At 36.4% G+C, this 56617-nt stretch carries 70 protein-coding genes and 2 other annotated features (1 of these 72 cut by a window edge); of the genes, 2 read left to right on the plus strand and 68 right to left on the minus strand.

Annotation, left to right across the window (positions count from 1 at the left end; translation table 11 throughout):
- Positions 1-288: 288 nt before the first annotated feature.
- Positions 289-465 carry a hypothetical protein gene (locus tag COJ46_RS24690; RefSeq protein ID WP_176522633.1) on the minus strand — a complete coding sequence of 59 codons (177 nt, stop codon included), beginning with the start codon at positions 463-465 and terminating at the stop codon, positions 289-291.
- 152 nt (positions 466-617) lie between these two features.
- On the opposite strand from COJ46_RS24690, the gene pdaB reads away from it, so the two are divergent.
- On the plus strand, positions 618-1385 hold the full coding sequence (pdaB, locus tag COJ46_RS22270; protein ID WP_098566347.1) for a polysaccharide deacetylase family sporulation protein PdaB: 768 nt from the start codon (positions 618-620) through the stop codon (positions 1383-1385).
- A gap of 21 nt (positions 1386-1406) precedes the next feature.
- On the opposite strand, the gene COJ46_RS22275 is transcribed toward pdaB, so the two are convergent.
- The 11 genes from COJ46_RS22275 to COJ46_RS22325 form a co-directional block, all read right to left on the minus strand.
- A complete protein-coding gene (locus tag COJ46_RS22275; protein ID WP_097978185.1) occupies positions 1407-1994 on the minus strand; it encodes a KinB-signaling pathway activation protein in 588 nt (195 codons plus the stop codon).
- A gap of 192 nt (positions 1995-2186) precedes the next feature.
- The gene (locus tag COJ46_RS22280; protein ID WP_098566348.1) at positions 2187-3248 is read right to left on the minus strand and encodes an Mrp/NBP35 family ATP-binding protein; all 1062 of its coding nucleotides are present in this window, start codon (positions 3246-3248) and stop codon (positions 2187-2189) included.
- A 422-nt stretch (positions 3249-3670) separates the two neighbouring features.
- Positions 3671-4381 carry an N-acetylmuramoyl-L-alanine amidase CwlD gene (gene cwlD / locus COJ46_RS22285; RefSeq protein ID WP_056467529.1) on the minus strand — a complete coding sequence of 237 codons (711 nt, stop codon included), beginning with the start codon at positions 4379-4381 and terminating at the stop codon, positions 3671-3673.
- Between the two features lie 58 nt (positions 4382-4439).
- Positions 4440-4871 (minus strand): DUF2521 family protein, encoded by a 432-nt coding sequence (locus tag COJ46_RS22290; protein WP_088014585.1) that lies wholly within the window; start codon positions 4869-4871, stop codon positions 4440-4442.
- A 240-nt stretch (positions 4872-5111) separates the two neighbouring features.
- Positions 5112-6380 carry a saccharopine dehydrogenase family protein gene (locus tag COJ46_RS22295; protein ID WP_097978187.1) on the minus strand — a complete coding sequence of 423 codons (1269 nt, stop codon included), beginning with the start codon at positions 6378-6380 and terminating at the stop codon, positions 5112-5114.
- 165 nt (positions 6381-6545) lie between these two features.
- Positions 6546-7883, minus strand: coding sequence for a phage portal protein (locus tag COJ46_RS22300; protein WP_098566349.1), 1338 nt, complete (start codon positions 7881-7883; stop codon positions 6546-6548).
- Positions 7884-8106: 223 nt separating this feature from the next.
- A complete protein-coding gene (locus COJ46_RS22305; RefSeq protein ID WP_098566350.1) occupies positions 8107-9039 on the minus strand; it encodes a response regulator in 933 nt (310 codons plus the stop codon).
- Positions 9036-10289 carry an ATP-binding protein gene (locus COJ46_RS22310; RefSeq protein WP_097978219.1) on the minus strand — a complete coding sequence of 418 codons (1254 nt, stop codon included), beginning with the start codon at positions 10287-10289 and terminating at the stop codon, positions 9036-9038. The genes COJ46_RS22305 and COJ46_RS22310 overlap by 4 nt, the downstream gene beginning before the upstream one ends.
- Positions 10290-10463: 174 nt before the next feature.
- Complete coding sequence (locus COJ46_RS22315; protein WP_141437824.1) at positions 10464-12158, minus strand: NAD-dependent malic enzyme; 1695 nt, start codon at positions 12156-12158, stop codon at positions 10464-10466.
- A 227-nt stretch (positions 12159-12385) separates the two neighbouring features.
- Positions 12386-13822 (minus strand): aspartate ammonia-lyase, encoded by a 1437-nt coding sequence (aspA, locus tag COJ46_RS22320; RefSeq protein WP_097978191.1) that lies wholly within the window; start codon positions 13820-13822, stop codon positions 12386-12388.
- An 18-nt stretch (positions 13823-13840) separates the two neighbouring features.
- Positions 13841-15112 carry a cation:dicarboxylate symporter family transporter gene (locus COJ46_RS22325; protein WP_097978192.1) on the minus strand — a complete coding sequence of 424 codons (1272 nt, stop codon included), beginning with the start codon at positions 15110-15112 and terminating at the stop codon, positions 13841-13843.
- A gap of 145 nt (positions 15113-15257) precedes the next feature.
- Between COJ46_RS22325 and COJ46_RS22330 the strand changes: the two genes are divergently transcribed.
- Entirely contained in the window at positions 15258-15485 is a 228-nt protein-coding gene (locus COJ46_RS22330) for a hypothetical protein (RefSeq protein ID WP_141540918.1), read from the plus strand.
- A 7-nt stretch (positions 15486-15492) separates the two neighbouring features.
- Here COJ46_RS22330 and rpsI read toward each other — a convergent pair whose 3' ends face one another.
- From rpsI to gltX, 56 genes are all read right to left on the minus strand, one after another.
- On the minus strand, positions 15493-15885 hold the full coding sequence (gene rpsI / locus COJ46_RS22335) for a 30S ribosomal protein S9 (protein ID WP_056467505.1): 393 nt from the start codon (positions 15883-15885) through the stop codon (positions 15493-15495).
- A gap of 21 nt (positions 15886-15906) precedes the next feature.
- Positions 15907-16344, minus strand: a complete 438-nt coding sequence (rplM, locus tag COJ46_RS22340; RefSeq protein ID WP_056467502.1) for a 50S ribosomal protein L13 — start codon at positions 16342-16344, stop codon at positions 15907-15909.
- A 157-nt stretch (positions 16345-16501) separates the two neighbouring features.
- The gene (gene truA / locus COJ46_RS22345) at positions 16502-17245 is read right to left on the minus strand and encodes a tRNA pseudouridine(38-40) synthase TruA (RefSeq protein ID WP_098566352.1); all 744 of its coding nucleotides are present in this window, start codon (positions 17243-17245) and stop codon (positions 16502-16504) included.
- Between the two features lie 12 nt (positions 17246-17257).
- The gene (cbiQ, locus tag COJ46_RS22350) at positions 17258-18052 is read right to left on the minus strand and encodes a cobalt ECF transporter T component CbiQ (protein ID WP_098566353.1); all 795 of its coding nucleotides are present in this window, start codon (positions 18050-18052) and stop codon (positions 17258-17260) included.
- A complete protein-coding gene (locus COJ46_RS22355) occupies positions 18049-18915 on the minus strand; it encodes an energy-coupling factor ABC transporter ATP-binding protein (protein WP_098566354.1) in 867 nt (288 codons plus the stop codon). Before COJ46_RS22355 ends, cbiQ begins: the two co-directional genes overlap by 4 nt.
- Positions 18891-19733: an energy-coupling factor ABC transporter ATP-binding protein gene (locus COJ46_RS22360; RefSeq protein WP_097978196.1), complete on the minus strand. Its 843-nt coding sequence runs from the start codon at positions 19731-19733 to the stop codon at positions 18891-18893. The genes COJ46_RS22355 and COJ46_RS22360 overlap by 25 nt, the downstream gene beginning before the upstream one ends.
- Positions 19734-19846: 113 nt before the next feature.
- Positions 19847-20209, minus strand: a complete 363-nt coding sequence (rplQ, locus tag COJ46_RS22365) for a 50S ribosomal protein L17 (protein ID WP_056467487.1) — start codon at positions 20207-20209, stop codon at positions 19847-19849.
- A gap of 84 nt (positions 20210-20293) precedes the next feature.
- A complete protein-coding gene (locus tag COJ46_RS22370) occupies positions 20294-21238 on the minus strand; it encodes a DNA-directed RNA polymerase subunit alpha (protein ID WP_056467484.1) in 945 nt (314 codons plus the stop codon).
- Between the two features lie 166 nt (positions 21239-21404).
- A complete protein-coding gene (gene rpsK / locus COJ46_RS22375; RefSeq protein WP_056467481.1) occupies positions 21405-21794 on the minus strand; it encodes a 30S ribosomal protein S11 in 390 nt (129 codons plus the stop codon).
- A 29-nt stretch (positions 21795-21823) separates the two neighbouring features.
- A complete protein-coding gene (rpsM, locus tag COJ46_RS22380) occupies positions 21824-22189 on the minus strand; it encodes a 30S ribosomal protein S13 (RefSeq protein WP_056467478.1) in 366 nt (121 codons plus the stop codon).
- 21 nt (positions 22190-22210) lie between these two features.
- Positions 22211-22324 carry a 50S ribosomal protein L36 gene (gene rpmJ / locus COJ46_RS22385; protein ID WP_000868344.1) on the minus strand — a complete coding sequence of 38 codons (114 nt, stop codon included), beginning with the start codon at positions 22322-22324 and terminating at the stop codon, positions 22211-22213.
- 38 nt (positions 22325-22362) lie between these two features.
- Complete coding sequence (infA, locus tag COJ46_RS22390) at positions 22363-22581, minus strand: translation initiation factor IF-1 (protein ID WP_056467475.1); 219 nt, start codon at positions 22579-22581, stop codon at positions 22363-22365.
- Positions 22582-22808: 227 nt separating this feature from the next.
- Positions 22809-23459 carry an adenylate kinase gene (locus COJ46_RS22395; RefSeq protein WP_097978197.1) on the minus strand — a complete coding sequence of 217 codons (651 nt, stop codon included), beginning with the start codon at positions 23457-23459 and terminating at the stop codon, positions 22809-22811.
- 49 nt (positions 23460-23508) lie between these two features.
- Positions 23509-24813, minus strand: a complete 1305-nt coding sequence (gene secY, locus COJ46_RS22400) for a preprotein translocase subunit SecY (RefSeq protein ID WP_098428737.1) — start codon at positions 24811-24813, stop codon at positions 23509-23511.
- A 1-nt stretch (position 24814) separates the two neighbouring features.
- Complete coding sequence (gene rplO, locus COJ46_RS22405; RefSeq protein WP_056467467.1) at positions 24815-25255, minus strand: 50S ribosomal protein L15; 441 nt, start codon at positions 25253-25255, stop codon at positions 24815-24817.
- A 30-nt stretch (positions 25256-25285) separates the two neighbouring features.
- Complete coding sequence (rpmD, locus tag COJ46_RS22410) at positions 25286-25468, minus strand: 50S ribosomal protein L30 (RefSeq protein WP_056467464.1); 183 nt, start codon at positions 25466-25468, stop codon at positions 25286-25288.
- Positions 25469-25483: 15 nt separating this feature from the next.
- Complete coding sequence (rpsE, locus tag COJ46_RS22415) at positions 25484-25984, minus strand: 30S ribosomal protein S5 (protein ID WP_056467462.1); 501 nt, start codon at positions 25982-25984, stop codon at positions 25484-25486.
- Positions 25985-26004: 20 nt separating this feature from the next.
- Positions 26005-26367, minus strand: a complete 363-nt coding sequence (rplR, locus tag COJ46_RS22420) for a 50S ribosomal protein L18 (protein WP_069033615.1) — start codon at positions 26365-26367, stop codon at positions 26005-26007.
- A gap of 33 nt (positions 26368-26400) precedes the next feature.
- A complete protein-coding gene (gene rplF / locus COJ46_RS22425) occupies positions 26401-26937 on the minus strand; it encodes a 50S ribosomal protein L6 (protein ID WP_056467456.1) in 537 nt (178 codons plus the stop codon).
- 30 nt (positions 26938-26967) lie between these two features.
- Positions 26968-27366: a 30S ribosomal protein S8 gene (rpsH, locus tag COJ46_RS22430; protein ID WP_056467453.1), complete on the minus strand. Its 399-nt coding sequence runs from the start codon at positions 27364-27366 to the stop codon at positions 26968-26970.
- A gap of 33 nt (positions 27367-27399) precedes the next feature.
- Complete coding sequence (locus tag COJ46_RS22435; RefSeq protein WP_056467450.1) at positions 27400-27585, minus strand: type Z 30S ribosomal protein S14; 186 nt, start codon at positions 27583-27585, stop codon at positions 27400-27402.
- 34 nt (positions 27586-27619) lie between these two features.
- The gene (rplE, locus tag COJ46_RS22440; protein WP_069033613.1) at positions 27620-28159 is read right to left on the minus strand and encodes a 50S ribosomal protein L5; all 540 of its coding nucleotides are present in this window, start codon (positions 28157-28159) and stop codon (positions 27620-27622) included.
- A gap of 28 nt (positions 28160-28187) precedes the next feature.
- Positions 28188-28499 carry a 50S ribosomal protein L24 gene (gene rplX / locus COJ46_RS22445; protein ID WP_056467443.1) on the minus strand — a complete coding sequence of 104 codons (312 nt, stop codon included), beginning with the start codon at positions 28497-28499 and terminating at the stop codon, positions 28188-28190.
- 56 nt (positions 28500-28555) lie between these two features.
- A complete protein-coding gene (gene rplN / locus COJ46_RS22450; protein WP_056467440.1) occupies positions 28556-28924 on the minus strand; it encodes a 50S ribosomal protein L14 in 369 nt (122 codons plus the stop codon).
- A 46-nt stretch (positions 28925-28970) separates the two neighbouring features.
- The gene (gene rpsQ, locus COJ46_RS22455; RefSeq protein WP_056467437.1) at positions 28971-29234 is read right to left on the minus strand and encodes a 30S ribosomal protein S17; all 264 of its coding nucleotides are present in this window, start codon (positions 29232-29234) and stop codon (positions 28971-28973) included.
- Between the two features lie 21 nt (positions 29235-29255).
- Positions 29256-29456: a 50S ribosomal protein L29 gene (gene rpmC, locus COJ46_RS22460; protein WP_097978199.1), complete on the minus strand. Its 201-nt coding sequence runs from the start codon at positions 29454-29456 to the stop codon at positions 29256-29258.
- Positions 29446-29880, minus strand: a complete 435-nt coding sequence (rplP, locus tag COJ46_RS22465) for a 50S ribosomal protein L16 (protein ID WP_056467431.1) — start codon at positions 29878-29880, stop codon at positions 29446-29448. Before rplP ends, rpmC begins: the two co-directional genes overlap by 11 nt.
- 2 nt (positions 29881-29882) lie before the next feature.
- Positions 29883-30542 (minus strand): 30S ribosomal protein S3, encoded by a 660-nt coding sequence (rpsC, locus tag COJ46_RS22470; protein ID WP_056467428.1) that lies wholly within the window; start codon positions 30540-30542, stop codon positions 29883-29885.
- 3 nt (positions 30543-30545) lie between these two features.
- Positions 30546-30887: a 50S ribosomal protein L22 gene (rplV, locus tag COJ46_RS22475; RefSeq protein ID WP_056467425.1), complete on the minus strand. Its 342-nt coding sequence runs from the start codon at positions 30885-30887 to the stop codon at positions 30546-30548.
- A gap of 17 nt (positions 30888-30904) precedes the next feature.
- Positions 30905-31183, minus strand: a complete 279-nt coding sequence (rpsS, locus tag COJ46_RS22480; protein ID WP_069033610.1) for a 30S ribosomal protein S19 — start codon at positions 31181-31183, stop codon at positions 30905-30907.
- Between the two features lie 57 nt (positions 31184-31240).
- Complete coding sequence (gene rplB / locus COJ46_RS22485; RefSeq protein WP_056467419.1) at positions 31241-32071, minus strand: 50S ribosomal protein L2; 831 nt, start codon at positions 32069-32071, stop codon at positions 31241-31243.
- A 31-nt stretch (positions 32072-32102) separates the two neighbouring features.
- Positions 32103-32393 carry a 50S ribosomal protein L23 gene (rplW, locus tag COJ46_RS22490; protein ID WP_056467416.1) on the minus strand — a complete coding sequence of 97 codons (291 nt, stop codon included), beginning with the start codon at positions 32391-32393 and terminating at the stop codon, positions 32103-32105.
- On the minus strand, positions 32393-33016 hold the full coding sequence (gene rplD, locus COJ46_RS22495) for a 50S ribosomal protein L4 (RefSeq protein WP_097978200.1): 624 nt from the start codon (positions 33014-33016) through the stop codon (positions 32393-32395). The genes rplW and rplD overlap by 1 nt, the downstream gene beginning before the upstream one ends.
- A gap of 27 nt (positions 33017-33043) precedes the next feature.
- A complete protein-coding gene (gene rplC / locus COJ46_RS22500) occupies positions 33044-33673 on the minus strand; it encodes a 50S ribosomal protein L3 (RefSeq protein WP_098566355.1) in 630 nt (209 codons plus the stop codon).
- Positions 33674-33706: 33 nt separating this feature from the next.
- Positions 33707-34015, minus strand: a complete 309-nt coding sequence (gene rpsJ, locus COJ46_RS22505; RefSeq protein ID WP_056467407.1) for a 30S ribosomal protein S10 — start codon at positions 34013-34015, stop codon at positions 33707-33709.
- 337 nt (positions 34016-34352) lie between these two features.
- Complete coding sequence (gene tuf, locus COJ46_RS22510) at positions 34353-35540, minus strand: elongation factor Tu (protein WP_097978201.1); 1188 nt, start codon at positions 35538-35540, stop codon at positions 34353-34355.
- Between the two features lie 132 nt (positions 35541-35672).
- Positions 35673-37751 carry an elongation factor G gene (fusA, locus tag COJ46_RS22515; RefSeq protein ID WP_069033608.1) on the minus strand — a complete coding sequence of 693 codons (2079 nt, stop codon included), beginning with the start codon at positions 37749-37751 and terminating at the stop codon, positions 35673-35675.
- 235 nt (positions 37752-37986) lie between these two features.
- Positions 37987-38457 (minus strand): 30S ribosomal protein S7, encoded by a 471-nt coding sequence (gene rpsG / locus COJ46_RS22520; RefSeq protein WP_056467395.1) that lies wholly within the window; start codon positions 38455-38457, stop codon positions 37987-37989.
- Between the two features lie 32 nt (positions 38458-38489).
- Entirely contained in the window at positions 38490-38912 is a 423-nt protein-coding gene (rpsL, locus tag COJ46_RS22525; RefSeq protein WP_056467392.1) for a 30S ribosomal protein S12, read from the minus strand.
- Positions 38913-39159: 247 nt separating this feature from the next.
- A complete protein-coding gene (rpoC, locus tag COJ46_RS22530; RefSeq protein WP_098566356.1) occupies positions 39160-42768 on the minus strand; it encodes a DNA-directed RNA polymerase subunit beta' in 3609 nt (1202 codons plus the stop codon).
- 46 nt (positions 42769-42814) lie between these two features.
- Positions 42815-46345, minus strand: coding sequence for a DNA-directed RNA polymerase subunit beta (gene rpoB, locus COJ46_RS22535; RefSeq protein ID WP_097978203.1), 3531 nt, complete (start codon positions 46343-46345; stop codon positions 42815-42817).
- Positions 46346-46589: 244 nt separating this feature from the next.
- Positions 46590-47189, minus strand: a complete 600-nt coding sequence (locus tag COJ46_RS22540; RefSeq protein WP_097978204.1) for a class I SAM-dependent methyltransferase — start codon at positions 47187-47189, stop codon at positions 46590-46592.
- 109 nt (positions 47190-47298) lie between these two features.
- On the minus strand, positions 47299-47658 hold the full coding sequence (gene rplL, locus COJ46_RS22545; protein WP_097978205.1) for a 50S ribosomal protein L7/L12: 360 nt from the start codon (positions 47656-47658) through the stop codon (positions 47299-47301).
- A 56-nt stretch (positions 47659-47714) separates the two neighbouring features.
- Positions 47715-48215, minus strand: coding sequence for a 50S ribosomal protein L10 (gene rplJ / locus COJ46_RS22550; protein WP_069033603.1), 501 nt, complete (start codon positions 48213-48215; stop codon positions 47715-47717).
- A gap of 43 nt (positions 48216-48258) precedes the next feature.
- Positions 48259-48394: a sequence feature (ribosomal protein L10 leader region), on the minus strand.
- Positions 48395-48448: 54 nt separating this feature from the next.
- Positions 48449-49138 (minus strand): 50S ribosomal protein L1, encoded by a 690-nt coding sequence (gene rplA, locus COJ46_RS22555; protein ID WP_056467376.1) that lies wholly within the window; start codon positions 49136-49138, stop codon positions 48449-48451.
- Positions 49139-49253: 115 nt separating this feature from the next.
- The gene (gene rplK / locus COJ46_RS22560) at positions 49254-49679 is read right to left on the minus strand and encodes a 50S ribosomal protein L11 (protein ID WP_056467373.1); all 426 of its coding nucleotides are present in this window, start codon (positions 49677-49679) and stop codon (positions 49254-49256) included.
- A 169-nt stretch (positions 49680-49848) separates the two neighbouring features.
- Positions 49849-50382, minus strand: a complete 534-nt coding sequence (gene nusG / locus COJ46_RS22565; protein ID WP_097978206.1) for a transcription termination/antitermination protein NusG — start codon at positions 50380-50382, stop codon at positions 49849-49851.
- Positions 50383-50496: 114 nt separating this feature from the next.
- A complete protein-coding gene (gene secE / locus COJ46_RS22570; protein ID WP_056467367.1) occupies positions 50497-50679 on the minus strand; it encodes a preprotein translocase subunit SecE in 183 nt (60 codons plus the stop codon).
- A gap of 127 nt (positions 50680-50806) precedes the next feature.
- Complete coding sequence (gene rpmG, locus COJ46_RS22575) at positions 50807-50953, minus strand: 50S ribosomal protein L33 (RefSeq protein WP_082459366.1); 147 nt, start codon at positions 50951-50953, stop codon at positions 50807-50809.
- A 134-nt stretch (positions 50954-51087) separates the two neighbouring features.
- Complete coding sequence (sigH, locus tag COJ46_RS22580) at positions 51088-51738, minus strand: RNA polymerase sporulation sigma factor SigH (protein WP_056467364.1); 651 nt, start codon at positions 51736-51738, stop codon at positions 51088-51090.
- 65 nt (positions 51739-51803) lie between these two features.
- Positions 51804-52283 (minus strand): NYN domain-containing protein, encoded by a 480-nt coding sequence (locus tag COJ46_RS22585; RefSeq protein ID WP_387332445.1) that lies wholly within the window; start codon positions 52281-52283, stop codon positions 51804-51806.
- A 34-nt stretch (positions 52284-52317) separates the two neighbouring features.
- Positions 52318-53061, minus strand: a complete 744-nt coding sequence (gene rlmB, locus COJ46_RS22590) for a 23S rRNA (guanosine(2251)-2'-O)-methyltransferase RlmB (RefSeq protein WP_097978208.1) — start codon at positions 53059-53061, stop codon at positions 52318-52320.
- Between the two features lies 1 nt (position 53062).
- Positions 53063-53479 (minus strand): Mini-ribonuclease 3, encoded by a 417-nt coding sequence (locus COJ46_RS22595; RefSeq protein ID WP_097978209.1) that lies wholly within the window; start codon positions 53477-53479, stop codon positions 53063-53065.
- Between the two features lie 4 nt (positions 53480-53483).
- The gene (gene cysS / locus COJ46_RS22600) at positions 53484-54884 is read right to left on the minus strand and encodes a cysteine--tRNA ligase (protein ID WP_098566357.1); all 1401 of its coding nucleotides are present in this window, start codon (positions 54882-54884) and stop codon (positions 53484-53486) included.
- A gap of 4 nt (positions 54885-54888) precedes the next feature.
- Positions 54889-55527, minus strand: a complete 639-nt coding sequence (cysE, locus tag COJ46_RS22605; protein ID WP_097978211.1) for a serine O-acetyltransferase — start codon at positions 55525-55527, stop codon at positions 54889-54891.
- Positions 55528-55609: 82 nt separating this feature from the next.
- Positions 55610-55829 (minus strand) — a binding site (T-box leader).
- A gap of 42 nt (positions 55830-55871) precedes the next feature.
- Positions 55872-56617, minus strand: the 3' portion of a protein-coding gene (gene gltX, locus COJ46_RS22610; RefSeq protein WP_098566358.1) for a glutamate--tRNA ligase. The gene runs 715 nt beyond the window's last position; 746 of the gene's 1461 nt are visible here — the last part of the coding sequence; its start codon lies off the right edge, out of view; it ends in the stop codon at positions 55872-55874.

Raw genomic sequence — 56617 nt, forward strand, 5'->3', positions numbered from 1 at the left:
TAGTTTTCAAAGTTCACTTCATCGCCCGTAAGCGACTTTTTAATATTACCATTTCGTAATATAGCCTGTCAACATTTTTTAAAAATTATTTTTTAATTTGTTGAATCAGTTTTTGTTGTCGTTGAAGACAAGAAATAATATACCACGTATTCAAATATAACGTCAACACAAAATATGATTTTTTTAAAAATCTTTTTCATGGACTAAATGAACAAGCCTCTTACTAATTGCGAAAATGGAAAGCAATTATACTTTTTACACTCTACATCATTATTTAAGTGAATCCTCTCACAGCGGTAATCTATTATACACTTCATATAAGATTTTCTTCTTTAGAATCATTTCATTTTTAACTCTTTCATTTAAGTTATGCGATGATAACTCTTTATCTAATTCATATAGCGAGCGTATTATGAGCGACTCGATCTCTAATACATGCTCCTTATTTAGAAGTATACCAAACATCATTCCCACTCCATGGTACTTTCGTCTTTAAGAAAATCCCAGTTTTATTGTTCTAATACTTAAAACATTTAATCATTTCGTTTTATAGCATACAAGCTTGCTAAATCTCATATCCTTTATATAAGAACTTGGACAAGAAAGAAGGCGATTTTATGCTTTTTTACTTTTACATCACTTCAAAAAGGAAACTAAAGCATTTTTCTTTAATTACTATTATTGCATTTTTCACAGCTTGCTTAGTTTATATACAAGCACCTAAAACATTTTCAACTTTTTCAACCAACAAAGGGCCAATGGCAATTTACAAAGGTGATGCCTCGCAAAAAAATGTAGCTCTTACTTTTGATATAAGCTGGGGCGATGAAAATGTACTCAAAGTTTTGGATGTATTACGAAATCAAAAAATTACGAATGCCACTTTTTTCTTATCTGCATCATGGGCAGAGCGACATCCAGAGATCGTTGAAACAATCGTTAAGCAAGGTCACGAGATTGGAACTCTTGGGTATCGATATAAAAGCTACACCCAGCTAACTCCAGTTGAAATGCAAAGAGATTTAAATAATTCAGCAGAAGTATTTAATCGTCTAGGCGTAAAAGACGTTAAGTTATTTAGACCACCAAATGGTCAATATAATAAAGAAGTTATAAAACTTGCTGCACGGAACAATCTTTCTGTAATTCATTGGAGTGTTAATACTGAAGACTGGAGAAATCCTGGAACAAATAAAATTGTTAAAAGCGTAGAAAATAATACTGATCCGGGCGACATCATTTTGCTTCATGCAAGTGATTCGGCACTTCAAACGCCAAAAGCATTGCCATTAATTTGGTCCTACTTAAAAGAAGAAGGATATAAAAACATAACAGTTTCTCAAATGATATCTAATACTAAAACAAATATTAAAATTGTAAAATAAAAAAGCTAAGAGATATTTCTCTTAGCTTTTTAGTATTTTGTGTAGCGTTAATAACTGATACGCATTACAAATAAATAACGGTACTAACATTAGAATTAACCACGAAAGATCATTCTGTCTTAATGCAGGAACCCATTCAACGATTGTAACGACAATCATAAAAAATAGTGCTGGAATAAACGCCCCTTTGTTTGTTTCTTTCATTTTTATATAAGAAACAATCAAACTACCTACTAAAAGCACTATTGGGAATATTAAATAGACAGTAAAAGCTTCTCCATGCGCATACTCTTTAAATCGAAAATAAGCTAAATCAAATAGAGCTAATATGATTAATACAATTTGAACTGTATTCCATAATGACTTAAATAAGCCTAATCCGAATCTATGTATTGTCAAATATGCAAAGAATCCCATCTGACTTACTGCACTGAATACTAATCCTAATATAAATAAAAATGATACTTCTACTAGAAGTTTAATAAATCTACCATCTTGAACATAACCAAAATACTCTTTATACCCATAAAGAATACCCGTTAAGATTGTTGCGATTCCACCAACTAGTAATGTTGTTAAAAATAATCGAACCAATTTCCGACTCGTCATTCGTTTCTTAATCCCCCGTTTTCACAAAGCTTCTGATTTTCTTCTTAAATTAACGATTCATATAAAACTTTATTAACTATTTAATCAATATAAATACCCTAATAATTTAATTCATGTCTAAATATTAGCAATGGTTATCGTATAACTAATGCTAACAAAAAACAAGCATACAAATTAAAAGGGTATTGTTTATTATTTATTTAATACGATTTTTTCGACTACTTGCTCAGCAATCGACGTATAGATTTTACCAGTTGGGTGATCTTTATCATATATTGAAGGAGCAAAGTCCTCTTCATCCCAATCAGGCTGCTGTAAAGGTAATTGTCCTAATAGAGTTGTTTGAAGCTCTTTTGCAAGCCTTTCTCCTCCACCTTTACCAAAAACATACTCTTTTTCGCCAGTTTTTTTACTTTCAAAATAACTCATGTTTTCTACAACACCAATAATTTCATGATTTGTTTTTAATGCCATTACTCCCGCTCTAGCCGCAACAATTGAAGCTGTTGGATGTGGTGTTGTAACAATTATTTCCTTACAAGATGGTAACATGCTATGAACGTCTAACGCTACATCTCCAGTACCTGGTGGTAAATCTAGTAATAAATAGTCTAAATCTCCCCATTCAACTTCTGTGAAAAACTGTTGTAGCATTTTACCAAGCATTGGACCTCTCCAAATAATTGGTGAATTATCTTCTACAAAGAATCCCATTGAAATAACCTTTACGCCAAAACGATCGACTGGAATGATACGCTCACCCCTGATCACAGGTCTTGTCGTAATCCCCATCATATCCGGTACACTAAAGCCATAAATATCAGCATCAATTATACCTACTTTTTTACCTAATCTTGCTAGAGAAACAGCTAAGTTTACAGAAACAGTTGATTTTCCTACTCCACCTTTTCCACTTGCGATCGCTAAAAATTGTACTTTTTTATTATCTAATAGTGAAAGTGTTGAGTTTTCTTCATTGTCTTCAATAAACTGACCTTTTTCTTCTTCTGGAAATTCAGTAAATCGAATTCCAACTGTATCAGCACCATTTTGCTTTAATAACTGAACAATTTGTGTTTGAATTTGCATTTGTTCAGCTGTGCCCGTTTTCAACAATGCAATTTTAACGCTTACATGTTTCTTCTCTTCTTTTATCGATATTTCTTTAACAGCATCTAATTCTGCTAATGATTTATTTAAAAATGGCTCATTAATTGTACCTAAAAGTGATAATACTTGTTCATTGGTAAGCATATTTACACCTCGTTATCTTAATATACTAAATAGTATAACACATGTATCATAGTTAGTCTTAAGTAACATTAATTAGTTAGTAAAAATGAAAACCACCGAATAATTCGGCGGTTCCTTATCATAGACGAAGTCCAAAAAATATGATATTCAAATTAATTGAAACCTAAACGGTAATGAGCACCGTAAACAAGACGAAGTAACGAAGAAAGCGAGCGTTTGCCAATAGTTTGAAACACCGATTAATTCGGCGGTTTCTTTACGTAGACGAAGTCCAAAAAATATGATTTTCAAACTAATTGAAAACGTTTGTCTTTCAAGGCACGAAGTCTGTGCGGAGCGGAGTTACCCTAGACGGTAATGAGCACCGTAAACAGACGAAGTAACGAAGAAAGCGAGCGTTTGTCAATAGTTTGAAACACCGATTAATTCGGGGGTTCATTTTTATCTGTATAATATCTAATAACCCCTCTATATATAGCTGCAGCTAGCTTATCTTGATATTCTTCATCTCTTAACTGCTGACTTTCTTCATAATTTGATAAAAAGCCAACTTCTACAAGTGCACCTGGTACTTTGGCATATTTCATCAAATAAACATGATTAATAATTTTCGCTAATCGATGAGTATTATTTAAACTTTCCCTTAACTCAGCTTGGACGTATTTTGCAAATCGCTCATTTTCAATTAATGAACCATAAAAGAATGTTTGTGCACCTTTTGAAGATGTTCTTGGTAAGGAGTTTAAATGAATTGATATGTATAGGTCTGCGTTCGATCCATTAATAATTTCTACCCTTTTCCTTAAATCAACGCTTTTTCTTCTACTATATCCTTTCATTCCATCCTCTGCTAGATCGTAATCTCCATCTCTTGTCATAATAACCGTTGCACCTTGACCTTGTAAATAATCCCTCAGTTTGTTTGTTATTGATAGAGCAACAACTTTTTCAATAACATCTCCACCTGAAGCACCTCCATCTGGTCCGCCATGTCCAGCATCCAAAACAATCACTTTTCCATCTAGAGGTAGTCCTCTAAAATTCCAGGTCTTTGAAGTTTTTTGTAATAAAGGTATACTCAAAATCAAAAAAACAAAGGTTACAATGATAACGATTAAATGCCATCTTTTCATTTTTTCTCCCCCTGATTGTCCTATAAAAAATATATGGGACAACTAGGAAGAATATGACTTACTTTGATAAACGAAGTCTATGTCTTCTTTCTCCTTTTACATATCCATCTAACCACCAATTATTTAAAAAAGATTTACATCGGTCAAACGGTTCTGTTTGAATATCATCCTTACGGCCAAATACAGAAGAATAAAATAAATAAGCTAACCATTCAGATTCTTTAGCTGATCTTCTTTTTACATTCTCAATTGGTTCACCATAAAAACCAAATCGGCTATATCTTGCACCCAATAGGTATGTTTCTACCGCTAACTCTAAACAGTAATCTTCTCTTGCTTTTCTTTGGTTAATGTCTGCGTCTATACAGTAGGAAAACGAATCCTTTAATTGGGCTTTTAATTGCATTATTTTTAGTTCTTTTAATAAGCTTTTTTCAAATGTAATTTGCTTTGCTCTTCTTTTTTCTCGGAAATTTGTTATAAGATTCATGATGAAACCTCCCCGTAGCCATAGTCTAAGACGAAAAGGGGTGCTTCATTCAAAAACTACATACTTAATTTCTTCCATAAAAAAATAATAATTTTCATAAAAAACACCGATTTTATATAATAGAAAAATTGTATTAATTTTGAATTGAAAACGCATTTTTTTAAGACTTACAAAGGTCTACCCGTACTTAAATAAAATAAAAAAGAGGGGAATCAAAACTTTCTCCCCCTCTTTCGTATTTTAATTATCGAATGATTTCATTCTTTGTAAAAGTAATCCATCACTTTTTTCATTTTCTCCATATACAAACTGAGTCATATGATATTTTAAATACTCTCCATATTTACTATTTGTATTTAATACTAACTCATCAACAAAGTAGGCACCTTTTACTACTGTATCCAATAATAAACTTGCAACTCCTGCATAAACTCCGCACGCAACTTGAAGATAGGTTGCATTTGTACCGTAATTAGCGAATGAATCTTTATTGTTCATAACATTATAGATATAGCGCTCTTTATCTTCGTACACAAGTAAAACTCCAACTACGTCCTCTCCTACTAATGGAGCTGTTGAAGGATCTAGAAGCTTTTTATCAAAACCCAATATTTCGTCAGTGTTTTTTAAATTATTTTTAATTAGATTTGTTGTATGCTCATTAACACGATACACAAAACCACTCTCTAAGTTGAACAATTTGCCAATAATAAATACTTCTTCATGTGGCATAAGACAACCATAAAAGACTTTTTCCCCCAACGTTACTTTAAATTCAACAGAATAGACATCATCATACAAGAAAATTGGAATATTTTGTTTAACAAACATAGGAAAGCTTGTGACTGCCTCTTCTAGGAAGCAATCTGGGGACCATGTAGTGTAAATTGTTTCTTTTTGAGCTATTGAAGGGTTTTCATAAAAAGAATTATCATGTTCAACAATGTAACATGCAAGAGGTTTTTCGGAAGGGAATTGGTTCATTAAATCGATTGCCATCCATTGCACAATTCCAGGATTCATTCCTGAACCAATAATTGCTGTAGTATTTTTAAACTTTCGTTTATTTTCCTCGAAGATACGTAAGCGTTCTTTAAGTGGAAACCCAGAACTAATACTTTCATCATCATCAACTATTTCACTTTCTAAAGCTGTGTTGACATACTTCACACCAAACTCATTACAACAGCGCAACATTTCAACAGAATCCGCTCTAGACACATCAACTACAATAACTGTATTACTCTCTATGAGATGTTTTTTCATTAAATCAATATTATTAACATTCATTTCATGAAATGTAACGTTTTCTATTAGGTTAGGGATAATCCTTTCAAAATAAGTTAATTCTCTCTGTTTCAAATCAATTAAATGAAACCTGGCATTTTTCATTATCTGATGGATCGGATCTTTTGGATCCTTTGCCGCTTTATTAAATATAGAAAGTACTGCCTTTGCCACTCCGCCAGAACTACCTAATAGGGTAATAATCGCATCTTTTTCAAACATATAAACAACTCCATAAATTGGTTTAATATTAGCTTTTACTTTACTATATGAACCAATGGAAAAAGTGTTCGGACAAGTATCCTGTCTATCTAACCAATGCTAACTATCTAATTGAAAAAAAAAAAAGCCTAACTAATAATTAGTTAAAAGCTTTATTTTTGGTTATTAATTACTTTTGTCGTCAGATTCTAGTTTTTCTAAAAGTTTCTTCTGTTGTTCCTTACAAAATTCTTTAAATTCTTTGCATTCTTCTTTGCATTCTTCTAAACACTCTTGTCTGCGTCTTTCAATTTCTTCTTCGCGTTTCTTTTCTCTTTCAACACGTAATTCAAATTCTCTATCTCTTTCTTTTTGGTCGATTGGTGCTGTATCAGTTTTCAGAAGTGGCATATCTCCTCTTTGGATTGGTCCGATTCCCATTAAGGAACGCCATTCATTAGGAGTTAAGGAAGCTCGTTCTACCATAACTGAAAATGCTAATTTTGTTGCGATTGATGCAAATTCTAAGTTAGATGCTTCAAAAACGATCCGATTACCATTTTTCCGTTCCGCTGGAGTGAAGAATTTACGTGTAAATTCATTATTTAGCTGAATGACTAAAGGATTAATAACAGCTTCATTATACGAATTCCACTGATCCTCATTAAATGTACTTTGAACGATGTTTTCGTTCGTATTAAAAAAACTATAGATTCTTTTGATTGCATCACTTGTTCTTTGTGCTTCTGGAGCATAATTACTTGTAGGTACTTGTTGTAAAGTGTAAGTTGGCTCTGAAAAACCTGCTTTTACACCGTCTCCTGTATATTTCATATAATTGTTTACAAATTCATTCGTATTCTTAATCATGTCTTCTTGATCTAGTACTTCCTTAAAGTTCAATAACCAATTCATAAAACGATTGTTACTTACGTTATTGACGATACTGTCATCTACAGAATCAATCACTTCTAATAAAGGAAGTAAGGGATCATATGGTGGCGTACCAAATAGATCATTACTATTAAAATCTTGTCTTAAATGAATGATATCGCTATAAGGTAAAATTAGTACATTTTTGGTTTTGAATGTGAATTTTAAAAAGATCAAACCTTGATTATTTTCGAGGACTTCAACTTTCGTACAAGGAATAGGAAAAATAGCAGTAGGATAACCAAAATCATTTCGCTTTATAAATGCAAACGCATTACTGTTTAGATCAAGCTGAGTTACCATTTTCTCTAAAAGTAATTGCCTAGACATAAATGGATTTGGTTCTTGCAGTACATTATAAACCCATGGATCAGGGTTAATCTTGCATTCTCTATTATTTTCTCTGACATGCGTTACTTTTAGTTTTCCAATTGCATTGGCTTTAGGTCTAATACATGCCCTGATCACATCATTCTTAAATAATGTATCGCCTAATGTTAATTGGCCATCCCCTTCATCATTTAATAATTCAAAAGAACTAGTACTTGATTGAAAATTCATCTTGCCCATTATCCAGTCGATTAAGCCCAATGTACATCACCCCTAACGTAGATGGCCATAGGTATAATTTATTAAGGTATATTATTTTATTCTTTTAAAAATCATCTATGCTTCAATTTGAGAATGAATTATTAGAGTTTTTTAATTTTTCGTCATTCTAAAATATGAGCATACTATTTAGTTTATTCCAGAAAGTATTCTCATACGAAAAGGCCCTCAGCAAAAGCGCCCTGAGGGCCTATAAAATTTATTGTTAATATCTTTCAACTAAAAGCTGTTTCGATTCAAAGTATAAAACTTGTATAAATTTCTTTGCATTAATGCGAGTATGTGTTGATGAAGTCAAGGATGCTTGCTTCAATTCACTCATTCTTTGACGAACTGTTTCAAAATCAAAAAACTTTGAAGCATAATTTTCAAATTTAGGGTTCGCAAAATCTGTTAGTCCTATTGATGCCATATGGTTTAATGATTGATAAATTGCTCTACGAACTCGTTGTTCTGATGATTTCCTTTCCCGCTCAACGTCTTCTTGAGAATTAACTATCCCTAGCTTTTTCAAACTAATGTGAGTGTATATATCCTTTAATGTAGGAAATCCTGCCTCTAAACCAAAATTCGATTCATATTCATATAGATAATTGAGCATATCAAGCAAGTCTTTGCTCCCATTTTCTCCAGCTATGCCAAGTTCAGATAATAGAACCTGTCCCCAATCCGTAATTTTCTTTTTATCAGACACTGGATTATGTTGATTGATTGAATTTACATCAAAAACATTACTTAATGACTTTTGAATATCAAAAATCGAACGCTCTAGTCGAATCCGCTCCAAGACCTTTCTAACAACCGATATCACTTCAATTTTGTTCAATGGCTTAGTAATGTAATATTCAATACCGAGAGAATAAGCTTCTCCAATTAATTCTTTAGACTCGACTTGAGAAATCATAATCATTTTCCCTTTGAATGAAGATCCCATTCTCCGTATTGTTTCTATACCGTCCTGAAGAGGCATTAATAAATCGATAAATAATATATCAACGTGATTTATTTCAAGCATATTTGCATCTAAATAAAAGCCGTCTTCCGCCTCACCAACAACTTCACCTAATTCTTCATCCTCTATGATTTGTGATAACATCGATCGGAAGACTTCATCATCATCTGTGATATAAAAGTTCATAAATTCATCCTTTCTAAGACGAGAGCTCCAATTGGTAGTCGAATCGTAAAAATACATTCACTCTCTTTTTGATTGAGAATAACTTCTCCTCCTAGTTCTTCTGCCATTTCTTTGATATAGGATAAACCGATTCCTGTAGATGGGGTTCCATCATCGCTATATTTAGAAGTAAACCCAGGTTTAAAAATAAGCTTCATATTTTTTGAAGGAACTCCAGGTCCATTATCAATAACCTTACATTCAATCCAATCTTCAACTCTTTCTATTGATAAGAGAATCGTCCCTTTATGTTCTATAGCTTCAACTGCGTTCGCAACTAAATTATTAATAAACGATAGCATTAGATAGATATGATAATGCGGATGTTGTCCCTTTATTTCAGAAATAAACTCAATTTTCTTTCCTAGCATGCCTGCATATTTTTGATTAATTCGGATCACCATTGTCACTAAATCATTTACACTCATATATTCAGGCAAACTTTCACTTGTAATAAGTTTAGAAAGTCCAGCAAAAATTCTTTGGTTATCCTTTTTTATTTCATGTACCTCTCCTGCAATTCTTAAAGATTTGCTCCCCCATTTTTCAATGGGAACTCCTAAATCCTGCTTGTACTTACTCATGTCTCGATATAAATTGTAGGATTCTTTTGTTATTGTTTCAGCATTTTGTAATGTCTTTTTCAAATAAACAGACTCTACATACAAATTGGATAAATGCATCAGCATATTTTCATTTTCTTTACGAGTTTGTGATTCCTTCAGTTTTAGCTCGTAAAGTTTCATCATATTGATAAACGCTAATACAAAGAAGCTTCTAAACACCGCAATAATAATAATTTTGTTTAACTCTTCGACTGTAAGTGAAGAACCCATTCCATATAGTTGAAGTATTAATTCGATTAAACTAGAAGTGATTTCAATCGTAATACCGAAGATTCCTATTAGTAAAGGATGCTGATTTCGATTCACCTTCAGTAAATAAAAGAAGACGGAATATGAAAAATAATATAAGAACGTAGGAAATCTAACCGTAAAAGATGAATCAAGATTAAAATCGGTCAAAACTAACCAATCTAGTCCAACACGGAATACAAAGACAGACATGCCTATTAACAGCCCTATTAAAACAGAATGATAATTCCTAAAATACAATAAAGAAAAGAAAAAAATTGGGGTTCCAAAACTAACGCGAAATATATTATCAAATGGATGAAAGTTTAGTTCACCCGCTATTGGAACTATAACCATAAGTGCAATAACAATCCAGAAATCTTTACCTTGCAGTCCTTTTGATTTCAAATCCGCCACTTCCTGATTTTTGCTACTAGTATATCGCCTTGTTGTTATGAACACAATGATCCTCCATACTACTAAATTTCATAAGAAAATACAGCTTGATAATACAAGCTGTATTTTTTATTTTTATATAGTGACCAATTCTTTTGTAGCTTTCATCGGACGATATGCAGGCTCCCACATTGCGTTTCGTACAGCTTGCTCAATATCGTCGTGCACTACTCGAGCTACCCCATCAGCAACTGCTGCTTTTGCTACTTCAATCGCAACTACTTCAGAAATAGTTCGTAGATTCTCGATTTGAGGAAGTAAAGGTGCACCTAATTTACTTACATCGATCATTTCCGCTACAGCTTCTGCAGCCGCTGCAAACATACCATCAGTAATAATACTAGCGCGTGATACATTTGTTCCAAGTCCTAAGCCAGGGAAAATTAGCGCGTTATTTGATTGACCAATTACATAAACCGTTTTGTTATATGTTACTGGAGCAAATGGACTTCCTGTTGCTACCAATGCTCTTCCTTCAGTCCACTTAATTAAATCAGAAGGTTTTGCTTCTGCAAGTGGTGTAGGATTGGACATCGGTAAAATTACAGGTCTTTCAACATGTGCTGCCATATCTTTTACAATCTCTTCTGTGAAAGCACCAGCAACAGTTGAAGTACCAATTAAAATCGTAGGATGAACTTGGCTTACAACTTCTGCTAGGCTTGCACCTGAATTATTTTCCTCGATTGGGCGTGCATACGGTTGTTGGAAGTCGAACAACCCTTCCATATCCTCTGCAAGCAATCCATTTCGGTCAATACACCAGAATCTGCGGTTTGCTAATTCAAATGAAAGGCCTTCACGTACCATTGCATCACGTACTTGATCTGCGATTCCAATACCAGCCGCTCCTGAACCGAATACAACTACACGATGTTCACTTAATGGAATACCAGAAGCATTCACTGCTGCTAATACAGCTGCAAGTGATACAGCTCCTGTGCCTTGAATATCATCATTGAAAGTACAAACTTGGTGACGATACTTATCTAATATGTTTCGTGCATTTTTAGAGCTAAAATCCTCCCAATGAAGTAATGCATTTGGGAATTTTTCTACCGCAGTCGTTACAAACTTATCAATGAACGCATCATATCTGCTATCGCGAACGCGAGGATGACGGTTTCCAACATAAAATGGATTATCTAGTAGCTCTTCGCGATCAGTACCAACATCTAAAACAACTGGCAATACTCGTGCTGGATCAATACCTGCCGCAGCAGTATATACCGCTAATTTGCCGATTGCGATATTAATACCTCCAACTCCCCAGTCACCAATTCCTAATATTCCTTCACCGTCAGTAATAACGATTAAATCAATCTCATCAGCATTCGCGCCATGATTATCAAAAGCTTGTTCAATACCATCTTCTTCATTAATAGAAAGATACAAACCACGAGGTCTTCTATATTCATTACTATAACGTTGAATTGCTAAACCAACTGTTGGTGTATAAACAACCGGAAGCATTTCAGGTAAGTGATCAGTTAGTACTCGATAAAATAAAGTTTCATTACGATCATGTAAAGCTGATAATGCAACATTTTTATGCAAATCAGTAGGTTGTGACGAGAATTGCGCGTAAGCACGTTTAGCTTGCTCCTCCAACGTCAGTACAGCAGGCGGTAATAATCCTGTTAAACCTAATTCTTTTCGTTCCTCTTGAGTAAATGCAACTCCTTTATTAAGCATTGGCACACCTAATAATTCGGCACCACGCAAGGTAGTCTCCACTTCTCCATTCGAACCTACCTTGAATTTATGCATATAATCCCATCCCTTTTCTATCTAATTTATTTTTATCTTTTTTAGTTAAGCAAAAAAGGGCTTTTCGCCCTTACTTTGTAATAATTAATTGTCAGACTGATTGAAAACAAATTATCTTTCAATGCGCAAGGCCAGAAGCGGTGCTAAAATTACATACATGGCGGTATAGGCACCGCAAACAGGCTAAGCAACATAGAAAGTGAGCGTTTATCAGCAGGCTAACCGATTTATTGACGTTCTAAAAGAACTGCACCAGCAATACCTGGGTGAGTCATTTCAAATGGATCTAAAATTAAATCAAGCTCATCTTCTGATAATACATCATATTTTAAGCAAAGTTCGCGAATTGGCTTTCCTGTTAAAATAGCTTCTCTCGCTATTCTCGCAGCAACTTCATAACCGATATGTGGATTAACCGCTGTAATTAGACCAACGCTTTTTTCTACATATTCTTTCATTCTGTCTTCATTTGCTTCAATTCCTTTTAAACAATTATCAGTAAATGCACGGAATCCATTATTCATAATGTTAATTGATTGAAGTAAATTAAATACAAGAACTGGCTCCATAACGTTTAATTCTAATTGTCCTGCTTCAGATGCTAAACAAATTGTATGATCATTACCGATTACTTGGAATGCAACTTGATTAATAACTTCTGCCATTACAGGATTTACTTTACCTGGCATAATAGATGAACCAGGTTGACGTGCTGGCAATGAAATTTCACCAAGACCTGCACGTGGGCCAGAAGCCATTAAACGTAAATCATTCGCAATTTTAGACATATTCATCATACATACTTTTAGAGCAGCCGATACTTCTGTGTAAGCATCAGTGTTTTGAGTAGCATCAACAAGATGCTCAGCTCCAACAAGTGATAAGCCGCTTATTTCAGCAAGTTGCTTAACAACTAGTTCAATATAGCGTGGATCTGCATTTAAACCTGTTCCAACCGCTGTAGCCCCCATATTTACTTCATATAAGTGCTGACGAGATTGTTCGATACGTTTTATATCACGACCAAGTACTCGAGAATATGCTTCGAATTCTTGTCCTAAACGAATAGGTACTGCATCTTGCAAGTGAGTACGGCCCATTTTAATGACATGGTCAAATTCTTTTGCCTTTAAGTCAAATACATCACGCATATAATTCATTGTGTTTAACAATTTCTCTAACATATTTAAAGTCGCGATATGAATTGCAGTTGGGAATGCATCATTTGTAGACTGCGACATATTTACATGGGTATTTGGACTAATGCAGAAATAGTCACCTTTTTCTTTACCTAGTATTTCAAGCGCACGATTTGCAATAACTTCATTTGCATTCATATTCATTGATGTCCCTGCTCCACCTTGAATCGGATCAACAATGAACTGATCATGCCATTTGCCCTCAATAATTTCTTGAGCTGCCTCTGCAATCGCTTTACCATTTCCCTCATAAAGGCGTTTTGTTTCTACGTTAGCAAGTGCTGCTGCTTTCTTTACAATTGCTAAAGCTTTAATAAGCTCTTCGTGAATTTTATAACCAGTAATAGGAAAATTCTCAACTGCGCGTAATGTTTGGACACCATAGTAGGCATCTGCTGGAATTTCTTTTTCCCCTAAAAAATCTTTTTCAATGCGTATGTTTGGTTTAATTTCAGTAGCCGCCATTTGTTTTTTCTCCCATCTTTACGCAACTTTTGACTCCTTAATCGAATCAATATATTGTTGCGCTTTATCTTTATCGTATTCGCCTTCCCATTTCGCCATCGTAATGGCTGCTAACGAGTTTCCTAATACATTTACTGCAGAACGAACCATATCTAAAATACGATCAATACCTGCAATTAATGCGATTCCTTCTAAAGGTAATCCCATTGAACCTAGTGTAGCCAGTACTACTACGAACGATGCACCAGGGACACCAGCCATACCTTTTGATGTAAGCATTAGTACAAATAATAATGTTACCTGCTCCATAAATGACATGTGAATATTGTACATCTGAGCAACAAATAATGCAGCAAGTGCTTGGTAAATCGCTGAACCCGTTAAATTAAACGAGTACCCTGTCGGTATAACAAAAGATACTATTGCTTTTGGACAACCCATGTCTTCCATTTTTTTCATAATGTTTGGAAGTACTGCTTCCGAACTTGCTGTTGTAAAAGAAAGAATCAGCTCTTCCTTTAAAATCTTCATAAGTGTAAAAATATTCGTCCCTGTCATTTTAGCATTAATACCTAAAATAACAATAGCAAAAAATGCAACAGTTACATAAACAGCTAAAACAAGTTTACCAAGTGGTAATAAAGTACTTACACCAAACTTTGCAACTGTTACAGCAATTAACGCGAAAACCCCAAACGGAGCGGTTTTCATAACTTGATTTGTAACCCAAAACATCGCTTCTAATACGCCTTCAAAAAATCCAAGAACAGGCTTTCCTTTATCCCCTATCGCTGCTACTCCTAAACCAAATAGAACAGAGAAGAAAATAATCGGCAATAAATCACCTTGTGCCATTGATTCAAACACATTTTTCGGGAAAATATGAACAATTGTCTCTGCAAAACCACTTTGTTGAGTTGCAGTTGCTGTTTGTTCATATGCTGAAATATCACCTTTTTGCAGATGAGTCATATCTACACCTTTACCTGGGTGGAATAAATTCGCTGCAAGCATTCCAATACCAAGCGCAATCGTCGTAATGATTTCAAAATAAAGAAGTGTTTTTCCTCCAAGTTTCCCTAGCTTCTTTATATCCCCTACACCTGCTACAGCTACTACAAGAGCTGAAATTACAATTGGCATAACGATCATTTTAATTAAATGAATAAAGATATCACCAATCGGTTGAATATAAGATATTGCCTTTTCATTTCCGTATACTAAAGCTCCTACAACAATACCTAATATAAGAGCAACAAAGATTTGCGTAGCTAATCCAAATTTCTTCATATAAATCCCCCTTGTTAACGCTTTCAAACATATAAATGAAATACATAACTAATTCTATATGCAAACCTACAAAACAATACAAAAACCTACAAAGACTTTTAAAATAATTATAAAAAGTTTCAAAAACGTTAAATGGTCGAACGGATTGAACAGATCAAAAGAAAGAAGAAGCCCGTGTAATAGAGCCCTTCATTCTGAAATAATTTCAGACAGACAAAAATTAAAAAGTCTGTCCATAATTAAAGGAAAGATAGGGAAAAGGAAGTATAGTAAGGGAGAAGAATTGAAAATAGCAGAATTTATGCATGATGAAATAAACCCTCAAAATAAAAAACTCCTGTCCACAAAGTGGAGAGGAGTTTTGAACGTATAAATAAAAATTAACGTTTTGAGAACTGAGGAGCTCTACGTGCACCTTTAAGACCGTATTTTTTACGCTCTTTCATACGTGCATCACGAGTTAATAATCCAGCGCGTTTTAAAGTTCCGCGGTATTCAGGATCAACTTGTAATAATGCTCTTGAGATACCGTGACGAATTGCACCAGCTTGACCAGTGTATCCACCACCGTTAACGTTTACTAAAATATCATAGCTACCTAATGTTTCAGTTGCAACAAGTGGTTGTTTAACAACTTCTCTTAATGCAGCGAATGGGATGTAATCTTCAAAATCACGACCGTTAATGATAACGCGTCCTTCGCCAGGAACTAAACGTACACGAGCTACTGAGCTTTTACGACGTCCTGTGCCATAGTATTGTACTTGTGCCATGTGAATGCCCTCCTTTTATAATTATCCGCGAAGTTCGTAAACTTCTGGTTTTTGTGCTTGGTGTGGATGCTCGTTACCAGCATACACGTGTAACTTTTTAATTTGAGCACGTCCAAGACGTCCTTTTGGAAGCATACCTTTAACAGCTAACTCAAGCATTTTAACTGGGTAGTTAGTACGCATTTCTAAAGCTGTACGCTCTTTTAAACCACCAGCATACATTGTATGACGGTAGTAAATTTTATTGTTTAATTTGTTTCCTGTTAATTCAACTTTCTCAGCATTGATGATGATTACGTTATCACCTGTATCAACGTGTGGTGTGAAAGTTGGTTTGTGCTTACCGCGAAGTAAAGTAGCTACTTCAGTTGCAAGACGACCTAAAGTTTTTCCTTCAGCGTCTACAACGAACCACTTACGTTCAACTTCGCTAGCTTTTGCCATATAAGTTGTGCGCATTCTATTTTCCTCCTAATACAATATACATAAAGTAAAATTGTTTTTATTGTTTATCTTTAACACGACTGGTTCCGGGGCTAATCGTGGTTCTTAAAACAATACCGTATTTAATATTAAACTTTATACCTTCTAATGTCAAGCAAATGTTACACCAGGATTAGTTGTTATAATCAACTTTCCATAAAAACAGCCCATTAGGCGGTGAAGTCTTGCCAGCCTTGGCTCGATCACGTGCTAATAATGCGTTTTTAACACTTTTTACATCACGCTTTCCTTGCCCTACTTCAATTAATGTTCCAACAATTATTCTTACCATATTATAAAGAAAACCATTTCCTTCAAGAGCGATGACAATCCCTTGATCTGTTTTATTAATACTTCCTTTATAAATCGTACGTACTTTGTCCTTAATATCCGTATTTGATGCACAAAAGGAACTAAAATCATGTGTACCTAGTAAGCAATCTAATGCTTCTTGCATTTTAACAATATTTAGATCAAAAGGAAAAAAATAATGATGGTTTCTAGAAAAAACATTTTCGTCTTTTTCATTCCAAATAAAATAACGGTATTCTTTCCGAACGACGTCAAATCTAGAATGAAAATTATCATCGACAATCTCTACATATCTCACATTAATATCTTTAGGCAATTGTGCATTTAATGCTCTTTTCCATTGCTCTGGTTGAAGGGCATATTCACTATCAAAATGAATTACTTGTCCAACTGCGTGTACCCCTGTATCTGTCCTACCAGATGCATGGATTCTTACTGGATTACCTTTGTGCATTTTTGTTAGAACCTTCTCAAAATCTGTTTGGACTGTTCTCTGATTAGGTTGTACTTGGTATCCATTAAATAGTGTGCCATCATATGAAATTATACATTTAATTCGATTCATAACTTATCTCCATTACTTACGTAAAAACAATAATAGTAAAAATAATAACAGTAATACAACAAAACATGCTGTATCCCGTAAATGCCACTTCATAATACGAAACTTTGATCTTCCATCTCCGCCTTGGTAACCTCTAGCTTCCATCGCAACTGCTAAGTCTTCAGCTCGTTTAAATGAATGAATAAATAATGGAACAAGTAAAGAAACTAATGCTTTTAACCGGTCTTTTATAGGTCCTGAAGAGAAATCTACTCCTCGAGACGATTGTGCCTTCATAATCTTTTCAGTCTCTTCCATAAGCGTTGGAATAAATCGGAGTGAAATTGACATCATTAAAGCCATTTCATGCACTGGTAGACCAAACCTTTTAAATGGGTTAAATAATGACTCAAGTCCATCGGTAATTTCAATTGGATTTGTTGTTAATGTCAGTAAAGTAGTAATTGAAACTAAAAGAAAAAATCTCAAAGATATATAAATACCTTGAATAATTCCTTCTTTATGAATTTCGACCCATCCAAAATGATAAATTAGTGGTCCCTCTTTATTTGTAAAAACATGCAATAGAAACGTAAACACTGCTAACAACCAGATTGCTCTTAATCCTTTTAAATAATAATTAAGAGGTACTCTCGATAGCAATACTGTTACAATTGAAAATAAAAATAAAATACCGTATGTTATAAAATTGTTCGCTAAGAAAACGATACAGATAAAAATGAACATTGTAAGAAGTTTTGCTCTAGCATCTAGACGATGAATAAGAGAATCGATTGGAATATATTTTCCGATAATTAGACTATTCATTTTGTTTCCCCATTATAAAGATTCGCTATATAATTAGCGAGCTGTTCGATTGTTAAACTTGTAGCTTTTTCTTTAATGCCTAATTTTTGATTCAGATCTTGGTGGAATTTTAAAGAAAGTGGAATTTGTAATCCAATTTCCTCTAGTTCCTTTTCATATGAGAACACTTCTAAAGGGCTTCCCTTTAAATACGTAGTCCCTTTTTGAAGCACATGGATCGTATCAGCATATCTCGCAGCATCTTCCATGCTATGCGTCACCAAAATGATCGTCAGGCCCTTTTCTTTATGCAAATCGTAAAACATATCCATTAACGCCTTTTGACCACTAGGGTCAAGACCAGCAGTTGGTTCATCCAAAACTAAAACTTCTGGCTCCATTGCTAAAACACCTGCAATAGCAACCCTTCTCATTTGACCACCACTTAATTCAAATGGTGACTTCATTAAATATTCTTCACTTAAGCCTACTTTTTCAATTAAATCTTTAGCTCTTTTCTTTGCTTCATCTTCAGAGACACCAAAATTCATTGGACCAAAGCAAATATCTTTCTCTACAGTTTCTTCAAATAATTGCTGCTCAGGAAACTGAAAAACTAAACCTACTTTTTTTCTTAATGACTTTAAATTCTTGTTTTTCTTATTTGATAAAAGAGTAATATCGTCTATTTTAGCGATGCCCTCTGTTGGTTGTAAGAGGCCATTTAAATGTTGCAGAAAAGTAGATTTACCTGAGCCTGTGTGACCAATTACAGCATAATATGACCCATTTGGTATCGTAACATCAATATCATAAAGAGCACGATGCTCGAAAGGTGTCTTCGGCTGATAAGTATAGCCTACTTTTTCAAAAGTAATTTGCATAATTCGCTCACCAAGCTTTCTTGCTCTAGATGGTCTTGTCTCAAAGGTAAACCTTTTTCAATTAATAAACTAGAAAGGTTATTTGTAAAAGGAGATGCTAATCCAAGCGACTCTAAAGAAAACTCTGTTTTTAAAAGTTCTTCTGGCGTTACGCTTTGAACTAAATGACCATCATGCATAATTAAAATACGGTCTGCATGTATTGCTTCTTCTATATCATGCGTAATTGAAATAACAGTCATATTAATGTCTTTATGTAAATCACGAATTGTCTCGATTACTTCTTTTCTACCGAAAGGATCTAACATCGATGTAGCTTCATCTAATATTAATATACTTGGTTGAATTGCTAATGCTCCTGCTATTGCTACTCTTTGTTTTTGGCCTCCAGAAAGAGAGTGTGGCTCATGGAGTACAAATTCATTCATATTGACGATGTTTAAAACTTCTTCAATTCGACGATCCATTTCTTTTTTCTCAATTCCATGGTTTTCTAATCCAAATGCAATATCGTCTATTACTGTCGTACCTACAAACTGATTATCAGGATTTTGAAATACCATCGCTACTTTCTTTCGCACGTCCCAAATTGTTTTTTCTGATAAGCTAATTTCCTCATCAATCACAATTTGGCCTTCTTCGGGTAATATAAGTCCATTTAAAAGTTTAGCTAATGTTGACTTTCCTGATCCGTTTCGACCTACAATAGCGATCCATTCATTTTCTTTTATATTAAATGATACAGAATGAACTGCATTTGATTGTGCCTGTGGATATTTAAAAGAGATGTTATCTACTTTAATACTATCTTTTCTCATTTGTTCACCTATAATTTCTCATTGTTTATAGATATATAATAGTCTAAAAGTAAACAGAAAAAAAGGGCAACGACATGTTTACAAGAAACGTCGAGCCCTTTTGTATTCGAATATTAAACTAATTCGATAACAACCATTGGTGCAGCGTCTCCACGACGAGGACCAATTTTTGCGATACGAGTGTATCCACCTTGGCGCTCAGTGTAACGAGGAGCGATGTCAGCAAATAATTTTTGTAAAGCGTCTTGACCGTTTTCAGCGTTAGCAACTTCATTACGGATGTATGCAGCAGCTAGACGACGAGCGTGTAAGTCTCCACGTTTACCTAATGTAATCATTTTTTCAACAACTGAACGTAACTCCTTCGCACGAGTTTCAGTTGTTTGAATACGTTCGTTGATAATTAAATCAGTAGCTAAGTCACGTAACATAGCTTTACGTTGTGAGCTAGTACGTCCTAATTTTCTGTATCCCATTTCTAGTTCCCTCCTTTGTAAGTAGTATCAAAATTGGGTCATATAGACATGAAGAGAACGCCTCTCCCTTTATCGAAGCTACAATCAGTCTTCTTTACGTAGGCCAAGACCTAACTCTTCTAACTTATGTTTTACTTCTTCTAAAGACTTACGACCTAAGTTACGTACTTTCATCATGTCTTCTTCTGTCTTATTCGCAAGCTCTTGTACAGTATTAATACCAGCTCGCTTTAAGCAGTTATATGAACGAACAGAAAGATCAAGTTCTTCAATCGTCATTTCAAGGACTTTATCTTTTTGATCTTCTTCTTTTTCGACCATGATTTCTGCATTTTTAGCTTCGTCAGTTAAACCTACAAAAATGTTTAAGTGTTCAGTAAGAATTTTTGAACCAAGTGCGATAGCATCCTTAGGTCCAATACTTCCGTCAGTCCAAACATCAAGTGTTAACTTATCGAAATTTGAAACCTGTCCCACACGTGTATTTTCAACTTGGTATGTGACACGAGACACTGGAGTGTAAATCGAGTCGATAGGAATAACACCTATTGCTTGATCCTCTCTTTTGTTACCATCTGCAGGGATGTATCCACGTCCACGTCTAGCAGTTAGACGCATACGTAAATGAGCATCTTTAGCAAGAGTTGCAATATGAAGATCTGGATTTAGAACTTCAACATCGCTATCATGCGTAATATCGGCCGCAGTAATTGGCCCTTCACCGCGTACATCAATTTCTAATGTTTTTTCTTCATCTGAATAAATTTTCAGAGCAAGTTTTTTAACATTAAGAATAATTGTTGTAACGTCTTCTACAACACCTTCAACTGTAGAGAACTCATGTAACACACCATCAATTTGAATAGCAGTTACAGCGGCACCAGGAAGTGAGGATAAAAGGATACGACGTAAGGAGTTACCCAGCGTTGTACCATATCCACGCTCAAGTGGTTCAATAACGAATTTACCATATTTGGAATCGTCACTGATCTCAACCGTTTCGATTTTCGGCTTTTCGATTTCAATCATTTTTTAAACCCTCCTTCAAAACGTCGAAACCCTCGGTTAGACCATGCTAACCGAAAGTCCCTATTAGGCAGTTCCTAATTGTGCACAACAAGAGATGTCTGTTAATATTTGCCAAACATATATCATAATCCATTATAGACAATTTTTGAAAATTTATACAGACAAATTATACACGACGACGTTTTGGTGGACGGCATCCGTTATGTGGAACTGGAGTAACGTCTCTGATAGCAGTTACTTCAAGACCAGCAGCTTGAAGAGCACGGATAGCAGCCTCACGACCAGCACCCGGACCTTTAACAGTTACGTCAAGAGTTTTTAAACCGTGTTCCATAGAAGCTTTAGCAGCAGTTTCAGCAGCCATTTGTGCAGCGAATGGAGTAGATTTACGAGATCCTTTGAAACCTAATGAACCAGCGCTTGACCAAGAAATTGCGTTACCATGAACATCAGTGATTGTTACGATTGTGTTATTGAAAGTTGAACGAATATGAGCTGTACCAGCTTCAATATTCTTTTTCACACGACGTTTACGTACATTTGTTTTACGTGCCATGTTGAATACCCTCCTTTACTTAAAAAATATTATTTCTTCTTGTTCGCTACTGTGCGGCGTGGGCCTTTACGAGTACGAGCATTGTTTTTAGTGTTTTGACCACGAACAGGTAAGCTACGACGGTGGCGAATACCACGATATGAACCGATTTCGATTAGACGTTTAATGTTTAAAGAAACTTCACGACGAAGATCCCCTTCAACTTTCAACTTGTCGATTAATTCACGAATTTTACCTAATTCTTCTTCTGTTAAATCACGTACACGAGTGTCTTCTGAAATACCAGCTTCAGCTAAGATTTTTTCAGAAGTTGCACGACCGATTCCGTATACATAAGTTAAAGAAACAACCACGCGTTTGTCGCGAGGAATATCTACACCAGCAATACGAGCCATTCTAGTGCACCTCCTTCTTTATTAACCTTGTTTTTGTTTATGTTTTGGATTTTCACAAATTACCATTACTTTACCACGTCTGCGGATAACTTTACATTTTTCACAGATTGGTTTTACTGATGGTCTCACTTTCATGATTTCAACCTCCTTGTAGATTACGGAGTGCATATTTATTATTTAAAACGGTACGTAATACGGCCACGAGTTAAATCATATGGAGATAGTTCTACAGTAACCTTGTCACCTGGAAGAATACGAATGAAGTTCATACGAATTTTACCAGAAACGTGTGCAAGAACGACATGACCATTTTCCAATTCAACCTTGAACATCGCATTCGGAAGTGTTTCCGTAACGGTACCTTCAATTTCAATTACATCATCTTTCGCCATTAGGGCATTCTCCTTTCTTCAAATCAGTAGCTTGCTTGTAGGCAAACATACGCTTAGGAACATTAAGCCAAAGTGCTCTGATATGTTGGAGATTTTTTGGCCTACTAAAGACCTATATTATATCGATCGTTCCAAGCAAAGCTATGTTTAAGCTTTTATAACAGTATCAGTTTTGACGAAACAACAATACGTCATACACAAGGAACGACGATCTTATCGTTCAATTATTAAACTAACTCTTTTAAAAGATTATCAATGTCGATGAAAACTTTATTAATCTCTTGTTGACCTTCAATTGTTTTTACATAACCAAGATTATTGTAGAAATCAAGTAAAGGCTGAGTTTGTTTGATATTTACTTCAAGGCGATTTGCAACTGTTTCTTCATTATCATCCGCACGTTGATAAAGTTCTCCGCCACATTTAGGGCAAACACCCTCTTCAACAGGTGGATTGAAAATTAAATGATAAGTTGCTCCACACTCTTTGCAAATACGACGACCTGTTAAACGTTCAATTAAAAGTTGTTGGTCTACATGAATGTTTAACACGAAGTCAATTTTACGATTCATTACTTTCAAAGTCTCTTCTAGTGCTTCAGCCTGCGCAACTGTTCTAGGAAAACCATCCAATAAGAAACCGTTTTGGCAATCATCTTTTGCTAATCGTTCACGTACAATACCAATTGTTACCTCATCAGGAACAAGATGACCTTGATCCATAAACGATTTTGCTTGAAGACCTAGTTCAGTGCCGTCTTTAATCGCTGCACGGAACATATCGCCAGTAGATATATGAGGAATGCCGTATTTTTCGACAATTTTCTCAGCTTGTGTGCCTTTGCCTGCACCAGGAAGCCCCATAAGAATTAAATTCATGGTTAATCCTCCTCAAAATTAGGTGAGCAATAGGGAATTATGCATTTCCCTATGCTCGTTCTTTAATAAAGCCTTTGTAGTTTCTCTTAACAAGCTGACTTTCTAATTGTTTCATTGTTTCAAGTGCAACACCGACTACGATTAGTAAACTTGTTCCTCCAATTTGAGCTGAAGGTGGTAAGTTCGCAATTTTACCAAATACAATTGGTAATAAAGCGATGACAGCTAAGAAAATTGCTCCTACGAAAGTTAAACGATATAAGACTTTAATGATATATTCTTGAGTGCTCTTACCTGGGCGAATACCCGGGATGTAGCCACCTTGCTTCTGAAGATTTTCAGCCATTTGCTCTGGGTTTGCCTGAACAAAAGTATAAAAATATGTGAAAGCAACGATCAAGATTAAATAAAATGCCATTCCCCATGGATTGTTATACGTAAAGTGCGTTTTAATCCATTCAGTCACATTGTTACTTGGTAAGAACGATGCAATAGTTGATGGAGTAATTAAAAATGAAACAGCGAAGATTACCGGAATAACCCCAGCGCCATTTACTTTTAATGGCAAGTGAGTAGATTGTCCTCCGACATAGCTATTATTACCATTGTTACGTTTAGCATATTGAATTGGAATTTTACGATTAGCTTGTTGAATATAAATTACAGCTACGATTACTAATAGTAAAACTAGAACTACTAGGCCAACTTTCACGATGTTTAAGAATAGCGCGTCACCAGCACCTTTAAATTGTTGCTGATAGACTTGACTCATTGTATTAGGTATAGCAGCAACTATACCGCCAAAGATGATAACTGATATACCGTTCCCTACACCTTTAGCAGTAATCTGCTCACCTAACCACAATAAGAAAGATGTTCCAGCTGTTAGTACAATTGCTATATAAAGATAGGTTGACCAACCTGGATTTTCAATTAACATTCCGCCAGTAATATTGTTCATACTGATTGATAATCCAATTGCTTCTACAAATCCAAGAATAATTGTGATGTATCTAGTCAGTTGAGTCAATTTACGTCGACCAATCTCACCTTGCTTCGACCATTCAGTTAACTTCGGAACAACGTCCATTTGAAGTAACTGAATAATGATTGAAGCAGTAATGTACGGCATTATACCCATTGCAAAAATCGAGAACTGTTTAAGAGCTCCTCCACCGAATGTGTTTAAAACACCAAATATGCTTGAGCTATCTTGTGATGCTAATACATCGGCGTTGACGTTTGGAACAGGTATAAACGTTCCAATACGAAATACAATTAACATTAATAACGTAAAGAATATTTTTTTTCTAATATCTGCAATGCGCATAAAGTTGGAGATTGTCCGGAACATTTTAGATCACCTCAGCATTTCCACCAGCTGCTTCGATTGCCTCTACCGCAGAAGATGAGAACTTGTGAGCTTTAACAGTAAGTTTAACTTCTAACTTACCTTTACCTAAAATCTTAATACCAGCTAATTCTTTACGAACAATACCAGTTTCGATCAGTAACTCAGGAGTTACTTCAGTTCCGTTTTCGAAGCGATTTAACGTTTCAACATTAACGATTGCGTAATCTTTACGGTTGATGTTAGTGAAACCACGTTTTGGTAAACGACGGAATAAAGGAGTTTGACCACCTTCAAATCCAAGACGAACACCGCCACCTGAACGAGCGTTTTGTCCTTTATGACCTTTACCTGCAGTTTTACCAGTACCTGAACCAATACCACGACCGATACGTTTAGATACTTTACGAGAACCTTCTGTAGGTTTTAATTCATGAAGTTTCATTAGGGCACCTCCTTACTTATTCATGTTCAATTAAATTTCTTTTACAGATACAAGGTGAGAAACTTTGTTAATCATCCCACGCATTGCAGCGTTATCTTGTTTAACAACAGTTTGGTTTGTTTTAGTAATACCTAAAGCACGAACTGTTGCGATTTGATCTTGTTTACGACCAATTACACTGCGAGTAAGGGTAATTTCTAACTGTTTAGCCATCGTTATCCCTCCTTATTAACCTAGTAATTCTTCTACAGATTTACCACGTAGTTTTGCAACTTCATCCGCACGTTTTAAGTTACTTAAACCTTCGATAGTAGCACGTACAATGTTTACTGGTGTGTTAGAACCAAGAGATTTAGATAAAATATCATGTACCCCAGCAAGTTCTAATACCGCACGAACAGGACCTCCAGCGATAACTCCAGTACCTTCAGAAGCAGGTTTTAAGAATACTTCACCAGCTCCAAAACGACCAGTAATTACGTGAGGAATTGTAGTTCCAACGATTGGTACGTTAATTAGGTTTTTCTTAGCATCTTCAACAGCTTTACGAATAGCATCAGGTACTTCTTGAGCTTTACCAGTACCAAAACCTACATGACCGTTTTTGTCACCAACAACTACTAATGCTGCAAAGCGGAAACGACGACCACCTTTTACAACTTTAGCAACACGGTTGATCGTAACTAAGCGTTCTTCAAGCTCTAATTTATTAGGATCAATGCGACGCATGTATGTCCCTCCTTCTTTTATTAAAATTGTAAACCAGCTTCACGAGCAGCTTCAGCTAAAGCTTTTACGCGACCATGATATAAGTAACCACCGCGGTCGAATACAACTACAGAAACACCTTTTTCAGTAGCGCGTTTTGCAACTAAACTACCAACTAATGTTGCTGCTTCGATATTGCCAGTACCATTTAAAGTTAATTCTTTATCTAAAGTTGATGCACTTGCTAATGTTACACCATTAACATCATCAATGATTTGAGCATAGATATGGTTGTTTGAACGGTAAACGTTTAAACGTGGACGTTCTTGAGTACCAGATAATTTAGTACGAACACGAGCATGTCTTTTTTTACGTACTGCATTTTTATCAGCCTTAAAGATCATCTTGGTCACTCCTTTCTCTTATCTAGTTATAGATTACTTCGCAGTTTTACCTTCTTTACGACGAACCATTTCGCCTTCGTAACGGATACCTTTACCTTTGTAAGGCTCTGGTGGACGTACTTGACGGATGTAAGCAGCAAGAGCGCCTACACGTTCTTTGTCGATACCTTTAATACTGATTTTAGTATTAGAAGGTACTTCGATTTCAACACCATTTTCAGGAGTGATCTCAACTGGGTGAGAATAACCAACAGCTAGAACAAGTTTGTCACCTGTTTTAGTTGCACGGTAACCTACCCCAACTAACTCAAGGTTACGAGTATAACCATTAGTTACACCTTCAACCATGTTACCTAAGATAGCACGAGTTGTACCATGAAGAGCACGGTGCTCTTTGTTATCAGTTGGACGTGCAACTGTTAATACGTTCTCGTTAACTTCGATTGTCATATCAGGGCTAAAAGTACGAGTTAACTCACCTTTAGGTCCTTTTACTGTAATAGTATTGTTGTTATTAGTAAGAGTAACTCCAGCAGGAATTACAAGTTCTTTTTTACCAACACGAGACATTCACTACACCTCCATTCTCTCTGTGTTATATTACCAAACGTATGCTAAGATTTCGCCACCAGTTTTTGCTTGACGAGCTTCTTTATCTGTCATTACACCTTTAGATGTTGATACAATAGCAACACCTAAACCGTTAAGTACGCGAGGTACTTCGTCAGCTTTCGCGTATACACGTAAGCCAGGCTTAGAAATTCTTTTTAATCCAGTGATAACACGTTCGTTGTTCACACCATATTTTAAGAAAATACGGATGATTCCTTGTTTATCATCTTCAATGTACTCAACGTCACGGATGAAACCTTCACGTTTTAGAATTTCAGCAACCTCTTTCTTTAGGTTAGAACCTGGGAATTCTAATTTCTCGTGACGTACCATGTTCGCATTACGAATGCGAGTAAGCATATCTGCAATAGGATCTGTCATGACCATGTTCAGATAACCTCCTTCCTAATATCTATAGAATTACCAACTAGCTTTTTTAACGCCAGGGATTTGTCCTTTATAAGCAAGTTCACGGAAACAAATACGGCAAAGTTTAAATTTACGTAATACTGAGTGTGGACGTCCGCAACGTTCGCAACGTGTATACTCTTGTACTTTAAATTTCTGAGCACGTTTTTGTTTCGCAATCATTGATTTTTTAGCCACGTTTTCGCCTCCTCTTCTTTAGCGCTGGCTTTCATTATTTTTGAAAAGGCATTCCGAATAATGTTAGCATTTCACGAGCTTCTTCATCAGTATTTGCAGTAGTTACAATAACGATGTCCATACCACGTACTTTGTTTACTTTATCATAATCGATCTCTGGGAAGATTAATTGCTCTTTAACACCTAAAGTGTAGTTTCCACGGCCATCGAATGCTTTTTTAGAGATTCCACGGAAGTCACGTACACGAGGTAATGTTACAGAAACTAATTTCTCAAAGAATTCGTACATACGCTCACCGCGTAATGTAACTTTAGCACCGATAGGCATTCCTTCACGAAGACGGAATTGTGCGATTGATTTTTTAGCTCTAGTTACAACAGGTTTTTGACCTGCGATTAAAGTTAATTCCTCAACAGCAGTATCTAATGCTTTTGAATTTGAAACAGCCTCACCAACACCCATGTTGATGACGATCTTTTCAATTTTTGGCACTTGCATAACTGATTTATAGTTAAACTTGCTCACTAGAGCAGGAGTGATTTCATTTTGATATTTCTCGACTAGGCGGTTCATTCAGTTGACCTCCTTTCATAAATTTCTATTATTTATCAAGTAATTCGCCTGATTTTTTTGCAATACGTACTTTTTTACCATCCACTAATTGGTAACCTACGCGTGTAGGTACTCCTGTTTTTGGATCTAATGCCATAACATTAGAAACATGGATTGGTGCTTCTTTCTCGATGATGCCACCTTGTGGGTTAGCTTGAGTAGGTTTTGAGTGTTTTTTAATGATGTTAACACCTTCAACTAGTACGCGGTTATTCTTTGGAAAAGCAGCAAGGATAACACCTTGTTTTCCTTTGTCTTTACCAGAGATAACTTGAACTTTATCACCTTTTTTTACATGCATCTTCTTCGTGCACCTCCTTAATAAGGCTTTCTGAAGTATTTATTAAAGTACATTAATTAAAGTACTTCTGGAGCTAATGATACGATTTTCATGAAGTTGCTATCACGTAATTCACGTGCAACTGGTCCGAAAATACGAGTACCACGTGGGCTCTTATCATCTTTAATGATAACAGCTGCGTTTTCATCAAATTTGATGTAAGTACCGTCTGGACGACGAACACCGCGTTTCGTACGAACGATAACAGCTTTAACTACATCACCTTTTTTAACAACGCCACCTGGTGTTGCTTGTTTTACTGTACATACGATGATATCACCGATGTTAGCAGTTTTACGGCCTGAACCACCTAATACTTTAATAGTAAGTAATTCACGTGCACCTGAATTGTCAGCAACTTTTAAACGAGTTTCTTGTTGGATCATGTCAAATTGACCTCCTTTCGGATTAAGAATGATATCCGATCATCTATTAGATAATAACAGCTTCTTCTACGATTTCAACTAAACGGAAACGTTTTGTAGCTGATAATGGACGAGTCTCCATGATTTTTACGATATCGCCAACTTTTGCAGTGTTTAGCTCATCGTGCGCTTTATATTTCTTAGAATATTTAACGCGTTTTCCGTATAGTTTATGTGTTTTATAAGTTTCAACTACAACAGTAATTGTCTTATCCATTTTATCAGAAACTACACGTCCTGTGTAAACTTTACGTTGGTTACGTTCGCTCACTGGGCAAACCTCCCCTCATTATTAATTATTAGAGTTAACTTCTCTTTCACGAACTACAGTTTTCATACGAGCAATTGCTTTACGAACCTCGCGGATACGAGCAGTGTTCTCTAATTGTCCTGTAGCTAATTGGAAACGAAGATTGAATAACTCTTCTTTAAGAGATTTCACTTTTAATTCAATTTCAGCAGTGGTAAGATCGCGAATCTCATTAGTTTTCATTAGAATCACCACCATTGTCTTCACGTTTTACAAACTTACATTTAACTGGTAATTTGTGAGCTGCTAAGCGTAGTGCTTCACGAGCTACTTCTTCAGATACACCAGCGATTTCGAACATAATTTTTCCTGGTTTAACGACTGCTACCCAACCTTCTGGAGCACCTTTACCGCTACCCATACGAACCTCAAGAGGTTTAGCTGTGTAAGGCTTAGAAGGGAAGATTTTAATCCATACTTTACCGCCACGTTTCATGTAACGAGTCATAGCACGACGCGCTGCTTCAATTTGACGGTTAGTAATCCAAGAAGCTTCAGTAGATTGTAAACCGAATTCACCGAATGCAATTTCAGTACCACCTTTGGCACGTCCACGCATTTTTCCACGATGCTCTCTTCTATATTTAACACGTTTAGGCATTAACATAATTAATTTCCTCCTTCCTCAGAAGCTTTCTTTTTTGTAGGAAGAACTTCACCTTTGTAGATCCATACTTTTACGCCTAGTTTACCGTATGTTGTATCTGCTTCTGCAGTTGCATAATCGATATCCGCACGCAATGTATGAAGTGGCACTGTACCTTCACTATATGATTCTGAACGAGCAATATCTGCTCCGCCAAGACGACCAGAAACTTGTGTTTTAATACCTAATGCACCAGCACGCATAGCACGTTGAAGTACTTGCTTTTGAGCACGACGGAAAGAAACACGGTTTTCTAATTGACGAGCGATGTTTTCAGCTACTAATTTAGCATCAAGATCTGCTCTTTTAATTTCGATGATGTTGATATGAACACGTTTGCCAGTAAGGTTGTTTAAAGCTTTACGAAGAGCTTCAACTTCCGAACCACCTTTACCGATTACCATACCTGGTTTTGCAGTGTGAACAGTAATGTTTACACGGTTAGCAGCTCTTTCGATTTCTACTTTAGATACAGCAGAATCTTTTAAACGAGTGCTGATGTACTCACGAATTTTGATGTCTTCATGTAAAAGATCAGCGTAATCTTTTTCAGCGTACCATTTAGATTCCCAATCTTTAATAATACCAACACGAAGTCCGACTGGATTTACCTTTTGTCCCATCGATTATCCCTCCTTCTTCTCTGATACCACGATTGTAATGTGGCTTGTGCGTTTGTTGATTGCGCTAGCACGTCCTTGTGCACGAGGGCGGAAACGTTTTAAAGTAGCACCTTCATCAACGAATACTTTTTCGATGTATAAGTTATTAACATCCATATCATAGTTATGCTCTGCGTTAGCAATAGCAGATTTTAATAATTTTTCTACAACAGGAGAAGCAGTTTTTGGTGTGTGTCGAAGGATTGCGATCGCTTCGCCAACTTGTTTACCTCGGATTAAATCGACTACTAGACGAACTTTACGAGGAGCGATACGAACTGTTCTCAGTACAGCTTTAGCTTGCATTGGAGTGCCTCCTCTCATTATCTTCTAGTTTTCTTGTCATCCGCATCGTGACCTTTATAAGTACGAGTTGGAGCAAATTCACCAAGTTTGTGACCTACCATATCTTCCGATACATATACAGGTACATGTTTACGACCATCGTATACTGCAATAGTATGTCCGATAAATTGTGGGAAAATAGTCGAACGACGTGACCAAGTTTTAACAACTTGCTTAGAGTCAGTCTCGTTTAATTTCTCAACTTTAGCTAATAAGTGATCATCAATAAATGGACCTTTTTTTAGGCTGCGTCCCATTGTGGTACCTCCCTTCGTGATTGACCTACGGTTCTAGTGAACCGTAGCACAATCGCGTTATTTTTTACGACGACGAACGATAAACTTGTCTGACGCTTTGTTTTTCTTACGAGTTTTGTAACCAAGAGTTGGTTTACCCCATGGAGACATTGGTGATTTACGTCCGATTGGAGAGCGTCCTTCACCACCACCGTGTGGGTGATCAACTGGGTTCATTACAGATCCACGTACAGTTGGGCGTTTACCCATCCAACGAGAACGACCTGCTTTACCGATGTTAATAAGTTCGTGATGTTCGTTACCAACTTGACCTACTGTCGCGCGGCAAGTTGCTAAAATCATACGTACTTCACCAGAGTTTAAACGAACTAGTACATAACGGTCTTCTTTACCTAATACTTGAGCAGAAGTACCAGCTGAACGTACTAATTGTCCTCCACGACCTGGTTTTAACTCGATGTTGTGGATTGTAGTACCTACTGGAATGTTTACAAGTGGTAAAGCGTTACCTACTTTAATATCTGCTTCAGGACCTGAAACGATTTCCATTCCTACTACTAAGTTTTTAGGAGCTAGGATGTAACGTTTTTCTCCATCAGCGTAGTTAATTAACGCAATGTTTGCAGAACGGTTTGGATCGTACTCGATTGTAGCAACGCGTCCTGGTATACCATCTTTATCTCGTTTGAAATCGATGATACGGTATTGACGTTTGTGTCCACCACCTTGGTGACGAACAGTAATTTTACCTTGGTTATTACGGCCAGCTTTTTTGCTAAGTGGAGCTAATAATGATTTTTCTGGTTTGTCAGTAGTGATCTCAGCAAAATCATTAGTAGTCATACCACGGCGACCGTTAGTGGTTGGTTTATACTTTTTGATTCCCATCGTAATTTCCCTCCTTTTCTAGTAGTTAGTATTAAACGCCTTCGAATAATGTAATTTCTTGGCTATCAGCAGTTAATTTAACGATTGCTTTTCTACGACGGTTTGTGTAACCAGCATGTTTACCCATACGCTTAAACTTACCTTTGTAGTTCATTACGTTAACTTTTTCTACTTTAACACCGAAGATTGCTTCAACAGCATCTTTAACTTCAGTTTTATTAGCTCTTACATCTACTTCAAAAGTGTATTTTTTTTCAGCGATTGCTTCCATAGAAGCTTCAGTGATAACTGGGCGTTTGATAATATCACGAGGATCCTTCATTACGCAAGCACCTCCTCTACTTTTTCCACCGCAGCTTTAGTCATGATTAATGTATCATGATGTAAAACGTCGATTACGTTTACTTCATTTGCTGCAAGTACTGTGATTCCAGGGATATTGCGAGCAGATAAAGCTACGTTTTCATTTAGGTCAGCTGTTACGATTAAAACTTTCTTAGCAACTGATAAGCCAGATAATACAGTAACCATATCTTTTGTTTTTGGTGCGTTTAACGCTAAATCTTCAAGAACTAGCATGCTTTGTTCTAATACTTTAGTAGATAAAGCAGATTTAATCGCTAAGCGACGTACCTTTTTAGGTAATTTATAAGAATATGATCTTGGAGCTGGACCGAATACGATACCACCACCACGCCATTGTGGAGAACGGATTGAACCTTGACGAGCACGGCCAGTTCCTTTTTGTCTCCATGGTTTACGACCACCACCACGTACTTCAGAACGTGTTTTAACTTTGTGAGTACCTTGACGTAAAGATGCACGTTGCATCATTACAGCATCAAATAAAGCATGTTCGTTTGGAGCGATTCCGAATACAGCTTCAGCTAATTCGATTTCTCCTACTTGAGCACCTGTTTGATTAAACATAGTAACTTTAGGCATTTTATTTCCTCCTTTCTTCTAAATTAATTATTTAGATTTAACCGCAGTACGGATTGTTACGTAAGATTTTTTAGAACCCGGTACATTACCTTTTACTAAAAGTAAGTTACGTTCAACGTCAACTTTAACGATTTGTAGGTTTTGTACAGTTACTTTTTCTCCACCCATTTGACCAGGTAAAGCTTTGTTTTTGAATACACGGTTCGGAGCAACAGGACCCATTGAACCTGGACGACGGTGGTAACGAGAACCGTGAGACATTGGTCCGCGAGATTGTCCGTGGCGCTTAATGCTACCTTGGAAACCTTTACCTTTTGAAGTTCCAGTTACATCAACGATGTCACCATTTGCAAAAATATCTACTTTGACTTCTTGACCAACTTCATAAGCTGATACGTCAGCGTTGCGAAGTTCACGAACGAAGCGCTTAGGTGCAGTGTTTGCTTTAGCAGAGTGCCCTTTTTCTGGTTTGTTAGCTAATTTTTCACGTTTGTCAGCGAAACCGATTTGGATAGCTTCGTAGCCATCAGTTTCATTAGTTTTCTTTTGTAAAACCACGTTTGGAGTAGCTTCGATTACAGTTACTGGAATTAACTCGCCGTTTTCAGCAAATACTTGTGTCATACCGATCTTTTTCCCTAAGATTCCTTTAGTCATAAGTCACACCTCCTGAATTTATATATAATTTTATTAAAGTTTGATTTCAATATCAACGCCAGACGGTAAATCTAGTCTCATTAATGAATCAACTGTTTGTGGAGTTGGATTCACGATATCGATTAAACGTTTGTGAGTGCGCATTTCGAATTGCTCACGAGAATCTTTGTATTTATGAACCGCACGAAGGATCGTGTAAACTGATTTCTCAGTTGGTAACGGAATCGGACCAGATACAGAAGCACCAGAACGTTTCGCTGTTTCAACGATTTTCTCTGCAGATTGATCTAAAATACGGTGATCATAAGCTTTTAAACGAATACGAATTTTTTCTTTTGCCATAATTTTCCCTCCTTTTTCGCCTATTTAAATAATAGACATACTCCGTGGAAATTTCCTTACACTCGCCATGGCAAAGCGGCCGGGTGTATCAGCAACCTTCCACTTCTACGCAGTCAAAGACCAACATCATCTATTATACATAAAAAATAATGCTATTGCAAGCATTTGTTATAAGTTTAAATAAATAATGTTCTCGTCGTCTTCAGTACTTAGTTATTATATTATCTTCAATTATTAAAATCAAGCAAGAATCGGTTTTAATGCATATTTTAAATATTTCCAATTTACTTATAAAAAAAAGCTTAGAAGAAAAGATCTTCTAAGCTTTTAAGTTTAATTATTCAACGATTGTAGCAACTACGCCAGCGCCTACAGTACGTCCACCCTCACGGATAGAGAACTTAGTTCCTTCTTCAACAGCGATTGCGTTGATTAACTCAACAGTCATTTCGATGTTGTCGCCAGGCATAACCATTTCAACGCCTTCTGGTAATTGGATGATTCCAGTTACGTCAGTTGTACGGAAATAGAATTGTGGACGGTAGTTAGCGAAGAATGGAGTGTGACGTCCACCTTCTTCTTTAGATAAAACGTAAACTTCAGCTTTGAACTTAGTGTGTTGTTTAACTGAACCTGGTTTAGCTAAAACTTGACCACGTTGGATATCGTCACGAGCAACCCCACGAAGAAGTGCACCGATGTTATCTCCAGCTTCTGCTTGATCAAGAAGTTTACGGAACATTTCAACACCTGTTACAGTAGTTGATTTTGGCTCTTCAACAAGACCAACGATTTCTACTACGTCACCAACTTTAACGATACCACGCTCAACACGACCAGTAGCAACTGTTCCACGACCAGTGATTGAGAATACGTCCTCAACTGGCATTAAGAAAGGCTTGTCAGTTTCACGAGCTGGCGTTGGGATGTAAGTATCAACTTCAGCCATTAATTCATGAATTTTAGCTTCCCACTCAGCATCTCCTTCAAGAGCTTTAAGTGCAGAACCTTTGATTACTGGAATGTCATCGCCTGGGAAATCGTATTCTGATAATAGATCACGGATTTCCATTTCAACTAATTCAAGTAATTCTTCGTCGTCAACCATGTCACATTTGTTCATGAATACTACGATGTAAGGTACACCTACTTGACGAGATAAAAGAATGTGCTCACGAGTTTGAGGCATTGGACCATCAGCAGCAGATACTACTAAGATACCGCCGTCCATTTGAGCAGCACCAGTGATCATGTTTTTAACATAGTCAGCGTGACCTGGGCAGTCAACGTGTGCATAGTGACGAGTTTCTGTTTCGTACTCAACGTGTGCAGTAGAGATTGTGATTCCACGTTCTCTTTCTTCTGGAGCTCCGTCGATTTGATCGTAAGCGCGAGCTTCAGCTCCACCTACTTTAGCTAATACAGTTGTAATAGCAGCAGTTAATGTAGTTTTACCATGGTCAACGTGTCCGATTGTACCAATGTTAACGTGTGGTTTTACACGTTCGAATTTAGCTTTACCCATTGTAAAAATCCTCCTTATAGTGAAAAAAAATTATTTTTTAGTTTATATGATTATGCTATAAAGGGCAACTTGTACCCCTTATAGCTAACATCTAACATAAATAGTTATACATGATGAGAACTAAATAATCAATTACTCACCTTTATATTTTTTGATAATTTCTTCAGAAATTGATTTTGGTACATCTTCGTAATGGTCAAATACCATTGAGAACGTTCCACGACCTTGAGTGTTAGAACGTAATGAAGTTGCATAACCAAACATTTCTGAAAGTGGTACCATAGCACGAACAACTTGAGCGTTACCGCGTGCTTCCATACCTTCAACGCGTCCACGACGAGATGTGATATCACCCATGATATCTCCTAAGTATTCCTCAGGGATAACAACTTCTACTTTCATTAATGGTTCAAGTAGAACTGGGTTACATTTCTTAACAGCGTTTTTAAGAGCTAATGAAGCAGCTACTTTAAACGCCATCTCATTCGAGTCAACATCATGGTAAGATCCATCGAATAATTTCGCTTTAATGTCGATTAGTGGGAAACCAGCTAATACACCATTTTTAAGAGAATCTTCAAGACCTGCAGCTACAGCTGGGATGTATTCACGAGGAACAACACCACCAACGATTGCGTTTTCAAATTCGAAGCCTTTTCCTTCTTCGTTTGGTGAGAATTCAATCCAAACGTGTCCAAATTGTCCACGTCCACCTGATTGACGAACGAATTTACCTTCTACTTGTGCAGAAGAACGGAAAGTTTCACGGTATGCTACTTGAGGAGCACCAACGTTAGCTTCTACTTTAAATTCACGACGCATACGGTCAACGATGATATCAAGGTGAAGCTCACCCATACCAGCGATGATTACTTGACCAGTTTCTTGGTCAGTATGTGCACGGAAAGTTGGATCTTCTTCAGTTAATTTCACTAATGCTTGACCCATTTTATCTTGGTCAGCTTTAGATTTTGGCTCAATCGCAATTGAGATAACTGGATCAGGGAATTCCATAGACTCAAGAATTACTAAATTCTTTTCATCACATAAAGTATCACCAGTTGTAGTGTCTTTAAGACCTACAGCAGCAGCGATATCTCCAGCGTATACTTTCGAAATCTCTTGACGAGAGTTAGCATGCATTTGTAGGATACGACCTACACGCTCACGCTTACCTTTTGTAGAGTTTTGAACGTATGAACCAGATTCTAACGTACCTGAGTATACTCGGAAGAACGTTAATTTACCAACATAAGGATCAGTCATAATTTTGAATGCTAATGCAGCGAAAGGCTCTTCATCACTTGATGGAACGATTTTCTCTTCATCAGTATCAGGTAATGTTCCTTTGATAGCTGGTACATCTAATGGAGATGGTAGGTAATCAATTACTGCATCAAGCATTAATTGAACACCTTTGTTTTTGAAAGCAGAACCACATACTACTGGGTAGAATTGTACTGAACATGTAGCTGTACGAATAGCAGCTTTTAATTCAGGAATTGTGATTTCTTCACCTTCAAGGTATTTCATCATTAATTCTTCATCTAACTCAGCTACCGCTTCGATTAAACGACCACGGTATTCTTCAGCTAGTTCTTGATATTCTTCTGGAATTTCGATCGTTTCAATGTCAGTTCCTAAGTCATTATTGTACTTAATAGCTTTCATTTCAACTAGGTCAACAATACCCCAGAAGTTATCTTCAGCACCCATCGCTAATTGGATTGGGTGTGCGTTTGCTTGTAAACGGTCATGTAACGTACCTACAGAGTATAAGAAATCCGCGCCGATTTTATCCATTTTGTTAACGAATACTACACGTGGAACTCCGTAAGTAGTTGCTTGGCGCCAAACTGTTTCAGTTTGAGGCTCAACACCTGATTGAGCATCAAGTACTGCTACTGCGCCATCAAGTACACGTAGAGAACGTTCAACTTCTACAGTGAAGTCTACGTGACCTGGAGTATCAATGATATTTACACGGTGGTTATTCCACTGAGCTGTTGTAGCAGCAGATGTGATAGTGATACCACGCTCTTGCTCTTGCTCCATCCAGTCCATTTGTGAAGCTCCTTCATGAGTTTCACCAATTTTGTGAATACGACCTGTGTAATAAAGGATACGCTCTGTTGTTGTTGTTTTACCAGCATCAATGTGAGCCATGATCCCGATATTACGAGTGTTATTTAAGGAGAACTCTCTAGTCATCAGGGTTCTTTCTCCCTTCCAGTATTAGTTAGGATTTTTTAGTACAAGAAAAAGTTATTCCTATACATACTTCATGTTATTAAGTTAAGCAAGCACTACAAGCAAGGAACTATTATGTCATCCTAAATTATGTAATCCGACGTTCACCTATTTAATCTAGCAAGCTAAATTAGAAATAGGTGAACGACTTAACCAACATTCATTATGTGCAGAAATAACTAAATTGCTTTTAATCTTACCAACGGTAGTGAGCAAACGCTTTGTTCGCTTCTGCCATTTTGTGTGTATCTTCACGTTTCTTAACTGCAGAACCTGAGTTGTTAGCTGCATCAAGAATTTCATTAGCTAAACGCTCTTCCATCGTTTTTTCTCCACGAAGACGAGCATAGTTAACTAACCAGCGAAGACCTAAAGTTGTACGGCGCTCAGGGCGAACCTCAACTGGTACTTGGTAGTTTGAACCACCAACACGACGAGCTCTAACTTCTAGAACTGGCATGATATTTTTAAGAGCTGCTTCGAATACTTCCATTGGTTCTTTACCAGAACGTTCTTGGATTAATTCAAATGCTCCGTATAAGATAGCTTGAGACTTTCCTCTTTTTCCGTCAATCATCATTTTGTTGATTAAACGAGAAACTAATTTTGAATTATAAAGTGGATCTGGCAATACATCTCTTTTTGCAACAGGACCTTTACGTGGCATGTTATTTCCTCCTTTCGGCTAGTTGTTATTTATTACTTCTTAGCTGCTTTTGGTCTCTTAGTTCCATATTTAGAACGACCTTGCATACGCTTGTCAACACCTGCAGTATCTAATGCACCACGAACGATATGGTAACGTACCCCCGGTAAATCTTTTACACGTCCACCACGGATAAGAACAACACTGTGCTCTTGTAAGTTGTGTCCGATACCTGGGATATAAGCAGTTACCTCGATTTGGTTAGTTAAACGTACACGAGCATATTTACGTAATGCTGAGTTCGGTTTCTTTGGAGTCATTGTACCAACACGAGTACAAACACCACGTTTTTGTGGAGCTGATAAATCAGTTGATTTTTTCTTTAATGAGTTGAAACCTTTATTTAATGCTGGTGATTTTGATTTCCATACTTTAGAAGTACGTCCATTACGCACTAACTGGTTAATAGTAGGCATGAGTTTTCCTCCCTTCAAATATTTATAAGACCACACATCCAGGTGGTTCATTATTAGTTGAAAACAAAGTTTTTGCAAGAAGGAAGAAGCCCTCCTTCTCACAAAAACAGTTTTAAACTTGTATATTCCTAAATTAGCCCCGGATCTAACCTGCTTAGATTAGCAGTGCTATTGTCTAGGAGCAACCTTGAATATCTTATCATTTTTCATCAAATGATGTCAACTCAAGTTTTAAAATATTTTAAGATTATTTTTCAACTAATACTTCTTCATTCATTTCAACTGATTCAGTTAAATCCTTTACAAGATCTACTTTACGGTATCTGTTCATACCAGTACCAGCTGGAACCAACTTACCTATAATAACATTCTCTTTTAATCCTAGCAACTCATCACGTTTTCCTTTAATCGCAGCGTCTGTCAATACACGCGTTGTTTCTTGGAATGATGCAGCAGAAAGGAATGAGTCTGTTTCTAATGATGCTTTTGTAATACCTAGTAATAATGGGCGCGCAGTAGCTGGTTGTTTACCTGCAAATAAAGCTTCTTTATTCGCTTCAGTAAACTGGTGTAGTTCTAATAATGTACCAGGTAGTAAAGTAGTCTCACCTGCATCCATTACACGAACTTTCTTCAGCATTTGACGTACCATTACCTCTACGTGCTTGTCACCAATTTCTACCCCTTGCATACGGTATACTTTTTGAACTTCACGTAATAAGTATTCTTGAACAGCATTTGTACCTTTTACTTTTAGAAGTTCTTTAGGATCAATTGAACCTTCAGTCATTACTTGACCGCGTTCAATCGCTTCACCTTCTTGAACTTTTAGTCTAGCGCCATAAGGAACTGGGTAGTTTCTAGATTCTACTGAGCCTTGAACAATAATTTCTTGTTTATCTTTAGCGTCAGTAGAAATTGAAATAATACCATCAATTTCAGAAATAACCGCTTGACCTTTAGGATTACGTGCTTCAAATAGCTCTTGAATACGAGGTAAACCTTGAGTAATATCGTCTCCTGCTACCCCACCTGTATGGAATGTACGCATCGTTAACTGTGTACCTGGTTCACCGATTGATTGTGCAGCAATAATACCTACTGCCTCACCAACTTCAACCTCAGCACCTGTAGCTAAGTTACGGCCATAACATTTTTTACATACTCCATGGTTAGTATTACATGTGAACGCAGAACGGATATTAACTTCTTCAATACCAGCATCGATAATTTCACGAGCTAAGTCTTCTGTAATTAAATCGTTCTCTTGAGCAAGTAATACACCTGTTTCTGGGTGACGTATAGTTGAACGTAAATGACGACCAACTAAACGATCGTATAATCCCTCAATAATTTCGTTACCTTCTTTAATTGCTTTAACGTGTAATCCACGGTCAGTACCACAATCATCTTGACGAACGATTACATCTTGTGCAACGTCAACTAGACGACGAGTTAAGTAACCTGAATCGGCTGTTTTTAGTGCTGTATCGGCAAGACCTTTACGTGCACCGTGTGTAGAGATAAAGTATTCAAGTACCGTTAGACCTTCACGGAATGAAGATTTGATTGGTAACTCAATAATACGACCAGCCGGGTTGGCCATCAGACCACGCATACCAGCAAGCTGAGTAAAGTTTGATGCGTTACCACGGGCACCAGAGTCACTCATCATAAAGATTGGGTTGCGTTTATTTAGGGAAGCCATCAGTTTGCCTTGAATAACATCTTTCGCATCACTCCAAATTGCGATTACACGATCGTAACGCTCATCTTCTGTGATTAAACCACGGCGGAATTGTTTTAGAACTTTATCTACTTTTTCTTGAGCTTCAGCAATAATTAACTGCTTCTCAGGTAATACGATGATATCGGATACACCAACTGTAATACCAGCTTTAGTAGAGTGTCTAAACCCAAGATCCTTCATGCGGTCTAGCATTTTTGACGTTTCAGTAATTTTGAAACGTTTAAATACTTCAGCAATGATATTTCCAAGTATTTTCTTTTTGAAAGGAGCAATTTCTTCTCTACTTTCAATAATTTCTTTAATATTCGAACCTTTAGCTACAAAATACATCTGAGGAGTTTCCTTCTCAAGGTTACTCTGAGTAGGTTCATTAATATATGGGAACGAAGTAGGTAAGATTTCATTGAAGATTAACTTACCAACCGTTGTGATTAATAATGAATTTTTTTGTTCCTCAGTAAATGTTTCGTTATTTAATGAATTTGCTGCAACAGCAACACGAGAATGTAAATGTACATAACCATTTTGGTATGCAATTAACGCCTCATTGATATCTTTAAATACCATACCTTCACCGACAGCGCCTGCACGCTCAAGAGTTAAGTAATAGTTACCTAATACCATATCTTGAGATGGTGTAACTACTGGTTTACCATCTTTCGGGTTCAGGATGTTTTGTGCTGCAAGCATTAAAATACGAGCTTCCGCTTGTGCTTCACTTGATAACGGTACGTGAACAGCCATTTGGTCACCATCAAAATCGGCATTGTATGCAGTACATACAAGTGGATGTAGACGGATTGCACGGCCTTCTACTAATGTAGGTTCGAACGCTTGGATACCAAGTCTGTGTAGAGTTGGGGCACGGTTTAGTAACACCGGATGCTCACGAATAACTGATTCTAATACATCCCAAATCTCAGGGTGTAAACGCTCAATTTTACGTTTTGCAGACTTAATGTTATGTGCTAAGCCACGCTCTACTAATTCTTTCATCACGAATGGCTTGAATAATTCAATTGCCATTTCTTTTGGTAATCCACATTGATACATTTGTAAGTTAGGTCCTACAACGATAACCGAACGACCAGAGTAGTCAACACGTTTACCAAGTAAGTTTTGACGGAAACGTCCTTGCTTACCTTTAAGCATGTGAGAAAGAGATTTTAATGGGCGGTTACCTGGTCCAGTAACTGGACGGCCACGACGACCATTGTCAATTAACGCATCAACTGCTTCTTGAAGCATACGTTTTTCGTTTTGTACGATGATGCTTGGTGCACCAAGGTCTAATAAACGTTTTAAACGGTTGTTACGGTTAATTACACGACGATATAAATCGTTTAAATCTGAAGTTGCAAAACGTCCACCATCTAATTGAAACATTGGTCGTAATTCAGGTGGGATTACTGGTAGCACATCTAAGATCATCCAAGAAGGCTCATTACCAGAGTTACGGAATGCTTCTAAAACTTCTAAACGTTTAATTGCTCTTGTACGACGTTGACCTTGAGCAGTTTTTAACTCTTCTTTTAATGAATCAACATCTTTTTCAAGATTAATATCGCTTAATAATTTTTTAATTGCTTCAGCACCCATAGATGCTTGGAAAGTTTGACCGTAACGCTCACGATAAGCACGGAACTCTTTCTCAGAAAGCAATTGTTTCTTTTCTAAAGGAGTATCTCCAGCTTCTGTTACTACGTAAGAAGCAAAGTAGATTACTTCTTCCAGAGCACGAGGGGACATGTCTAAAACAAGTCCCATTCGGCTTGGAATACCTTTGAAATACCAAATATGTGATACTGGTGCAGCTAATTCGATGTGACCCATACGCTCACGACGTACTTTTGCACGAGTTACTTCAACTCCACAACGATCACAAACTACACCTTTATAACGTACACGTTTATACTTTCCGCAATGACATTCCCAATCTTTCGTAGGACCGAAAATGCGTTCACAGAAAAGACCATCTTTTTCAGGTTTTAATGTACGGTAGTTAATTGTTTCAGGTTTTTTAATTTCCCCGTATGACCACGAGCGAATTTTGTCAGGCGATGCAAGTCCGATCTTCATATACTCGAAATTATTTACATCTATCAAGGGGCCTACCTCCCTTTCTGTCCTAAGGTTTTACCCTATATAATACTTATTCTTTTACGTATTCCATATCCATCGCTAAATGTTCTGAAGCTTGATCATCATCATCTTCAGTATCACGCATTTCGATTTCTTGATCTGTAGCAGACATCATTTTAACATCCATACCTAGAGATTGTAATTCTTTAATCAATACTTTGAATGATTCTGGAACACCTGGTTCTGGTACATTTTCACCTTTAACGATTGCTTCATATGTTTTCACACGGCCAACAACGTCATCAGATTTAACTGTTAAGATCTCTTGTAATGTATAAGCAGCACCGTATGCTTCAAGTGCCCAAACCTCCATCTCACCAAAACGCTGTCCACCAAATTGTGCTTTACCACCAAGTGGTTGTTGCGTAACAAGTGAGTATGGTCCTGTTGAACGAGCATGTAACTTATCGTCAACCATGTGTGCAAGTTTGATCATATACATGACACCTACAGAAACACGGTTATCGAAAGGCTCACCACTACGTCCATCATATAGTACAGTTTTTGCATCACGTGCCATACCAGCTTCTTCAATAGTTCCCCAAACATCTTCCTCACGCGCTCCGTCAAATACTGGAGAAGCAACATGAATACCAAGATATCTTGCAGCCATACCTAAGTGTAGCTCTAATACCTGACCGATGTTCATACGAGAAGGTACCCCTAATGGATTTAACATGATATCAACTGGCGTTCCATCAGGTAAGAATGGCATATCTTCTTCTGGTAAAATACGAGAGATAACCCCTTTATTACCATGTCGTCCAGCCATTTTATCCCCTTCAGAGATTTTACGTTTCTGAACGATATAAACACGAACAAGTTGGTTTACTCCTGGTGGTAATTCATCACCGTTTTCACGAGTGAATACTTTCACATCAAGGATAATCCCGCCTCCACCGTGTGGAACACGTAATGATGTATCACGAACTTCACGAGCTTTTTCACCGAAGATTGCGTGTAGAAGACGTTCTTCAGCAGTTAATTCAGTTACACCTTTAGGCGTTACTTTACCAACTAATAAATCTCCATCTTTTACTTCTGCACCAATTCGGATAATTCCACGCTCATCAAGATTTTTAAGTGCATCTTCACCAACGTTTGGAATATCACGAGTGATTTCTTCAGGTCCTAATTTTGTATCACGAGCTTCTGATTCATATTCTTCAATATGAACTGAAGTGTAAACATCTTCTTTAACAAGACGGCGACTCATAATGATGGCATCCTCGTAGTTGTAACCATCCCATGTCATGAATGCTACTAATACGTTACGTCCTAGTGCTAATTCACCTTTTTCCATTGAAGGTCCATCTGCAAGAATTTCGCCTCTTACTACTTCGTCACCAACACTTACGATTGGGCGTTGGTTATAACAAGTACCTTGGTTAGAACGTACGAATTTTAACATACGATATTTATCAAGGTCACCTTTAACTTTTTGTCCATCTACTTCTAAGTAGCGACGTACCCAAACTTCTTTCGCTTCAACACGTTCAACGATACCTGGGTGTTTACAAATTACTGCAGCACCTGAGTCTTTTGCTGAAACGTATTCCATACCTGTACCTACGATTGGAGATTCAGGGTTTAATAATGGTACTGCTTGACGTTGCATGTTCGCTCCCATTAGGGCACGGTTCGAGTCATCGTTCTCTAAGAAAGGAATACATGCTGTCGCAGCTGATACTACTTGTTTAGGAGATACATCCATGTAGTCAATACGTTCACGTTTAACAACTGTGTTATCTCCACGGAAACGAGCTACTACATCTTCATCTAAAAAGCTTCCGTCTTCACCTAAACGAGCATTCGCTTGGGCTACAACGTATAGATCCTCTTCATCAGCAGTTAAATAGTCAATTTTATCAGTTAGACGACCTGTTTCAGGGTCTACACGACGATAAGGAGTTTCAATGAAACCAAATTGATTTACTTTTGCATAAGAAGAAAGTGAGTTAATTAATCCGATGTTCGGTCCCTCAGGCGTTTCAATCGGACACATACGGCCATAGTGAGAGTAATGAACGTCACGCACTTCAAATCCTGCACGTTCACGTGTTAAACCACCTGGTCCAAGTGCTGATAGTCTTCGCTTATGAGTTAATTCAGCAAGAGGATTTGTTTGGTCCATGAATTGAGATAGCTGTGAACTACCAAAGAATTCTTTAATTGAAGCAATTACAGGGCGAATATTAATTAATGCCTGCGGAGTAACTGCGTTTGTATCTTGAATTGACATACGTTCACGTACTACACGTTCCATACGAGATAGACCGATACGGAATTGGTTTTGAAGTAATTCACCAACTGAACGTAAACGACGATTTCCTAAATGGTCAATATCGTCAGTGTCACCTACGTTATGTAGCAGGTTAAAGAAGTAAGAAATTGAAGAGATAATGTCCGCAGGTGAAATGTTTTTCACACTTTTGCTTACATTCGCATTTCCAATAACTTGAATAACTTGTTCACCATCTTCTACAGGAGCGTAAATTTTAATAGATTGTAAAGTAATCTCATCTTCTAATACGCCAGCAGCAGGGTGAACAACTTTTTCACCGATATTCTTTTCTAAGAATGGAATAATACGGTCTAACGTACGGCGATCAAGAGTTGTCCCTTTTTCTACAATAATTTCACCAGTTTCTGGATCCACTAATGTTTCTGCAATACGTTGGTTAAATAGTCTATTTTTAATGTGTAATTTTTTATTTATTTTGTAGCGTCCAACGCTAGCTAAGTCATAACGCTTCGGATCAAAGAAGCGAGTAATTAATAGATTTTTAGCGTTTTCTACTGTAGGTGGTTCACCTGGACGTAATCTTTCATAGATTTCAAGAAGCGCTTTTTCAGTGCTATCTGTGTTATCTTTTTCAAGAGTATTACGTAGGTATTCGTTTTCGCCTAATAAGTCTAGAATCTCTTGGTCTGTACCAAACCCAAGCGAACGTAGTAGTACCGTTACAGGTAATTTTCTTGTACGGTCAATACGTACATAAACTACATCCTTCGCGTCCGTTTCGTACTCTAACCAAGCACCGCGGTTCGGAATAACTGTAGCCGTATAACCTTTTTTACCATTTTTGTCGATTTTTCCACTATAGTACACACTTGGAGAACGTACTAATTGTGAAACGATTACACGTTCAGCACCATTAATAATGAATGTGCCCGTGTCCGTCATCAGAGGGAAATCCCCCATGAAAACGTCTTGCTCCTTAACTTCGCCAGTTTCCTTATTTAATAGGCGAACTTTCACTCGAAGTGGAGCAGCGTAGTTTACGTCACGCTCTTTCGATTCTTCTACAACATACTTCGGCTCACCTAAACTGTAATCAATGAATTCTAATGATAGATTACCTGTGAAATCCTCAATTGGTGAAATGTCTTGGAACATTTCTCTCAAACCTTCATCTAAGAACCATTGGTAAGATGCTGTTTGAATTTCAATTAAGTTAGGTAACTCTAAAACTTCACTGATACGAGCATAACTTCTGCGTTGGCGGTGTCGTCCATATTGAACTAGTTGACCTGTCAACATATTCACCCCTTAAATAAGAGTATTTAAAACAAAAAAATAGTAACAAATAAGCAGAAAACATCCCTTACTTGTTAAACAAAAAATAAAATGGTTTCAAAATGAAAACCATTTATTAAACTCAACGACAGTCATTTTACTATCATTTCCAAAGAATATAGAAATATACCCACTTTCAAAAAATCATTTTTGAAAATAAATATATATTGGCATTTAATAATACTATCACAAGCAAAAAATACAGTCAATCTTTTTTACTTTTTATGATATAATATCCTTTATCTTTTTTTACTACCTCAACCTCGTCGAAAGTTTCTTTTAATAAATCAAGAGCAGATGGCGCTCCTTGCTTCTTTTTTATAACTACCCAAAGCTCTCCACCAGGGAGTAATTTATCATAAGCACTTTTTAAAATTTCATGAACAACACTTTTCCCGGCACGAATTGGCGGATTTGTTAAAATAGCAGCATATTCACCAGTAACATTTTCATAGATGCTACTTTCATAGATTTTCACATTATCTATTTTATTTACATCCGCATTTTCTTTTGCTAATTCGATCGCTCTTAAATTCACATCAACCATTTCCACCGTTCGACTAGAATCATCTTTTGCGATTGATAATCCTATTGGACCGTATCCACATCCAACGTCTAAAATATTACCTTCAACTTTTGGAAATATGAACGTGTTAATTAAAACACGGGATCCAAAATCAACTTCATTCCTAGAAAAAACACCTGAATCAGATTGGAACTTCAAATCATTCCCTCTTAGAGTAAATGTAAATACCTTTTTATCAGTTTTACTATTCGGTTGATTTGTAAAATAATGATCTGCCATTAAAAATCCTTCTTCCATATATATACTTATCAACAGTCTTCCCAAAAGTAACCCCATATGTACAAAAAAAGCTCGCATAAATGCGAGCTTTTCTAAAAACTTTTAGAAATTACTTAACTTCTACGTTAGCGCCAACTTCTTCAAGTTTAGCTTTCATTTCTTCAGCTTCTTCTTTGCTGATTCCTTCTTTAATTGCTTTAGGAGTGTTGTCAACTAATTCTTTAGCTTCTTTTAATCCTAAACCAGTTAATTCACGAACAACTTTGATTACTTTGATTTTTTGGTCGCCAGGGCTAGCTAATACTAAATCAAATTCAGTTTGCTCAGCAGCAGCTTCAACAGCTCCACCAGCCATTACCATAGGAGCAGCAGCAGTTACGCCGAACTCTTCTTCGATTGCTTTTACTAAGTCATTTAATTCTAATACAGTCATGTTTTTAACTGCTTCAATGATTTGTTCTTTAGTCATTGTTAATTTCCTCCTTGTTTATACCTTTAAATTATATATTTTAAGCGATCTTGGCATTAAGCGCCTTGTTCTTCTTTTTGTTCTGCAACTGCTTTAGTTGCAAGAGCGAAGTTGCGGATTGGTGCTTGTAGCACGCTAAGCAACATAGAAAGTAAACCTTCGCGAGATGGAAGTTCAGCAAGAGCTTTAACTTCTTCAACAGTAGCAACGTTTCCTTCGATTACACCAGCTTTAATTTCTAAAGCTTCGTGTTTTTTAGCGAAATCGTTGATTACTTTAGCAGGAGCAATTACATCCTCCGTACTAAACGCGATTGCGTTTGGACCAGTTAATGATTCGTTTAAACCAGCTAAGCCAGCCTCTTCAGCAGCACGACGAGTTAAAGTGTTTTTGTAAACTTTGAACTCAACGCCAGCTTCACGTAATTGCTTACGTAATTCAGTTACTTCAGCAACATTTAAACCACGGTAGTCAACAACAATTGTTGATTTACTATCACGTAATTTAGCAGCTACTTCAGATACAACTTGTTTTTTAGCTTCTAATACTGCGCTCATTTATTACACCTCCTGTGGATTTTTGTGTGTATACCGCAAAAGTGTAACCATAGCAAAACCTCCACGAACTTTTCAAAAAAAGACATGGAGGTTGTATATGCACGAATTTATCAGTTATACACCTCGGTAGGATATTAAGCATAAGCACCTACTGTCTACGGTAGTCTATTTAATTAGCAAGACAATCTCCATTATAGAGAGTTCTTGTCGAATTGTCAACTTTGTTTTTTATCTTAGAAACTAGCTGGATCTACTTTGATACCAGGGCCCATAGTTGAAGTGATTGCTACGTTCTTCATGTATGTTCCTTTAGCAGCAGCAGGTTTAACTTTAACCATAGTTTCAAAGATTGTTGTAAAGTTTTCTACTAACTTTTCGTTTTCGAAAGATACTTTACCGATTGGTACGTGAATGTTACCAGCTTTATCAACACGGTATTCAACTTTACCAGCTTTGATTTCGTTAACAGCTTTAGTTACGTCAAATGTAACTGTACCTGTTTTCGGGTTTGGCATTAAACCTTTAGGTCCTAATACACGTCCTAATTTACCAACTTCAGCCATCATGTCTGGAGTTGCTACTACTACATCAAAATCGAACCAACCTTGTTGGATTTTGTTAATCATGTCAGCATCGCCTACGAAATCAGCACCAGCAGCTTCAGCTTCTTTAGCTTTTTCACCTTTAGCGAATACTAATACACGTTGTACTTTACCAGTACCGTGTGGAAGAACTACTGCACCACGAATTTGTTGGTCAGCTTTCTTTGGATCTACTCCTAAACGGAATGCTACTTCAACTGTTGCATCAAAGTTAACAGTTGTAGTCTTTTTAACAAGTTCAACAGCTTCGTTTACTGCGTAAACAGCTGTACGATCTACTAATTTAATAGCTTCTTGGTATTTTTTACCTTTGTTAGCCATGTTTTATTCCTCCTAATGTGGTTTTAACGGATTTTCCTCCCACGAATAAAGGTTGCGATAAAACACATCAAATGATGTTCGCAACCTCCTCAATCACACCTTATTGAAGATGGGATTAGTCTTCAATAACGATACCCATACTACGTGCAGTACCTTCTACCATACGCATAGCAGCTTCAACAGAAGCAGCATTTAAGTCAGGCATTTTTTGTTCAGCAATCTCACGCACTTTATCGCGTTTAACTGTTGCTACTTTTTTACGATTTGGTTCACCAGAACCAGACTCAATACCAGCCGCTACTTTAAGAAGTACTGCAGCAGGAGGAGTTTTCGTAATAAATGTAAACGAACGATCTTCGAATACAGTGATTTCAACAGGAATAATTAGACCAGCTTGGTCAGCTGTACGAGCGTTGAACTCTTTACAGAATCCCATGATGTTAACACCTGCTTGTCCTAGTGCAGGACCAACTGGTGGTGCTGGGTTTGCTTTCCCTGCAGGAATTTGCAATTTTACCATTTTAATTACTTTTTTAGCCACGAGACACACCTCCTTAAGTCCGTGATGTGGTAACGGGTTTTTACACCCTCCCACTCATATCGTTTTGCATTTACATGCATATTCTTATACAGAAGTTAATACCATCTTTTCGATGCATATTGACCTTTAAAAGTCTAACATTTTCAAAATAAAAATGCAAGGTCTTGTATTATAATTTTTCAATAAGATGTAAATCCAGTTCTACTGGTGTTTCTTTATTAAAGAATTCTACTAACACAGTCACTTTTTTCTTTTCGAAGTCAATTTCTTTAATTGATCCAGTATAATTCGCAAATGGACCTTCTTTTAATCGAACAACTTCATTTACATCTAAATCAAAATCAATTGTTTGTTCATCTAGACCCATATGTTTTAGAATATGAGTAATTTCTTCTTCTAAAAGTGGGGTTGGTTTTGAACCAGATCCTGCCGAGCCAACGAAACCAGTTACTCCCGGTGTATTTCGAACTACATACCAAGAATCGTCAGTCATCACTAGTTCAACTAACACATAACCAGGAAACACTTTACGTTTCGTTACTTTTTCTTTACCGTTCTTCATTTCTACTTCTGATTCTTCTGGAACTATTACACGGAAAATTTTATCCTGCATTCCCATTGTTTCTACACGTTTTTCTAAATTCGCTTTTACTTTATTCTCATATCCTGAGTAAGTATGAACTACATACCATCTTTTTTCCATGTTAGAGGACTACTTGTCCTTCCCTCCCCGGTCAACTTTCTTTGCAAATTAAAAAACCCGTCACCGGGCTTTTTTTTAAACATTATCACTCATTATAGCACAATTAGTTTTAACTTATTCAAGAATAAGTCGAATTAGTTTAGAAAGTCCTGTGTCAATTACAGCGAAGAATACTACAAAGAATAAAACTGTAGCTAATACTGTAACTGTTGAATTAACTAATTCTTTACGTTTAGGCCATGAAACTTTTTTCATTTCACTTTTTACTTCGCGAAAAAACTTACCGATACGACCCACAGATGCAACCCCCATATATACTAGTTTAGAGATTTACGAAACGTCCGCCTTGTCCAAAAAATAGTGCATGATCTTTAGTTTATAAATAGAATAAGGACATTCGCAATTATCATTTATCTTACTTCATTTATTTTGTTTCTTTATGTGTAGTATGCTCATTGCATGTTTTACAAAACTTTTTCATCTCCAAACGTTCTACAGAAGAGGAATTCTTCATTGTGGAGTAATTTCTATTATTGCAATTAGCGCACGACAGGACAACTTTTTTTCTCATGGTGACACCAACCTAATTCATCTATAATTATCCATCTAGAATGTACCATGTGAAATATAAACTGTCAAATTCATTTCTAAACCCTTGTATTTCTATATATTATTATGAATTACAAAGGAATTTATTTGATCTAATTAAACTGATAGTTCTCTGATTTCCATATATCTTTCAAGCTTTCTTTTCACTCTCTGTAGAGCATTATCAATCGATTTTACATGTCTGTTTAACTCTTCTGATATTTCTTGGTAAGATCGACCATCTAAATAGAGTGATAATACTTTTCTTTCTAAATCGCTTAATAATTCAGACATTTTAAGCTCTATGTCCACATTTTCTTCTTGATTGATAACAAGTTCCTCTGGATCCATGTTTTTTGTTTCTGTTAAAACATCCAGTAATGTACGATCAGATTCCTCATCATAAATAGGCTTGTCCAATGAAACATAAGAATTTAATGGGATGTGCTTTTGCCTAGTTGCTGTTTTAATTGCTGTAATAATTTGTCTTGTAATGCATAATTCTGCAAACGCCTTGAATGACGAAAGTTTGTCTTCTTTGTAATCACGAATTGCTTTGTATAATCCAATCATACCTTCTTGAATGATGTCTTCACGGTCAGCTCCTATTAGGAAATAAGACCTAGATTTTGCTTTAACGAAATTTCGGTACTTTTGAATTAAAAATGTTAGTGCCTCTTGATCACCTTCTCGAACATACTCGAGAATTACCTCATCTTCTAAAGGGCCATACTCTATCATTAGCTTCAATTCCTGTTCAACGTTCAAAATTAGCACCTCCGACCAAACAATTTAATTAAATTATACAGCACAAAGAAGAAGGAAACAATAAGTCATCGTTCCCCTCTTCGCCATTTTTCTAAAATTTCTGTTTGTTTCGAATTTAAAGTCTTACTAATCGTCAGTCTTTGATCAGGTATTTCACTAATTCGACTACTTATCATTTTTTTATTTTGAGTAACCGATCGATATAGTTCCATTGCAGGTATACGAAGTGCACCTTGTCCAAATATTTGCCATTGCTCAGTAAAGTCAGATGTCGCAACATAAATATGATGGTTAACATGACGAAGCTCAATTGCAAGTTTTTCAATTTTTTCATCAGCCGTTTGGTTTTTTCGAGTAAAAATCACTTCGACCTTTGAATTCTTGTCGACTTTTTCGATTCCATTTACAAAATGGGCATCAAATACAACAATTATATACATCCCTGTGTATGCCTTATACTCAGCAAGTTGAGTAATTAGATAATCACGTGATTTATCAAAGTCAATTTCTCGAAGTTTTCTAAGATTCGGCCAAGCTCCAATCATGTTATAACCATCTACAATAAGAATCTCTTTCTTTTTATGATCCAAGCGGGTGTCTCTTACGATGTATTTCATACATTAATAGACTAGCCGCAACAGACGCATTTAAAGATGTAACTTTACCGACCATTGGTAACTTAATTAGGAAATCACATTTTTCCTTTAAGATCCTGCTCATGCCTTTACCTTCGCTACCAATAATTAACCCTAGAGAAATTTGGCCATCCATGTTTCGATAGTCATCAGCACCTTTTGCATCTGTACCAAAAATCCAAACTCCTCTTTCTTTTAATTCATCTATAGTTCTTGCTAAGTTCGTTACTCTTGCTACTGGAATGTATTCAATTGCTCCAGTAGAGGCCTTAGCAACCGCTGAAGTTAAACCTACCGCTCTTCTCTTTGGAATAATGATTCCATGAGCACCAACTGCATCTGCAGTTCTCATAATTGAGCCTAAATTATGAGGGTCTTCAATTTCATCAAGAATTAAGAAGAACGGTTGTTCATTTCGACTACTAGCCACTTCAAACAAATCATCAATTTCCACATATTCATATGCAGCTACTTGCGCTACTACCCCTTGGTGGTTACCTTTAACCATTCCATCTAATTTCTTGTTTGGTGCTGTTTGAACGATCACTTTGTTTTGGTTAGCTAATTCTAAAAGTTTATGGATTTGACCTTTATTTGCTCCTTCGCTAACCCAAATTTTATTTATATCACGACCTGAACGTATTGCTTCCATAACTGGATTACGTCCAATAATAAATTCTTCAGACATATTATGCTCCTTTATCATTCTCAATAAATTGAATCGCAAATTGTACAATTGTATTGAGTCTATCTTCATTTTTTAATAAATAATGGTACCCAATTAACGCTTCCATTGCGGTTGCGTATCGATATGTTTGTACATCCGTATTTTTTGGTACAGTTCCTGACTTTGCATTACGGCCCCTTTTAACAACTGCAACTTCTTCATCTGACAATATCTCAGTAAAAAGCATTTCTCTAATTACTTTAGCTTGTCCTTTCGCAGAAACAAATCTTGTTGCTGCACGGTGAAGTTGATTAGGTCTTACTGTTCCTTTTTCAAGGAGGTGATGACGTACATAAATTTCATATACAGCATCACCTATATAAGCAAGTGCTAAACTGTTCAGTTGTTTAGCATCAATATTTTGGTTACTTTCAATCATGAAGTTATCCTCTTTTCCAGCGAATACCTTGCGGAGTATCTTCAATGATTATATTCATTTCTTTTAATTGGTCACGAATTTGGTCCGCTAATGCAAAATCACGATTTTTACGTGCGTCTGTACGTTTTTGAATTAATGCTTCGATTTCATCATCTAACATTGCTTCTTCTTTGACTAGTGTAATGCCTAGTACATTTGATAATTCATCAAATGTTGCTACTAATTGATTTAATACATTCGTAGAAGTATGTGTCTCTAGTAAATATTGATTTGCCAATTTAGCTAATTGATATAAAACAGAAATCGCATTAGCTGTATTAAAGTCATCATCCATTACTTTTGTGAAGACGGCTTTTTCATCTGCTATTTCTTTTAACCACTTATTGTCATCTTCAGTTAAATTAGTACTGCTTTCTAAACGATGCTTACAATTTTGATAAGCCGTTTTAATACGTTCAAAACCATTTCTTGCTTCTTGTAAAAGTTCTTCGCTATAGTTAATTGGGTGACGATAATGCACAGATAAAATGAAGAAACGTAATAGCATAGGATCAACGATTTTAATAATGTCATGTACTAATACAAAGTTACCTAATGATTTAGACATTTTTTCATTGTCTATATTGATGTATCCATTGTGCATCCAATAGTTCGAAAAAGTTTTCCCACTTAATGCTTCTGACTGAGCGATCTCATTCTCATGGTGTGGGAATGATAAGTCTTGACCGCCTGCATGAATATCAATTGTTTCTCCAAGATATTTCTTTGCCATTGCTGAGCACTCAATATGCCATCCTGGTCTACCTTTCCCCCATGGACTTTCCCAGAATATTTCACCTGGTTTAGCTGCTTTCCATAGTGCAAAATCTAATGGATCTTCTTTCTTTTCGCCTACTTCAATTCTTTCACCAATTCGAAGGTCTTCAATTGATTGGTGTGAAAGTTTACCGTAACCATCAAATTCCTTTGTTTTGAAGTAAACATCACCTTTGGATTCATATGCATAACCTTTTTTTACTAGCTCATCGATAAACTCAATAATAATATCCATATTATCCATTACACGAGGATGATTCGTTGCTGTTTTGCAACCTAGTTCTTGAACATCTTCAAAATATGCATTAATAAAACGATCTGCTATAGTTGGGACATCTGAACCTAATTCATTTGCTGCTTTAATTAACTTATCATCAACATCAGTGAAATTTGATACATAGTTTACTTCGTATCCACGATATTCAAAATAGCGTCTTACTGTATCAAAAACAATAGCAGGTCTTGCATTACCAATGTGAATATAGTTATATACAGTAGGTCCACATACATACATTTTGACCTTACCTTCTTCTATCGGCTTAAAATCTTCTTTATTTCTTGTTAATGTATTATAAATTTGAATTGCCATCGTTTTACTTCCTTTCAGATATTCTCATTAAACTTCTTAGCTCTTCTAATTCCGCTTCTAGTTGTAGTAATCGATCTGCTACTGGGTCAGGTAGATCACAGTGATCAAATTGATTATTTACTCTAATTCCATCTTGAACAACTATCTTACCAGGTATACCAACAACCGTAGTATTATTTGGAACATCCTTTAGTACAACTGAATTTGCACCGATTTTTGCATTTTCTCCGATTGTGATTGATCCTAGAACTTTTGCTCCCGTAGCTACTAGTACCCCACTCAATAAAGTTGGATGTCGCTTACCTTTTTCCTTACCGGTTCCACCTAATGTTACTCCTTGATAAATCGTAACATCATCACCTATTTCACATGTTTCTCCAATTACAACTCCTGCTCCATGATCGATAAAAAATCGTCTACCAATTTTCGCCCCTGGGTGAATCTCGATTCCTGTTAAAAAACGAGCAAACTGTGAAATACTTCTTGCAATAAAGTGCCATTTTTTCCGATAGAAATAATGAGCAAATCGATAAAGCCATAATGCATGTAAACCAGCATACGTAAGAATAACTTCTAAATAGCTAGTAGCGGCTGGATCGCGTTCAAATATCGTCGCTACATCTTCCTTCATGTACTTTAGCATCTTCATTTCCCCTTAAAGAATTTATTAAGAATTTTATTTTTTCTCTATAAAAAATAAAAAGCGTCCCAGTGTACATAAAATACACAGAGACGCTTTATGCGCGGTTCCACTCTGTTTAGATAAAATAAATTTATCTCAACTCATGTAATGTAACGGTTTCCACCGCCCTAGCCTACTCAAACGTATTTTTCGGCTAAGGACTCAAGGGGGCACTTCCATGACTACCGTTAAAATCACTTTCACCAATGTGATTCTCTCTGGGTAACGAGTAGCCATTTACTTTTCCCTATCAACATTTTACCTATATGAATATTACTTATATATATTACAAATTAATCAAAATGTTAACCAATTATTTTTTGTAAACGAGCAATAACTTTTTCTTTTCCTAATAAAGTCATCGCTGCTGGTAATTCAGGACCATGACATTGACCAGTTGTTGCAACACGAATTGGCATAAATAACTTTTTGCCTTTTTGGCCAGTTGACTTTTGAACTGATTTCATTGCAGTTTTAATTGAATCAACTGTAAATTCTTCAGAAGCTTTAAGTTCTTCAACTAATGCTGAAAGTACTTCCTTCACTTGCTCTTCAGAAATAACAGCTTGCTCTTCTTCACCGAATGCTAATACTTCTTTGAAGAATAAGCTTGATAATTCTACAATTTCAGCACCAAAGCTCATTTGATCTTGATATAAAGCTACTAGATTTGTAACCCATAGATTTTCATCTGCAGTGCGTTCTTCATTTACAAAACCAGCTTTAATTAGATGTGGTAATGAAATTTCTACCACTTTTTCTAATGGTTGCTCTTTAATATATCGGTTGTTAATCCAAGTTAATTTTTGCTTATCAAACATAGCAGGAGCTGAACTTAAACGGCTAGGATCGAAAATCTTAATAAATTCATCTTTGCTGAAAATTTCTTCTTCACCAACTGGTGACCAACCAAGAAGAGCAATAAAGTTAAATAACGCTTCTGGTAAGTAACCAAGATTTTGATATTGTTCAATAAATTGTAATACAGATTCGTCACGTTTTGAAAGCTTTTTACGGTTTTCGTTCACAATTACTGCCATATGACCAAAAT

Source organism: Bacillus sp. AFS077874, from assembly GCF_002566505.1.
Classification (GTDB): domain Bacteria; phylum Bacillota; class Bacilli; order Bacillales; family Bacillaceae_G; genus Gottfriedia.

What these genes read in the sequence shown, in the direction of transcription:
- COJ46_RS22305 (WP_098566350.1), bottom strand. Translation starts at nt 9,039, where the DNA reads ATGAACTTTTATATCACAGATGATGATGAAGTCTTCCGATCGATGTTA.
- cwlD (WP_056467529.1), bottom strand. Translation starts at nt 4,381, where the DNA reads ATGAAAAGATGGCATTTAATCGTTATCATTGTAACCTTTGTTTTTTTG.
- nusG (WP_097978206.1), bottom strand. Translation starts at nt 50,382, where the DNA reads ATGGAAAAAAGATGGTATGTAGTTCATACTTACTCAGGATATGAGAAT.
- rpsM (WP_056467478.1), bottom strand. Translation starts at nt 22,189, where the DNA reads ATGGCTCGTATTGCTGGTGTAGATATTCCTCGCGACAAACGCGTGGTT.
- cysS (WP_098566357.1), bottom strand. Translation starts at nt 54,884, where the DNA reads ATGGCAATTCAAATTTATAATACATTAACAAGAAATAAAGAAGATTTT.
- tuf (WP_097978201.1), bottom strand. Translation starts at nt 35,540, where the DNA reads ATGGGTAAAGCTAAATTCGAACGTGTAAAACCACACGTTAACATTGGT.
- COJ46_RS22370 (WP_056467484.1), bottom strand. Translation starts at nt 21,238, where the DNA reads ATGATTGAAATCGAAAAGCCGAAAATCGAAACGGTTGAGATCAGTGAC.
- rpsS (WP_069033610.1), bottom strand. Translation starts at nt 31,183, where the DNA reads ATGGGACGCAGCCTAAAAAAAGGTCCATTTATTGATGATCACTTATTA.
- COJ46_RS22310 (WP_097978219.1), bottom strand. Translation starts at nt 10,289, where the DNA reads ATGGTTATAGTTCCAATAGCGGGTGAACTAAACTTTCATCCATTTGAT.
- secY (WP_098428737.1), bottom strand. Translation starts at nt 24,813, where the DNA reads ATGTTCCGGACAATCTCCAACTTTATGCGCATTGCAGATATTAGAAAA.
- COJ46_RS22275 (WP_097978185.1), bottom strand. Translation starts at nt 1,994, where the DNA reads ATGACGAGTCGGAAATTGGTTCGATTATTTTTAACAACATTACTAGTT.
- aspA (WP_097978191.1), bottom strand. Translation starts at nt 13,822, where the DNA reads ATGGCGGCTACTGAAATTAAACCAAACATACGCATTGAAAAAGATTTT.
- cbiQ (WP_098566353.1), bottom strand. Translation starts at nt 18,052, where the DNA reads ATGAATAGTCTAATTATCGGAAAATATATTCCAATCGATTCTCTTATT.
- rplX (WP_056467443.1), bottom strand. Translation starts at nt 28,499, where the DNA reads ATGCATGTAAAAAAAGGTGATAAAGTTCAAGTTATCTCTGGTAAAGAC.
- rplN (WP_056467440.1), bottom strand. Translation starts at nt 28,924, where the DNA reads ATGATCCAACAAGAAACTCGTTTAAAAGTTGCTGACAATTCAGGTGCA.
- rpmJ (WP_000868344.1), bottom strand. Translation starts at nt 22,324, where the DNA reads ATGAAAGTGAGACCATCAGTAAAACCAATCTGTGAAAAATGTAAAGTT.
- rplA (WP_056467376.1), bottom strand. Translation starts at nt 49,138, where the DNA reads ATGGCTAACAAAGGTAAAAAATACCAAGAAGCTATTAAATTAGTAGAT.
- rpsH (WP_056467453.1), bottom strand. Translation starts at nt 27,366, where the DNA reads ATGGTCATGACAGATCCTATTGCAGATATGCTTACTCGCATTCGTAAT.
- rlmB (WP_097978208.1), bottom strand. Translation starts at nt 53,061, where the DNA reads ATGTCTGAAGAATTTATTATTGGACGTAATCCAGTTATGGAAGCAATA.
- COJ46_RS22315 (WP_141437824.1), bottom strand. Translation starts at nt 12,158, where the DNA reads ATGCATAAATTCAAGGTAGGTTCGAATGGAGAAGTGGAGACTACCTTG.
- cysE (WP_097978211.1), bottom strand. Translation starts at nt 55,527, where the DNA reads ATGCTAAAGTACATGAAGGAAGATGTAGCGACGATATTTGAACGCGAT.
- rplF (WP_056467456.1), bottom strand. Translation starts at nt 26,937, where the DNA reads ATGTCTCGTGTTGGTAAAAAAGAACTTGTAATTCCTGCTGGAGTTACT.
- rpsG (WP_056467395.1), bottom strand. Translation starts at nt 38,457, where the DNA reads ATGCCACGTAAAGGTCCTGTTGCAAAAAGAGATGTATTGCCAGATCCA.
- COJ46_RS22360 (WP_097978196.1), bottom strand. Translation starts at nt 19,733, where the DNA reads ATGAGAAAAGATAGTATTAAAGTAGATAACATCTCTTTTAAATATCCA.
- COJ46_RS22595 (WP_097978209.1), bottom strand. Translation starts at nt 53,479, where the DNA reads ATGATTGAAAGTAACCAAAATATTGATGCTAAACAACTGAACAGTTTA.
- rplQ (WP_056467487.1), bottom strand. Translation starts at nt 20,209, where the DNA reads ATGGGATACAGAAAATTAGGACGTACTAGCTCACAACGTAAAGCTATG.
- COJ46_RS24690 (WP_176522633.1), bottom strand. Translation starts at nt 465, where the DNA reads ATGTTTGGTATACTTCTAAATAAGGAGCATGTATTAGAGATCGAGTCG.
- pdaB (WP_098566347.1), top strand. Translation starts at nt 618, where the DNA reads ATGCTTTTTTACTTTTACATCACTTCAAAAAGGAAACTAAAGCATTTT.
- rplR (WP_069033615.1), bottom strand. Translation starts at nt 26,367, where the DNA reads ATGATCTTTAAGGCTGATAAAAATGCAGTACGTAAAAAAAGACATGCT.
- COJ46_RS22290 (WP_088014585.1), bottom strand. Translation starts at nt 4,871, where the DNA reads ATGAATCTTATAACAAATTTCCGAGAAAAAAGAAGAGCAAAGCAAATT.
- rpmD (WP_056467464.1), bottom strand. Translation starts at nt 25,468, where the DNA reads ATGGCTAAACAGTTAGAAATTACCCTTACTCGCAGTGTAATTGGTCGT.
- rplC (WP_098566355.1), bottom strand. Translation starts at nt 33,673, where the DNA reads ATGACTAAAGGAATCTTAGGGAAAAAGATCGGTATGACACAAGTATTT.
- rplM (WP_056467502.1), bottom strand. Translation starts at nt 16,344, where the DNA reads ATGCGCACAACTTATATGGCAAAAGCTAGCGAAGTTGAACGTAAGTGG.
- rpmG (WP_082459366.1), bottom strand. Translation starts at nt 50,953, where the DNA reads ATGAGAAAAAAAGTTGTCCTGTCGTGCGCTAATTGCAATAATAGAAAT.
- rplB (WP_056467419.1), bottom strand. Translation starts at nt 32,071, where the DNA reads ATGGGAATCAAAAAGTATAAACCAACCACTAACGGTCGCCGTGGTATG.
- COJ46_RS22585 (WP_387332445.1), bottom strand. Translation starts at nt 52,283, where the DNA reads ATGATTGGAGCTTGGCCGAATCTTAGAAAACTTCGAGAAATTGACTTT.
- COJ46_RS22355 (WP_098566354.1), bottom strand. Translation starts at nt 18,915, where the DNA reads ATGCAAATTACTTTTGAAAAAGTAGGCTATACTTATCAGCCGAAGACA.
- rpsC (WP_056467428.1), bottom strand. Translation starts at nt 30,542, where the DNA reads ATGGGACAAAAGGTAAATCCAGTCGGACTTCGTGTTGGTATTATTAAA.
- rplJ (WP_069033603.1), bottom strand. Translation starts at nt 48,215, where the DNA reads ATGAGCGCAGTATTAGAAGCTAAAAAACAAGTTGTATCTGAAGTAGCT.
- rpmC (WP_097978199.1), bottom strand. Translation starts at nt 29,456, where the DNA reads ATGAAAACTAATGAGATTCGCGATCTTACCACTGCTGAAATTGAATTA.
- rplD (WP_097978200.1), bottom strand. Translation starts at nt 33,016, where the DNA reads ATGCCTAAAGTTACTATGTTTAATCAAACAGGTGCTCAAGTAGGAGAA.
- rpsK (WP_056467481.1), bottom strand. Translation starts at nt 21,794, where the DNA reads ATGGCACGTAAAACAAATGTACGTAAACGTCGTGTGAAAAAGAATATT.
- rpsI (WP_056467505.1), bottom strand. Translation starts at nt 15,885, where the DNA reads ATGGCACAAGTACAATACTATGGCACAGGACGTCGTAAAAGCTCAGTA.
- COJ46_RS22295 (WP_097978187.1), bottom strand. Translation starts at nt 6,380, where the DNA reads ATGTTTGAAAAAGATGCGATTATTACCCTATTAGGTAGTTCTGGCGGA.
- rplV (WP_056467425.1), bottom strand. Translation starts at nt 30,887, where the DNA reads ATGCAAGCTAAAGCTGTACTGAGAACAGTTCGTATCGCTCCTCGTAAA.
- COJ46_RS22395 (WP_097978197.1), bottom strand. Translation starts at nt 23,459, where the DNA reads ATGAATTTAATTCTTATGGGGCTTCCTGGTGCAGGCAAAGGCACACAA.
- COJ46_RS22540 (WP_097978204.1), bottom strand. Translation starts at nt 47,189, where the DNA reads ATGGCAGATCATTATTTTACAAATCAACCGAATAGTAAAACTGATAAA.
- truA (WP_098566352.1), bottom strand. Translation starts at nt 17,245, where the DNA reads ATGAATCGAATTAAATGTATAATTTCATATGATGGCACACTATTTAAT.
- infA (WP_056467475.1), bottom strand. Translation starts at nt 22,581, where the DNA reads ATGGCGAAAGATGATGTAATTGAAATTGAAGGTACCGTTACGGAAACA.
- rplL (WP_097978205.1), bottom strand. Translation starts at nt 47,658, where the DNA reads ATGACTAAAGAACAAATCATTGAAGCAGTTAAAAACATGACTGTATTA.
- rpsJ (WP_056467407.1), bottom strand. Translation starts at nt 34,015, where the DNA reads ATGGCAAAAGAAAAAATTCGTATTCGTTTAAAAGCTTATGATCACCGT.
- COJ46_RS22325 (WP_097978192.1), bottom strand. Translation starts at nt 15,112, where the DNA reads ATGAAGAAATTTGGATTAGCTACGCAAATCTTTGTTGCTCTTATATTA.
- fusA (WP_069033608.1), bottom strand. Translation starts at nt 37,751, where the DNA reads ATGACTAGAGAGTTCTCCTTAAATAACACTCGTAATATCGGGATCATG.
- COJ46_RS22280 (WP_098566348.1), bottom strand. Translation starts at nt 3,248, where the DNA reads ATGCTTACCAATGAACAAGTATTATCACTTTTAGGTACAATTAATGAG.
- rplW (WP_056467416.1), bottom strand. Translation starts at nt 32,393, where the DNA reads ATGAAGGATCCTCGTGATATTATCAAACGCCCAGTTATCACTGAAGCT.
- rplO (WP_056467467.1), bottom strand. Translation starts at nt 25,255, where the DNA reads ATGAAACTTCATGAATTAAAACCTACAGAAGGTTCTCGTAAAGTATCT.
- rpsE (WP_056467462.1), bottom strand. Translation starts at nt 25,984, where the DNA reads ATGCGTCGCATTGATCCTAATAAATTAGAGCTTGAAGAACGCTTAGTT.
- rplP (WP_056467431.1), bottom strand. Translation starts at nt 29,880, where the DNA reads ATGTTAATGCCTAAACGTGTTAAATATAGAAGAGAGCATCGTGGAAAA.
- rpsL (WP_056467392.1), bottom strand. Translation starts at nt 38,912, where the DNA reads ATGCCTACTATTAACCAGTTAGTGCGTAATGGACGTACTTCTAAAGTA.
- rplE (WP_069033613.1), bottom strand. Translation starts at nt 28,159, where the DNA reads ATGAACCGCCTAGTCGAGAAATATCAAAATGAAATCACTCCTGCTCTA.